We start from the raw sequence: 57,671 nt of genomic DNA, 5'->3' as shown, positions 1-57,671 counted from the left end.
CAGGTTGCTACGCTTCGAGAGGCTGTGGAAAACAACGCAGCGCGCGAAGTCGTGACGACCTATCGCTGCACAGGTCTGCAGCAAACCTTCGGGTGGATTGTTTTCATCGGGATAAAGTTCGGAATAGCATTCGTCTGAGGCGACGATGAAATCGTATTTATCTGCCAGTTCAATAACTTTTTTCAGTGTCTCTCGTGGTATGACAACGCCGCTGGGATTGCCTGGCGAACACAGGAACAGAACTTGGCAATCCTGCCATACAGAATCTGGCACTGCATCAAAATCAGGAATGAAGCCGTTGGAACTATCACAAGGAAGGTATACCGGCATAGCCCCTGCCAGAAACGCTGCACCCTCGTACACCTGATAGAAGGGGTTGGGGCTTACAACGGTTGCTTGCTTGCTGGAATCCACCACCGCCTGTACCAGTGAAAATATAGCCTCCCGGGTGCCGTTTACCGGAACGATGTTCTGATCCGGGCTCAGGGAGCCAGTTTTCAGTTGGAAGCGCTTCGTAGCCCACTGACTTATCGTTTGCCGCAGCTCATCCAAACCACGGGTGGTGGGGTAGTTGGCCAGGCGGTCCAGATTGTCGGCAATCACCTGCTTCACAAAGTCAGGGGCCGGGTGTTTGGGCTCACCGATGCCAAGAGATATGGCCGGCAGATGCTTGGGTACCGAAATGCCTGCTTTGAGTTTCGCCAGTTTTTCGAAAGGGTAGGGGTGAAGCTTGTTCAAATTCGGATTCATTGAATTTCATCCAGCATTTTGCACAGGTCTTGCTGCAGGGCACGGCATACGGAAGGATCGCTGATTGGCTCGCCGTGTTCGTCGGTTACAAAGAAAACGTCCTCCACCCGCTCGCCGAGAGTGGCGATTTTGGCATTGCTCAGGCGTATGCGGTGATCCAGAAGCACCTGCCCAATGCGAGCCAGAAGGCCGGGGCGGTCAGGTGTCACCACTTCAATCACTGTGCGCTCATTAACGGTGTCGTTGGAGAACAGCACCTCGGTCGGGAACGCAAAATGCCTGAGTTGCCGTGGGGTGCGACGATGAATAATATCGGGGTAGTCTTCAGGGTCGTCCAGCTCTTCGATCAGGCGCTTGCGCACCCGCTCTTTGCGGGCCGGGTCGATACCCAGAGGCTGGCCTTTCTCGTCCAGCACAACATAGGAACTGATTGTATAAGGACCATCATTTGAACTGATACGAGCATCAACGATGTTGAGATTGAGCTGTTCCAGCACGGCCGTTGTTGCCGCAAACAGAGTGGCGCGGTCGTTCATGTAAATTATGATCTGGGAAAAACCGTCAGTAGGGCCGCCGTGGGTATCCCGGATAAGTACCAGCGGGCCGGGCGTGTCGCCATGGTTGATTATGGCAGCCGTTTGCCAGGCTATATCCACCGTGGAGTCCTGCAGGAAATAGTCTTCATCAACGGTATCCCAGATAGCATTAATCTGCTCATCGCTGATGTTCTGTGCATGGAGAATTTCCCTTGCTTCAGATTGGGTTGCACGCACCCATTCCTGCCTGTCTACGGGAATCTCGGTGCCACGTCTGAGGGCGCGTTTGGCTTCTATATACAGCTGGCGCAGCAGGGAAGCACGCCAGGTGTTCCAGAGCTTGGGGTTGGTTGCACTGATGTCGCACACCGTAAGAATGTACAGATAATCCAGATGTGCCTGGCTGGGTACTGCCCGGGCGAATGAGCGGATGATATCCGGATCTGAAATGTCTTTGCGTTGAGCTGTCATGGACATAAGCAGGTGGTTTTCCACCAGCCAGGACACCAATTGGGTATCTCGCTCGCCAAGGTGGTGGCGCTGACAGAAGGCTTCGGCATCCACGGCGCCAAGCTCTGAGTGGTCGCCGCCGCGACCTTTGGCAATGTCGTGATACAGGCCAGCTATATAAAGTAGCTCGCGCTTGGGCAGGCCATGGATCAACCGCGCTGCTAACGGATAGTCGTCGCGGGCTTCCGGGCCGCTCATTCGTACCATGTTGCGCACCACCCGCATGGTGTGGGCATCAACTGTGTAAATGTGGAAAAGGTCGTGCTGCATCTGGCCAATAATCTGGCCGAATTCTGGCAAATAGCGACCCAGTACGTTGTATTTCTTCATGGCTGAGAGGACTTCGTCCAGCGCATGGGGGGTTCGCAGCAATTCCATGAACAAGGATGTAACCGCGAGGTCAGAACGGAAGGCGTCGTCAATCAGGTGCCTGTGTGCCCGCAAAGACCGGATGGTTGTTGCCCGGATGCCCTTGATTTCAGGGTGTTGGGCCATCAGCACAAAGATTTCCATAATCGCGTAGGGCGAGTAGGCAAAAACCTGGTTGTTTACTGCTTCTATATAGCTGTTGCGAATCTGGAAGCGGTTGTTGATCGGTTGAATGTTGTCTTCTGTGCCTGTGCCGAGTATCGCTTCGTCGTAAAACTGAAGAATAACGTCTGCAAGTTCTGCCAGCGCCAGTACCGCACGGTAATAGGACTGCATCATCAGCTCGACATCCAGCCGCTTGCCTTCGTCTTTGTAACCCAGCATCTGTGCGAGGGCGCGCTGGTGGTCAAATAACAGGCGGTTCTCATTCCGGTTTGCGATCAACTGCAGCCCATAACGCAGTCGCCAAAGAAGCGTTTCGCCTTCTACCAGAACCCGATGTTCCTCGTCGGTGAGAATGCTGAAGCGGGTCAGGTCGGCAATGCTCTGTAGCCCAAAGTGTCGCTTTGTGATCCAGCCTATGGTTTGAATATCCCGAAGGGCACCCGGAGAGCTCTTTACGTTGGGTTCGAGATTGTACTCGGTGTCACTGTATTTTTTATGGCGCCGCTGCTGCTCTTTGCGCTTGGCAATAAAGTAGTCGCGGTCGGTAATGATGTTATCGGAGTAGGCTTGCTCGCTGAGTTCTTTGCGCAGTTCATCCGGGCCTGCAATTGTGCGGGTTTCCAGAAGATTGGTCAGTGTGGCCACATCGCCCCGCGCCGCAGCTTTGCTTTCTTCAATGCTGCGAACACTGTGGCCGATATCGAGCTTCAGATCCCACAATAGTGTGACGAAAGCGCCAAGATCTTCCTGCCAGCCCGGATCGATACCCTCCCGGGTGAGAATAAGCAGGTCGATATCTGAATGTGGGTGCAGCTCACCCCGGCCGTACCCGCCAACGGCGATTAGCGCAATGTCGGGTGAGCTGGAGAAAGGGTAGCGGTTCCAGATAAGCTTCAGAACGGTGTCGATCGTGTCGGCTCTGGAGCGAACCAGAGCACGAACGTCGGCACCTTGCCTGAAGGCTTCGGCATCTGCACTGTAGCGTTCTTTCAGCAGTTCCCTGGCTGCCATAACCGGGGAAGGGTCCCTGCTGATTCTGGCTTCCAGTTCCTGGCGCGTCACTTAGAAGGACTCCTCCGACCGCTTGGTCAGAACTTCATAGCCATCGGCAGTGACCAGAATGGTGTGCTCCCATTGCGCTGAAAGCTTGTGGTCTTTGGTGACTACGGTCCATTGGTCTGGCAGCAGCTTGGTGTGATACTTGCCTTGGTTGATCATCGGCTCAATGGTGAAGGTCATGCCTTCTTGTAGTGCCATGCCAGTGCCTGGTTTGCCGTAGTGCATAACTTGCGGCTCTTCATGGAACACTTTGCCAATGCCGTGGCCACAATAGTCTCGAACCACAGAATAACGATGTTTTTCGGCGTGCTGCTGGATAACGTGGCCAATGTCGCCCAGGCGCGCCCCGGGTTTAACCAGTTCAATACCTTTATAGAGGCATTCCTGAGTAATTTTGATCAGGCGCTCAGTGCCGGGCTTTGGCTTGCCAACGATCCACATTTTGCTGGTGTCGCCGTGGTATTCATCCTTTATTACGGTAACGTCAATATTCACGATGTCGCCGTCCTTCAGAACTTTCTTTTCTGAAGGGATGCCGTGGCAGATAACGTGGTTAACTGAAATGCACACGGATTTAGGAAAGCCTTTATAGTTCAACGGAGCGGGGATCGCATTTTGCTCGTTGACGATGTAGTCATGGCAGATCTGGTTGAGCTCTTCGGTGGACACGCCAGGCTTGACGTGCTCCCCGATCATTTCGAGAACTTCAGCTGCCAGGCGGCCTGCCACACGCATCTTTTCAATTTCTTCCGGAGTCTTGATCGATACTTGCATTGGGCTTCCCATTGATTTGTGTCAAACGAGCATTTTAAGGGGCCCGGGCTCAGGGTACAAGGAAGCAGAGGTTCAAAAATAATGGCGTGGGCTGGTGGTTTTATGGTATAAACGCGCCCGCTGGAAACAATTCCGGCAAATTCGAGCACGAGTCAACACGTTGCCCCAGGGTGCCTGCTCCCGCTTTAAATCTATACAGGGAGCCTGGTTGGGGTAATTGGACGCGTGTAAGACTAACCCGAAGCTAAACTAAGGTACTATCATGGCTCAGGTAAATATGCGTGACCTGCTCAAAGCAGGTGCTCACTTTGGTCACCAGACTCGCTACTGGAACCCGAAAATGTCGAAGTATATCTTCGGCGCCCGTAACAAAATTCATATCATCAACCTTGAGCAGACTGTTCCTGCCATGAACGAAGCCCTTAACTTCGTTCAGCAACTGACAGAGAACAAGAACAAGATCTTGTTTGTTGGCACCAAGCGCGCCGCAGCCAAGGTTATCAAGGAAGAAGCAGAGCGTTCTGGCCAGCCTTTCGTTAATCATCGCTGGCTCGGCGGCATGCTGACCAACTACAAGACCATCCGTCAGTCAATCCGTCGCTACCGTGAACTGGAAGCCCAGAGCAAAGACGGTACTTTCGACAAGCTGACCAAAAAAGAAGCACTTGAGCGTACCCGCGAGATGGATAAGCTCGAGCGTTCTATCGGTGGTATCAAGGATATGGGCGGTCTGCCTGATGCCTTGTTCGTTATCGACGTTGATCACGAGCGTATTGCCATTAAAGAAGCCAACAAGCTGGGCATCCCCGTTATTGGTGTTGTTGATACCAACAGCAACCCGGATGGCGTTGATTTCGTAATCCCGGGTAACGATGACGCTATTCGCGCAATCCAGATCTACGTGAAAGCGGTTGCTGACACTTGCCTGGAATCTGCTCAGGCTGGCGGCGCTGACGAATTTGTTGAAGTTGCTGAAGAGTCTGCAGGCGCCGCTCCGGCTGCTGAGTGATACGCTCGCATCACTGATGAGATATAAGGCATGCTGGGGAAATCTCCTCGGCATGTCTTCCCACCGATTTCAGAAAAGTTAAGAGGACTGAACATGGCTGCTATTACCGCTGCAATGGTCAAAGAACTGCGCGACCGCACTGGCCTTGGCATGATGGAGTGTAAAAAAGCTCTGGTTGAATCTGAGGGCAGTGTAGATGCAGCAATTGAAGAGCTGCGCAAGTCTTCCGGTCTGAAAGCTGCCAAGAAAGCAGGCCGTATTGCCGCTGAAGGTGTTTCGTTGATCAAGATCTCTGACGACAACACCGTTGCATACATTCTGGAAGTTAACTCTGAAACAGACTTCGTTGCTCGCGACGACAACCTTCTGAACTTTGCTAACGACGTACTGAACGTTGCCTTCGAAAAAGGCGAAACAGACGTTGCCAAGCTGATGGAGGGCGAGTTGGAATCCAAGCGCGAAGCGCTGGTTCAGAAAATCGGCGAGAACATTACTGTTCGTCGTCTGGTTTCAGTTAAAGGCCCGGTAGTTGGCGGTTACGTTCACAGTAACAACAAGATTGCTTCTGTTGTTGCTCTGACCGCTGGCGATGCTGAACTTGCTCGTGATATCGCGATGCATGCTGCTGCAGTTAACCCGCGTGTAGCCAAGCCTGAAGACATGCCTGCTGAAGAGCTGGAAAAAGAGAAAGAAGTTATCCGTGCTCAGCCAGACATGGAAGGCAAGCCTGCCGAAATCGTTGAGAAAATGATGGGCGGCCGTATCCAGAAGTTCCTCAAGGAAAACAGCCTTGTTGAGCAGCCTTTCGTTAAAAACCCGGAGCAGACTGTAGGCCAGCTTATTAAAGCGGCCGGCGGCGAGCTGGTTGGTTTTGTTCGCCTGGAAGTGGGCGAAGGCATTGAAAGAGAAGAAGTGGACTTTGCTGCTGAGGTTGCTGCTGCAGCCGGTACAGGCAAGGCCTGATTTTTCTCGGCGCTGTGACGGTTAGTTACAGTGCCACCTGAGTCTGCCACGTTGGCTGGATTTTTCCGGCTCTCGTGGCGGGCTTGTATCTGAGATCCCCCTTTTTCAAGGAGTATGTCAGATGCAAGCCTGCAATGCGTATCACGCCGGATAGCAGTTAACAGACGAAAAGGGGATCAGTATGCCGACATCATCGAAAAACCAGCCAAGATATAATCGTGTTCTGCTTAAACTCAGTGGCGAAGCCCTGATGGGCGAGCATGATTTCGGTATTGACCCCAAAGTTCTTGATCGCATGGCGCTTGAAATCGGTGCTTTGATTGGCATCGGTATTCAGGTCGGCCTCGTTATTGGTGGGGGCAACCTGTTCAGGGGAGCGTCGCTGAGCGACGCTGGAATGGATCGTGTTACTGGCGATCACATGGGTATGCTGGCCACTGTAATGAATGGTCTTGCCATGCGCGACGCTCTGGAACGTTCAAACATACGCACCCGGGTTATGTCAGCCATTCCCATGAGTGGTATTGTTGAGCATTATGATCGTCGTCGCGCTGTCCGTGATCTTAAAGACGGTGATGTCGTCATTTTTTGTGCAGGTACCGGCAACCCCTTCTTCACAACAGATTCTGCGGCGTGCTTGCGTGGTATCGAGATTCAGGCAGATGCCGTACTGAAAGCAACGAAGGTAGATGGCGTTTACTCAGCGGATCCTTACCTTGACCCGACTGCAGAAAAGTACGACAAACTGTCTTATGATGAAGTACTCGACAAAAAGCTGGGTGTGATGGATCTGACCGCTATCCTCCTGGCACGGGATCATGGCATGCCGCTGCGTGTTTTTGATATGAACCGTCCGGGCGCCCTGACGCGCATCGTGACCGGCGAGAAAGAAGGCACATTGATCGAATAACGGGTTTTATGACCACCCGATGAACGAATTGAGGATGATTACGTGATTAATGACATAAAAGCTGAAGCCGAGAAGAAAATGGAAAAGAGCCTTGAAGCTCTGCACTCGGCGTTCAACAAGATCCGTACCGGCCGTGCCCACCCGTCGATTCTGGACAGTGTGATGGTTAACTACTACGGTCAGGAAACACCACTGAAACAGGTGGCGAGTGTTAACGTAGAAGATAACCGCACGCTGGCAGTGTCGCCCTGGGAAAAGAACCTGGTGCCCGTTATCGAGAAAGCCATCATGGCTTCAGATCTTGGCTTGAACCCCGCAACCAGCGGCGATCTGATTCGTATTCCTATGCCGATGCTGACGGAAGAGACCCGCAAACACATGGTTAAGCAGTCGAAAGCGGATGCCGAGAATGGTCGTGTCTCTATCCGTAATGCCCGTCGCGATGCAAACAGCATGATGAAAGACCTGCTGAAGGACAAAGACATCAGCGAAGACGATGTGCGCAAGGGCGAAGAAGAAATCCAGAAGCTGACAGATCGCTACATCGCCGAAGTCGAGAAGATGCTGAAAGCTAAAGAAGAGGACCTGATGGCGGTTTGATCGCCATGGTCCACTTGCAAGCGAAACACACGGCCAATAGGGGTGTTCCATTGGCCGTACAGGGGATTTCATGACGGGATCAGTATCCGCAGAAATTCCGGTGTCGGCTGATAGCCGGCCCCGGCATGTGGCCATTATCATGGATGGTAACAACCGGTGGGCAAAATCACGCCTGCTTAAAGGAGTGGCAGGGCACAAGGCCGGGGTAGACGCAGTAAGAGCTGTTGTTGAAACCTGTGCCCGCGAGGGCGTTGAAGTACTTACCCTGTTCGCGTTCTCAAGCGAAAACTGGCGGCGGCCAAAGGATGAAGTCTCAGCCCTCATGAAGCTGTTTCTTTTTGCTTTGGAGCGGGAAGTCAGAAAGCTGCATCGCAACGATATCTGCTTGCGCATCATTGGTGATCGTTCCGCGTTTAATGCAACCTTGCAAGAGCATATGGCCAAGGCCGAGGAGCTCACCCGCAATAACACCAGAATGACCCTTGTCATTGCTGCAAACTACGGTGGCCATTGGGATATTGTCCAGGCAACACAACAGGTTGCCCAAATGGTTAAACGCGGCGAGCTTGAGCCATCTGACATTACCGACGACCTCATACAACAGCACCTGAGCGTTGGTGATCTTCCAATGCCGGATCTAATGATTCGGACGGCAGGCGAGCAGCGGATCAGCAACTTCATGCTTTGGCATCTTGCCTACACCGAACTGTATTTTTCGCCTGTGTTCTGGCCCGATTTCAAAGAAGAAGAAATGCGCAAGGCGTTACAGGCCTACGCCGGACGTCAGCGCCGCTTTGGTCAGACAGACGACCAGATCGTGGCCAAGACATCACAACAATAACGAATGACAGCGACCTAAATTGTGCTAAAAACCCGAATTATCACCGCCCTTATTCTTGCGCCTATCGCTATTGGGGGTATTTTTTTTCTGCCGCCCCTGGGGTTTGCTTTATTCACGGCGGCGATTATTACGCTGGGCGCCTGGGAATGGGCCAATATGTCTGGCTTCGAGCAGCAGCCGGCACGCATTGGTTATGCGGCCGTTGTAGCCATCATTCTCTATGGTCTGCTTGATGTGTCTGCCGTTCCGGTGCTGTGGCTGGCCCTTCTCTGGTGGGTTGTGTGTTTTTTGCTGGTACGCAGCTATCCAGCAGGCTCAGAGCGCTGGGGTAGCAGGCCAGTGCGCGCACTTATGGGCGTGCTGGTTCTTGTGCCCGCTTGGGTTGGGCTGAACCATCTTAGGGCTGCAGGCTTCCAGTTTGGCAATACAGATAACAACCTCCTGCTGATTCTGTATGTGTTCTGCGTTGTTTGGGTGGCAGACATTGGTGCTTATTTTGCTGGGCGAGCTTTCGGTAAAGCGAAGCTGGCTCCCAGAGTCAGTCCTGGTAAGTCCTGGGCTGGCGTATACGGCGGCTTGGTTGCTGTGGCGGTATTGGCTTTGGTTGCGAGCCTTCTTGCTTCCGCAAGCTTGACCGAAACAATAATGCTGGTGGTCGCAACTTTGGTAACCGGCCTGGTGTCCGTACTTGGGGATCTTCTGGAAAGCATGCTCAAGCGTTTCAGGGGTATCAAGGACAGCAGTGCTCTGCTGCCAGGGCATGGTGGGATACTGGATCGTATTGACAGCCTTACTGCCGCTGCTCCCGTGTTTGCGCTCATCATTACGCAACTTGGCTGGCTGACAGTCGGGCACTTGTGAGTATGGTAAAGCGCTCTGTTACGGTACTGGGGGCGACCGGCTCAATCGGACTTTCCACCCTCGATGTCATTCGCCGCCATCCCGATCGGTTTTCAATTTATGCGCTCACAGCCAGTACGCATGCAGAAGAGCTCGCGGTGCTTTGTCGCGAATTTCTTCCGCAAGTAGCCGTAATGGCAGATGCTGCAGCAGCAGAAAAACTCACGGAATTGCTTTCAGACCTTCCCCGGATTTCAGTACTCAGTGGGGAGCCGGGGCTTTGTGAGGTGGCTTCAGCTCCGCAAGCTTGCACAATTATGGCAGCTATTGTTGGTGCGGCAGGCCTCGCGCCAACACTTGCCGCTGTGCGTGCAGGTAAGCGTGTGTTGCTGGCCAATAAAGAAGCTCTGGTGATGTCTGGCAAACTGTTTATGGATGCTGTTGCGGCGTCTGGTGCAGAGTTGCTACCGATAGATTCCGAGCACAATGCAATCTTTCAATGTCTGCCTGCTGAAAAGGTTCGCGACCCCGAAGGTGCCGGTATTACCCGTATTCTGCTCACCGCCTCCGGTGGCCCTTTCCGGGAGACCAGCGCTCAAGACCTGCGCTCAGTCACACCTGCTCAAGCCTGCGCTCATCCAAACTGGTCTATGGGACAGAAAATCTCGGTCGACTCTGCCACTTTGATGAACAAAGGGCTCGAGTTGATTGAAGCGTGCTGGCTGTTTAATACAACGCCAGACCGTATTGAAGTTCACGTACACCCCGAGAGTATCATTCACTCAATGGTTGAGTACGTTGACGGCTCGGTATTGGCTCAGCTGGGCAGCCCTGATATGCGTACGCCCATAGCCAACGGCCTGGCCTGGCCAGAGCGTATTGATGCCGCGGTGGCGCCACTGGATCTTTTTGCAATAGGGCGGTTTCATTTTGAGCGGCCGGACCTCTTGCGCTTTCCCTGCCTGCGATTAGCTGCTGAAGCATTTGAGCTGGGGGGTACAGCGCCGGCAGTGCTGAATGCGGCCAATGAGGTTGCAGTGAGCGAGTTCCTGAAAGGAAATCTGGCTTTTACAGACATTCCAGTTGTTATTGAGCGAACTCTGTCGGTCACTCCAGTGGTACCTGCGGACAGTTTTGATACCATCTTCGCGAAGAACTCAGAGGCACGGCAGCAGGCACGAGAACAAATCCGCCTGTTAACGGTCTGATGTAACTTAGAGCTTTTCGCCGGGCTGGCGCTTAAACCAGGAATGCTATGCAGATTATTCAAACCGTACTTGCTCTTGCGCTTACATTGGGGATACTCGTCACCCTGCATGAGTATGGCCATTTCTGGGTCGCGCGCCGATGCGGGGTGAAAGTGCTGCGTTTCTCAGTGGGTTTTGGTAAGCCCCTGTTCTCTTGGTACGATCGCCACGGCACTGAATTCGCAATAGCCGCCATTCCATTGGGCGGCTACGTAAAGATGCTGGATGAGCGAGAGGGTCCGGTCCCTGAAGAACTCAGAGACCAGGCTTTTACATCCAAACCTCCTTCTCAGCGGATTGCCATTGCGGCAGCTGGCCCGGTTGCCAATTTCCTGTTTGCCATTTTCGCCTACTGGCTGCTTGGCGTGGTGGGTGTCACTCACGTTGCGCCCATCGTGGGTGATGTTGCCAGGGAAAGCGTTGCCAGTAATGTTGGCCTTCGTGAGGGTATGGAAATCCACGCTGTAGATGGGCATAGAGTGAGCTCCTGGCGGGATGTGAATATGCGCATTCTTGAGCGTGCTGGCGAGCAAGGAATAATCACCCTGGATGTATCCAGTGCTGGCGCTCAGGGCACTTTGAGCGGCGAGCTGGGTGGTTGGAGCTTGAGCAACGAAACACCGGACCCGCTTGGTGAGTTTGGTATTACGCCCTGGCGGCCAGATGTTCCAGCCATACTTGGCCAGATTGCAGACGGTGGCCGTGCTCAAGCTGCAGGGTTGCAGGCGGGAGATCGTGTTCTTGCGGTGAATGAAGAGCCAGTTGAAGACTGGTTCGAGTTGGTTGCTTTTATTCGCAGTGCACCCGAGCAAATGCTCGAACTCAGTATTGAGCGCGCTGGGACTGAGCAGTCTGTTCAGGTAACTCCGGCGCAAAAGCAGCAGGACAATGGCGAAGTTATTGGTTTCGTGGGGGCCGGTGTTAAACCAGTCTCATGGCCAGATGATGTAATGCGCGACGTTCGTTATGGCCCCTTGGCTGCCATCCCCATTGCGCTGGACGAAACCTGGGCAGATACAAGGCTTACGCTGGTTGCCATCAAAAAGATGGTTACAGGACTGCTCTCACCCAGTAATCTCAGTGGCCCGATTACGATTGCCCGTGTAGCTGAAGCCAGTGTCAGCTCGGGGTTCGAAGACTTTATTCGATTTTTGGCGTACCTGAGTGTCAGCCTGGGTATCCTGAATCTGTTACCTGTACCGGTGCTGGACGGTGGTCATATCTTGTATTACACCATCGAAGCAATCCGCAAAAAGCCGGTATCGGACGCCGTTCAGGAGCTTGGATTACGAATTGGTATGGCAATGATCCTCACATTAATGGTGTTTGCTCTTTACAACGACCTGATGCGGTTGTGAGAATTGCGGGCTCCTTACGCGCATTAACCAGGCGAAATAATTGAATGAGACGTTCTCTTCTAGGCATAGCCATTGGCCTCGCTGTTGCCGCAACCGGCATGAAGCCAGCATTTGCAGATGAATTTACGGTTGCAGATATTGAGGTGGAAGGCTTGCAGCGTGTTTCTGCAGGTACTGTGTTTTCTGCTTTTCCTGTAAATATCGGAGAACAGATGGACGAAGCCGAACTGGCTGATGCGATTAAATCGCTGTTCCGTACAGGTTTGTTCACCGACATCGAAGCGAGTCGCGATGCCGGGATTCTGATTCTTACTGTTCGGGAGCGCCCTTCGATCACGTCGATCGAAATTGAGGGCAACAAGAACATCGAGACCGATATGCTCATGGATGCCTTGGCTGGTGCCGGGCTTCAGGAGGGGCAGGTATTCCGCCGGGCAACATTGGAGCGGCTGGAACTGGAAATTCTGCGCTCCTACATTGGGCAGGGGCGCTACAACGCGCGCGTGAAGGCAACGGCCGAAGAGCTTCCTCGAAACCGTGTGGCCATTCGCCTGGATATTAACGAAGGCACTGTTGCAGCCATTCAGCACATCAACCTGGTGGGTAACCGGGAGTTCAGTGATGAGCAGTTACGAGACCTGTTCGAGCTGCGTACCACTAGCTGGTGGAACTCCATCACTAATGCGGACAAGTATGCACGGGAACGCTTGAGCGGTGACCTGGAAACCTTGCGCTCATTCTATCTCGACCGGGGTTACCTCGACTTCAATGTGGAGTCCAGCCAGGTCTCTATCTCGCCAGACAAGCGACAGGTGTTTATTGCTATCGCTATCGATGAAGGCCCGCAGTATACGATTTCTGAAATAAAGCTCCGTGGCAATCTCATTGTTGATGAAGAGGAACTGCGTAAACTGATTCCGGTAGAGGCGGGCGATGTATTTTCCCGTGCCCGGATGACAGCCATTTCAGAGACGCTGTCTTTCCGTTTAGGCAGGGAAGGTTACGCCTTCGCAAATGTAAATGCCGTGCCTGAGCCGGGTCCAGATAACACCGCTGCCGTTACGTTTTTTGTTGAGCCGGGCAAGCGGGCTTATGTTCGGCGTATAAATTTCAGCGGTAATGTCTCTACCCGTGACGATGTTTTGCGCCAGGAAATGACGCAAATGGAAGGCGGTATTGCTTCATCCGACCGTATTGAGTTTTCCAAAACCCGCCTTGAGCGGCTTGGCTTTTTCAAGATGGTTAATGTGGATACGGTTCCGGTACCGGGAACAGATGATCTTGTTGATGTGAACTATTCGGTGGAAGAACAGCCAACAGGAAGTCTCTCCGCATCTGTTGGCTTTTCACAGGACTCGGGCATTATTCTTGGCGCCAACGTGGCCGAAAATAACTTTTTTGGCACGGGCAAGCGGGCATCATTTGGCGTAAACGTGAGTGATGCCGTTAGAAGCGCGAATATCTCCTACATGGACCCGTACTACACTGTAGACGGTGTAAGCCGTGGTTTCAGTGTGTTTGCCAGGGAAACAGATTTTGAACAGGAGGACATTACGTCCTACCTGTTGGATGAATACGGCGGACGTATCACCTTCGGGTATCCAACCGATAATATTACCAGGCTTAATTTCGGGGTGGGTTATACCAACTCCAAGATTAAAGGTGGGGTATTTACGTCCAAAGATGTGACTGACTTCATCGAAGAAGAAGGCGATAACTTCAACAACTATTTCTTATTCGGCAGTTGGCGTCGTAGCACCTTGAACCGGGGTGTCTTGCCAACCTCGGGTCACAGCCACTCCCTGTCGATTGATGTCGCCGTGCCCGGCAGTGACCTTACGTTCTATAAAGCTACCCACAGAACGGATTTCTACTTCCCCATGTCGGACAACGATCGTTGGGTTCTGCATACGAGAACGGAAGTGGGTTACGGCAATGGATATGGTGAAGACCCAATCATGCCGTTCTATGAGCATTTCTATGCGGGCGGTTATGGATCAGTGAGGGGTTACCAGGCTAACTCGCTGGGGCCGCGTGCGCGTCCTGCTGATAACGATTTTTCCGATCCCGATCCGTTCGGTGGTAATCTCCTCACAGAAGGATCCCTGGAGTTGATTTTCCCAACGCCGTTTGCCGGAGACAGCCGCTCTATGCGTACCGCATTCTTCCTGGACGGAGGTCAGGTATTCGATCCCGATCGCGGATATGACCCGGAGCCGTCGGAGTTACGATACTCTGTGGGCATAGGGTTCCAGTGGATTACCGCTGTAGGTCCACTGGCATTCAGCCTTGCCAAGCCGCTGAACGACAAACCGAAAGATGAAACTCAGGTGTTCCAGTTCTCACTTGGCCAGACATTCTGATTTGCAGAAATTTGCTTAAGCGTTGCGAGAAACAAAAACGAATGAAACTCAGGAGACCCAAGATGTTCAGAAACCTAGTGATGTTTGCAGCAGCCATGGCGATCGCATTGCCAGCCGTAGCAGAAACCCGAATTGGTGTCGTAGATCTTCGGCAAGCATTGTTCTCATCAAACGACGCCAAGTCTTTCAGTGAAGCTATGCAAAGAGATTTCGCCGGCGACGAGGAAAAGGTTCGCGAGACCCAAGAGGCCGCTCGAAAGCTGAAAGAGCGTCTGGAAAAAGACGGCGCAATGATGAACGAGAGCGAGCGTAACAAGCTTGCCGGCGAATTCCAGGAAAAGGTCAAAGAGTTCAACTTCCTGAAGCAGCGCCTTGATACTACTGTGAACCAGCGGAAGCAGGCATTCCTTGAGGAAGCACGTCCGGAAGTAGATGCGGCTGTTAAAGAGTTGCTTGAAGAAAACGATCTGGATCTTATTCTGCCAAGCGAAGCTGTTGTCTATGTAAAGCCGGAAATGAATCTGACTCCACAGCTTCTGGAAAAACTGAACCGTTAATTCCTGCTGAAGAGCCCGGGGGCTCACAAGCGTGTTTTGGAGCGCGAGATGACGGAAAAGTTTTACCGGCTTGGAGAAATAGCAGAAGCCCTCGGCGCGGAGCTTAGAGGCGATCCTGAAATTCAGGTATCCGGCCTCGCAACGCTTCAGGCTGCAGGCCCGGATCAGCTGAGTTTTCTGGCTAATCCCACCTATGCAAAACACTTGGGAGAGACTCAGGCTGCGGCCGTTATTCTGTCGCCTGCAGCAGCGGATGATTGCCCGACCAATGTCCTGGTACTTGCCAATCCTTATCTGGGTTATGCTCGGCTCAGTCACTGGTTTGACCCTGCGCCCATTGCGCCGCCGGGCATTCACCCTGCGGCAGTGGTTGACCCGAGTGCAACCGTTGCCACCAGTGCCAGTATCGGCCCTAATGCCGTTATTGAGGCGGAAGTGGTTATTGGCGAAGCGGTTGTCATCGGTGCAGGCAGTGTTATTGGTTCTCGCTCCAGCATCGGGGCCGGCTCCATTATCAGGCCCAGAGTTACGCTTGCCCACGATGTGGTGATTGGGCAGCGTTGCCATATTCTCAGCGGTGCAGTCATAGGCTCTGACGGGTTTGGCTTCGCCAACGAAAAGGGCCAATGGCACAGAATTGCACAGCTAGGTCGCGTTGTTCTTGGTGACGATGTTGAGGTGGGCGCAAACACTACAATAGATCGTGGTGCTCTGGATGACACCGTTATCGGTAGTGGCGTTAAACTCGATAACCTCATTCAAATTGCCCACAATGTCCACATTGGTGATCATTGCGCTATGGCCGCAATGGTGGGGATTGCGGGCAGTACAAAGATTGGCAGCCACTGTGTATTTGGTGGTGCGTCCGGAGTAGCCGGCCACCTGGAAATTGCCAGCCAGGTACATCTTACCGGCATGACTCTGGTCACCGGAGATATTCGGGAACCAGGAGTGTATTCTTCCGGCACCAGCGCAGATACCAACCGGCAATGGCGCAAAAATGCCGTGCGTTTCCGTCAATTGGATACTCTGGCGCGGCGCGTCAAAGAGCTGGAAAAGAAATCAGAGGGCTGAGGCCGATCACGATGATGTATATTGATGAAATACTGGAGTACCTGCCACACCGTTACCCTTTCTTGCTGGTGGATCGGGTTACCGAGCTTGAAAAATCTAAGTCGATCAAAGGCTACAAGAATATCTCGTTTAACGAGCCTTTCTTTAACGGCCATTTCCCCGGTAACCCGATTATGCCTGGGGTTCTGATTATTGAAGCCATGGCACAACTTTCCGGTATTCTCGGTTTTGCAACAGTAGGGCGGAAACCTTCGGATGGGCTGGTACAATATCTTGCAGGCACCAGTAAGGCACGCTTCAAGCGCCCCGTGTTACCTGGAGACCGGCTGTGCATGGAGTCGGAAATTATCTCGGAAAAACGCGGTATCTGGAAATTTGAATGTCGCGCACTGGTCGATGGTGAAGTCGTTTGTGTGGCAGAGATACTGACCGCTGAGAGAGAAGTTTAATGGCGACAAATGATTGGTCGGGCGTCCATCCCCAAGCGATAGTAGACCCATCAGCCAAACTTGCGGATAACGTAACGGTTGGTCCCTGGAGCTATATCGGCCCGAATGTGGAAATTGGCGAAGGCACAGAAATCCTTTCCCATGTGGTTGTTAAAGGGCCAACGATTATTGGCAAGAACAACCGTATTTTCCAGTTCTCCAGCATCGGTGAAGAGTGTCAGGATAAAAAATACGCCGGGGAGCCAACCACGCTCATTATTGGTGATAACAACACCATTCGCGAGAACTGCACCATTCACCGTGGCACTGTACAAGATCAAGGTGAAACTCGCGTTGGCAGTCACAACCTGCTGATGGCCTATGTGCATGTGGCCCACGACTGCGTTATTGGCAACAACATCATCCTTGCCAACTGCGCAACGCTGGCAGGCCATGTTACGGTAGGCGATCATGCTATTCTGGGCGGTGGCACCATGGTGCACCAGTTCTGCCATATAGGGCCCCACAGCATGGCAGCTGGTGGCAGTATCGTGCTCAAGGATATTCCGGCTTACGTTATGGCTGCGGGCCAGTCGGCGGAGCCACACGGCATGAATGTTGAAGGTCTCAAGCGCCGCGGCTTCAGTAAAGAGGTGCTAATGACCCTGCGCCGAGCCTACAAAGTCATCTACCGCCAGGGCCTAACCACTGAGCAGGCTGTGGAGAAACTGGAAGAAGAGTACTCCGATACGCCAGAAGTGCGCGTGCTTATCGACTCCTTGCGCGGAGCTCATCGCGGCATTATCCGCTGAGCCAGCAGGAGCTTTATTCGATGGATCATCCCCGGGCCGCATTTGTCAGTGACCGCAGTATAACCTTTGGAATTATCGCAGGTGAGGCGTCCGGGGATATTTTAGGCGCCGGCCTGATCCGATCACTTCGTAACCGCTACCCCAAAGCCCGATTTGTCGGCATTGGTGGTGATGAAATGATAGCCGAAGGTTTCCACTCCCTGGTTCCTATGGAGCGGCTCTCTGTTATGGGCCTGGTAGAAGTCCTTGGCCGTATCCGGGAACTCTTTCGTATACGCGCACGCCTACTGAGTTATTTCTTCGCCACCCCACCAGATGTGGTGATCGGCATCGATTCCCCGGATTTCACCCTGGCTATCGAACGGCGTTGTCGGGAGGCGGGCATCCCCTCTGTTCATTACGTCAGCCCGTCGGTTTGGGCCTGGCGGCAGAAACGAATTTTCAAAATCGCCAAGTCTGTCGACCTGATGCTCACCCTGTTGCCATTTGAAGCCAGGTTCTATGAAGAGCATCAGGTGCCCGTTGCCTTTGTAGGGCACCCTCTTGCAGATCGCATACCGCTGGTTCCCGAAACAGGGAAAGCCCGCCAAGACCTTGGACTTGATGAGAATGCACCCTTGTTGGCGGTGCTTCCAGGGAGCCGGGCTGGTGAAGTCGAACGTCTGGGTACCTTGTTTCTGGAAGCCGCACGTTGGATTCAGGCCAAACGGCCGGATGTGCAACTGGTTATCCCCTGTGTGAACCGTGAACGGGAGCAGCAGGTTAGTGATCTCATCGAAGCGCTCGACGTAAAGCTTCAGGTCACTATTGTAAGAGGCCGCTCCCGGGAAGTGATGGCTGCATCAGATGTTGTATTGCTGGCGTCCGGAACGGCGACTCTAGAGGCTATGCTGCTGAAAAAGCCTATGGTCGTGGGCTATCGCTTGAGCAACGTCAGCTGGGCAGTGATTTCCCGCCTGGTGAAGGTGCCTCACGTTTCACTGCCTAACCTGTTGGCGAATCAACCTCTTGTGCCTGAGTTATTGCAGGATGACGCGACACCGGAATCACTCGGCGCTGCTGTGCTGGAGCGCATGGAAAACCAGCAAGAGCGAGACCGGTTAGTAGAGGCATTTTCAGAGCTTCACCACACCTTGAAACAGGATGCCGACGAAAAAGCTGCCCAGGCAATTTCTGAGCTTGTTGAAGAGCGAGCCCTGAATGGCGCGAGCACCTGCATTACCTCCGTTTGAATGTGCCTATCAGGGCCGGTTATTGGCTGGCGTGGATGAGGTAGGGCGCGGGCCACTCATTGGTGCGGTAGTGACTGCGGCGGTTATTCTGAATCCTGATCGGCCTATTGCAGGGTTGGCAGACTCGAAAAAACTCACAGAAAAAAAACGTAATGCTCTTTACGAAGAAATTATTGAGCATGCGACTGCCTGGTGTCTGGGCCGTTGTGAGGCCCATGAGATAGATCAGATCAACATATACCAAGCCACCATGATTGCCATGGAGCGAGCCGTTGCCGGTTTGGGCGTTGCGCCAGAGTACGTGCTGGTGGATGGAAACAAATGCCCGAAATGGCATTGGCCTTCCGAGCCGGTGGTAAAGGGGGATAGCAGGGTAGAGGCCATCAGCGCTGCATCCATACTTGCCAAAGTGACCCGGGACAGGGAGATGGAGGCACTGGAGCAGAGGTATCCCGGCTACGGACTTGCCAAACACAAAGGTTATCCCACGCCCGTCCACATGGAAGCCCTGTTCCGGTTGGGGGTAACGCCAGAGCATCGCAAGTCGTTCCGGCCAGTTCAGGAGGCCATGGAGCAGGTTGGGTTCTTCAAGAATCCCGAGGCGTCGGTGACAGAAAACCTCCACTACCCAACAGATCTGTTTGAAAACAGTAATTGACAACGCACCCACAAGTCCTTATTATACGCGCACGTTGATCGAGGCGACTCGGCAACAACCAGTTTGATGCGGGGTGGAGCAGTCTGGTAGCTCGTCGGGCTCATAACCCGAAGGTCGTAGGTTCGAATCCTGCCCCCGCTACCATATTAAAAGGCAAATCAGTAACTTACTGATTTGCCTTTTTTCGTTTTGAGTTACTCACCCTACTGGCGATCATGCTCGTTTAGAGCACAGCCCGCCGAACTTTCGCAGATACCCATTCAGAGACGACCACAGTCGCCAGTATAACGAGAAATATAACTGTTACCTGGTTCCAGGCTAGCGTGCTCAAGGATGACTGGAGTTGCAGACCCAGGCCGCCGGCACCCACCAGCCCGAGAATGGTCGATTCGCGAATGTTGATGTCCCAGCGGAACACTGATATGCCCCAAAATGCCGGCAGGATCTGCGGGATAATCGCGTAATCAATCACCTGAACCCGGGAGGCACCTGTTGCTCGCACTGCTTCCACCTGGTTCTCATCAATCTCTTCAATGGCCTCGTACAGTAACTTGGCAACGAAGCCGATCGAGCGTAGGCCTATCGCGACAATGCCTGCCAAAAGTCCAGGGCCGATGATTGCGACCAGCAGCAGCGCCCAGATAAGCGAGTTGATGGAGCGTGAGGTTACGATGATCAGCAGGGCCAGCGGGCGTACAAAATGACGACTCGGGGTGGTGTTGCCAGCGGCCAGGAAGGCAACGGGTATCGCGATGATCACTCCGATCAGTGTGCCAAGAGTTGCGATGTTCAGCGTATCCCAGAGCGGCTGCCAGAGTTGATTGAGGTAGCCCCAGCGCGGTGGGAGCATGCGGCCACCGATATCCGAAGCCTGTCGGGGTGCGTCTGCTACAAAGGCCCAGATGGTGTCTTCAGTCATCAGGTTCCAGCAGAATGCTGTTAAAGCCACCAGCCAGAACCAGCCAGCCCATCGGAGCAGGTGTTGTTTTGGAGTTCTGAACTGCCATGTTTTCGTGTTTGTACTGGCAATCATTGGGCCCACCGCCGAATGTAGGATGATGAGTATTCCACCACTAATACAATAGCGATGATGATAATCAGGATGGCGCCAGCTGAATCGTACTCGTAGCGATCAATAGCTGTATTCAAAGTGGCTCCAACACCGCCGGCACCAACGATACCTATGACCGACGACTCCCGAAAATTTATGTCCAACCGATACAGAGAAAGGCCGATCAGCCTTGGCATCACCTGAGATTGGACTGCATAGTTAACCACCTGCCACCAACCTGCGCCGGTCGCGCGAATGGCTTCTATCTGGGCGCTGTCGCAGCCTTCAATGTCTTCCGCCAGAAGCTTGGAAAGGAACCCGATGGAAGCAAATGTCAGAGTGAGGAACCCGGCAAAGGGCCCGAATCCGAACATCGCAACCAGCAGAATCGCTATGATGATTTCCTGGAATGAGCGAGATAACGTAATGAGGCTGCGGCAGAACATATACACCGGCGCCGGGGCCAGATTGCGGGCGGCACCAATACCGATGGGTACCGAGATCAACACACCTGCTGCGGTGGAGGTTAGAGTCATGGTCAGGCTTTCGACCAGCCCAGCCTGGATGTCCCGCCAGCGGGAGTTGAAATCTGGCGACAGAAACCCTTGAATGAACTTCCAGCCGCGCTCAAGACCTTCATAAACCCGAAACCAGTTGACCTCCACTGAGCTGATCGCCAGAACCAGGTAGATCGCACTCCCTAACAAAATGCTCCAGCGCCATCGTGGGTTTTTAAGTAGTACCGGAGGCCGCTTCCAGGTCCTCAAAGACGTGATTGCGCCGGTCATGTTAGCTCCAGCACTTTGGCGTTGCTGAACAGAAACTCGTCGTTTTGGGACTCGCTGCTCTGTTGCACCAGGTCCCAATCCTCTGCTCCGTAGATGCAGGTCAGTGCCTTATGGGACAAGGCTGACGGTGGGCCATCGAACACTACTTGGCCTGCCCGTAACCCGATGATCCGATCGGCGAAGTTTTGTGCCAGCACTACATCGTGAATGTTAATGATGGCTGGAAGGTTCATTTCCCGGCAGACGCCTTGAATCAGGCGCATGATCTGGCGAGACGTTTTCGGGTCGAGCGACGCCGTGGGCTCGTCGGCCAGCAGCAGTTCCGGGTTTTGCTCCAGCGCCCGGGCGATACCTACTCGTTGGCGCTGACCGCCAGAAAGTTCATCTGCCCGTTTGTTGTAGTGATCACCCAGCCCGACTCGCTCCAGCAAGCCGAATGCCTGGTCGATGTCAGTTTGTGGGTATCGGCGCAGGAAGGATCGCCAGCCGGAGACATACCCCAGACGGCCTGAGAGCACATTTTCCATTACTGTAAGGCGCTCAACGAGAGCATATTCCTGGAAAATCATCCCGATACGGCGACGAGCCTGGCGTAAAGCCCGGCCACTGAGTTTGGTCAGTTCTGTTTCACCGAGGTAAATGCGGCCGGAACTGGGTTCAACCAGACGGTTGATACACCGGATCAGACTCGACTTGCCGGCGCCAGAGGGGCCAATAAGTCCTACAACCTGGCCCGCAGGCACCGAGAAGCTGATGTCGGTCAGTGCCCGGTCGCCGGTTTTGTAGGTTTTTGATAAGGCTTTCAGTTCAAGCACAGTTTTCTGCCATTGCTGGTAATAGAAGAGTCAGCGGGCTGGCCACATCGAACGACATGTTCAACCCACTGAAAGCGGTTTGAGTCTTTAGCGGCAGTTGTACACCACGCCGTTGGCATCATCGATCTTGCGAATGACCTCCCAGTGCTCCTTAAACGTAATCGGGATGAACTGGGCCTCACCCGACTTTGAGAACTCTTCTTCCAAAGTGGTGCCTTCCCATTCAAAGGAGAAGAATGCCTGCTGGATTTTGTCTTGCAGTTCTGGCGTCAGGTTGTGAGCAACGCCATACCCTGTGGTGGGGAAGGTCTGAGACTTGTACAGAGACACGATCTGATCTTCGCTGACAACGCCCCGATTCAGCATTCGCGCCATAACGGAGTTGGCGACTGCGGCGGCGTCATAGTCCTTATTGGCAACGCCAAGCACAGAGTTGTCGTGCTTGCCGGAAAACACCGGCGTGAAGTCTCTATTTGGCACAAGATCATAATCCGCTTTCAATATTGCAGATGGCGCTTTGAAGCCTGAGTTCGAGGTTTCGGAGGTGAATGCCAATTCGCGACCTTGCAGTCCGTCTACATCGGTAATGCCCGAATCAGGGTGGGTGATGATTTCCATCTCGTAGCCGAATGAGCCATCAGCGGACGCCATAATGGTGAAAGGGCGGAAGCCGCCACAGGCAACGGCTATCGGGTTGGATCCGGTATTGAAGCCGGCAATGTGGAGGCGACCTGCGCGCATGGCTTCAATTTGCGCTGCGTTCGACTGGACAGGGAAAAACTGAACTTTTTTACCGGTTTTCTCAGACAGATGGTCCAGAAAATCGGACCAGGCTTCAGCGTAAACAGACGGGTCTTCTACCGGGGTGTAAGCAAAAATCAGAGTGGAGGGATCGATCTGCTCAGACTTGGCAGGAATGTCAGCAATCAGATCCCCGTCATTGTCGCTGTATCGGGAGTCCAGTTTGAATGCGCCCTGCGCGAGCATAGGCGTCATCAGAGCAGCACATGTAAGAGACATCAACTTATTCATATTTGCATCCTCAAGTTATGAAGCATCATCGGCCAGATACTAACCAGGGATTGTTATGGTTCCGTGACAAAGACAGGATGTTGGAAGTGTCTGTTAATCGGGCGAGCAGGGGATTGAAAGGTTGGGGCAGCGAAGAAAGCCAGCGGATAACGGCATCCGCTGGCTCTGGTATGGCATTAACGAACGTTCGATTGCGGGACTACTTCAGGCCCATACAGTTGGCATAGTAGGTTGTCGTCGCAGGCCAGTCTGAAAAAATGCCTATGACACCAATCTCGCGAGCCAGCACATCAATTACTGTATAAATGTCGCCGTCGTTGTTAATGGCATCGTTGACAGTTTGGTAGTACCAGGCACCACCTTCGGCGAGCGGCCCACTGCGTTCCAGAGACCAACCAATCAAATCAAGGCCAGCAGCCTTGGCATTGAACGCGTACTCGGATGGCACGATCTCCTGGTGGCCGTTTAGAGTCAGCATTTTCCAGAGTGCCGGCGCCAGAATGGAAACACCTTTTTGGGCGAGACTTTCCATATATGCCATAGACACGTTATCCGGGTCGTTACTTTTCTCATCCAGAAATACGGCTTGGCGGCCAAATTCGGGCATTTGGTTAACCCAGAAAACAACATCGTCCAGCAGGAACGACTGTGGCCATACATCCTCGGGCTTCACACCGGCAGCGATGTATTCATTGATCATCTGCCGAGCATAATCTTCTTGTGTATAGTCACCCTCAAAAGGCATATCGACCACCGGTGTCTTCAGTTCCGGGGTGAACTTGAGGCCCAGCTTTTTGATCAGTTCGATGCTTTCGCGATGGCTTAATAGAGAGCCCTCAGTGGCATACAGGTTCGTGCGCCAATCGGCGGTGCCGCCCAAATACTCTTGAGGAGTGGTGGCATTCTCATCAAACGCATCCATTTTCCCTCGGAGCGACTTGAACTCAGCCAGCGTGATATCGCTGGTGCGGCATTCGGCCTCAGCTTTTGTGCCAGCGCCCGGATTGGCAGGCACGAAAGGCTTGGTACATTTGGCATTCAGCTCCGGTACGGCCACGATGTTGGTGGTGGTGTGCAGGTCGTTCTGTGCGTGGCGGCAAACTAGTTGCCGGTCTTTGGTAAAGGCAACGTCGCACTCAATGATTCCGGCTCCCATTTTGGCCGCCGCTACATACGATTCGCGGGTATGTTCAGGAAACTGCAGTGGTGCCCCCCGGTGGGCAATGGAGAAGTTGGTCGAGACCGCAGGTATGGATTCGCATGCTTGCAGCTTACTTTTCAGCTCACCGTCATCCATATCATTAACCAGAAAGTAAGGCCTTGGGCCGAGCTGAACCAGCTGCTCGTTGTTATCTGAAGGGTTTGCTTCTGGCACACTGGCGTTGCTATCGCTGTCGTTGCAGCCAGATAACATGGTGAGAGTGCCGATGATGAGAGGCAATAAAAGCGAAACTTTCATAACAGAGTCCTTCTGTTGGACATTTTGGGTTCGTCCCGGCATCGCTTTAGTTGGCGAGAACGGGGCGGTTGTTTAATCTCAGGCTGTACAGGCGCCAATATTGCCTGCACTTGATTAACGCCTGATGACAGCCTGACCCCCGCTTCTATTAGTTTGACCCGGCCCCCGCCCGATTCACTTCCTGCCACTTTTTAGGCGACAAGCCACTGCCCCTCAAAAAAAAGTGGTTAAACGAACTCTGTTCCCTGAACCCCAGCAACTGGCTGATCTGCAAAATACTCAAATTCGAATACTGCAGATAATCCTGAGCATGGTGTAAGCGAACATCGGCCAATAGTTGTTGATAGCTGGTTCCCTGTTGTTTTAGCTGGCGCTGCAAGCTGCGTTCGCTTTGCCCTAGAATGGCGGCTATTTGGGGGAGCTTTGGGCTGTTTAGCAGGTTCTTCCCAACATGGTTTTTTACCTGCTCAACCACTTGCCCTGCGGTGGAGTCGGCAACGGATGGGCGAGCTATGTTTTTTAAAGGCCAGGCTAATACGTCTGCGGCAAACATAATGCTGTTATGGCTTTGACTGAACCGGCATTGTGCCCGGAATCCCTGTTGGTACTCCGCTTCGTGATAATCCGCTGGCCTTGCATGAACGAAGCACACTTCCATTACAGGTATCAATCGCCCCGTTAGCTGTTCCGCAAGATGGATAATTCCTGCAATTACACTTTCACATACCAGCCGGGCCGCTTTGTGTTGCTGAAAATGGGCTCGCCAGATAAGACGAATGTTCCCGCCACCTGATTCTATGCGAGAGGTGCCCAAGCGATGCACCAGTCGTTCAAGAGTCATCATCTGATGTAAGGCATGCCCGAGAGTCAGTGATTTGGTTCGTAGATTGGTCAAGGCTTCACCCAGCACATCGAAGTTTTCGAGGCCTGCACTTTGCCCCGCCTTGATGCCGAGCAAGGGGTCTTTGAGAAGTTCGCTTGCGCTCAGAAAAAGTCGAAAATAGTCTTCTACCGCAATTGTTTCCGGAGGGTTAATCATCCACAGGTCGTTAACAGCGGCAGCATCTGCTAGAGGAGAGAGTCGGCCGCCTTGTTGAAGATAGGCTACGAGAATGGGCTGAATGTAGGCTCCAACCACAAAGTTGAGTGGGTGGTTTCGCGAAGTGTTTGCTTCTGATTTGTTGATCAAGGTTGCCGCCTTATAGTAATTTTTATTCGTGATCCAACAATTAAGTCAGGTTAAAGCAGGCTAGGATGCTTTTCAATTCGAGTCACAGACACTACAACAATTATAAATAGGCGGCACATGGGCAGTATTCTCAAAACCAGTACGATTGAAAGCAGCATTATCAAGCCGATCAAGCATTTTGAAGAGGCTCGTAAGTGCCATACTGCGCACTATCGACTGGAAAGCATGCGGAAAGCGGCGGTCAGTTTCCGCGATGACATGTTGGCAAAACCCCAGGCCAGGTTTTATCAGAGTATGGGCTTGATCCGTGTGCCGTACCCCACCAAGTACGCTTTTCTGAACTGCAATGTTATTCCAAGTCCTTTTATTCATATCCTGAATCGCCTGTTTATTGTGCAGGTTGATAGTGATGAGGGTGTGAAAACGATACTGCTCTCGCCTTCAGATGCCGAAGCGAACGCAGAAACCCCGTATTTCCGTAAGGTGATCGACAAGGCTGGCCCTCTCAAAGAGTTGGTTAAAAAGTTTCTCGCTCCTGAAATCAATACGGTTGAGGCGTGTCTGCAGCAGGCTGGTTTGACGCCGGAAGATGTGGACTACATCAGCTATGACCATCTGCACACCCAGGATATTCGTCGCTGGCTAGGCGATAGCAAGAATCCAGGTTTGTTCCCCAATGCCAAGCTTCTGGTGATGAGAGAGGAGTGGGCTTCAGCTAATTTCCTGATGCCACCACAGATCGACTGGTACTGCCCAAATGGGCTGGCGGGTGTTCCGGAAGATCGCATTATTCAGCTGGATGGGGATGTAATGATTGGTGATGGGCTGGCGTTGATTCGCACGCCGGGCCATACCGTCGGCAATCACTCGTTTGTGGCTCATACCCCTGAAGGTCTTAAGGTAACGAGCGAAAACGGTGTTGGGCCGGATTGCTACGCGCCTCTGCACTCACGGATTCCTGGCTTGAAGAAATACGCACAGCAAACAGGCATGGAAGTAATTTTGAACGGCAACACCCTTGAGGGCGGGCTGGATCAATACATTTCTATGGTGGTTGAGAAAACCATCGCCGGTAATCATCCGCTGTATACAGATTTCCCCAACATGGCCAATTCCTCTGAGCTGACCAGTTATTGGGGCTTTCCCGGGTATAGGCCAACGGTCACCTATGGTGATCTGAGCTTTGGAGCTGTGTACAGGAAGAAGTGATCCAGCTTAGTGATAACCGCATTTTGATCATGGATTCAGGTTGTCTGGAGTCGGTATGAATGTATTTGGTTTGTGGGATGGATTTTATAACGATCCCTGGTTCTGGCAGTTTCCTATGGCCACACTGGCCATCAGCATGGCGGCGTTTTTGCTTGTGGCAACGCCTTGGACCATCGTTGCCTGGCTGGATCCTGTCTCGCTGAGAAAATACAAAATCCAGCAAAAGCCATTTGAGGTTAAAAAGTTTCTGCTGCCTTCCCTCGGACGCATACTCGTTAACAACATTATTCTGGCGTCGCTGCTGGTGCTGAGTTGGCCGCTGCTGAAACATACCGGCGTGCATAACAACGAACTGCCTGCGTGGTATGTGATTTTGGCGCAGTTGGTGTTTTTCGTGTTGCTGGATGATTTTCTGTATTACTGGATGCACCGGTACATGCACGAGAACAAATGGCTGTTGAGAAATGTGCACAGCGTGCACCATCGAATCCGCAATACCTGCGGAATCAACGGTAACTACATGCACTGGCTGGAATATACGTTAACCGCAACGCTCACCTTGATAGGCCCCATTCTTTTGGGCGCACATATCTATGTTGTTTGGCTTTGGGTGATCATCCGGCAAATTGAAGGTGCAGACGGCCACATTGGCTATGACATCCCCTGGAACCCGGTGCATCTGCTGCCTGTGTACGAAGGCCCTGTTTATCACGATTTTCACCACGCTAAATTCAAAGGCAATTACGCGGGCTTCCTGCCGTATCTTGATAAGTACATGGGTAAAACGCACATACCTGCGTACTTGAGGTATCTGCAGGGGAAGAAAAAAGGTTTAACCGCGGTAGAAATCGAGCAGCAGGAGAGCGTGAAGAAAACAGCTGGGAAGGCCCGTTAACCGGTACCCAGCTCCTCGTGGTTGACGCTAGCCATATTATCACTGATTCTGGAGCCTATAGAGACGCTCCACCAAGAGGATAATATGGCACTCGGATCTTCAACACTGACCATGACCGTTTTAATGACCCCGGACAAAGCCAACTTTTCGGGTAACGTTCACGGTGGCACTTTGCTCAAATATCTTGATGAAGTGGCCTATGCCTGCGCAAGCCGCTATGCGGGAAACTATGTGGTTACTCTGTCGGTGGATCAGGTGACATTTCGCCAGCCTGTTCACGTGGGTGAGCTGGTTACCTTTCTGGCCAGCGTTAACTACACGGGCAACACCTCAATGGAGGTGGGCATCAAGGTGATCACTGAAAATATACAAGAGCAGATGGTCCGGCATACCAATAGTTGTTTTTTCACCATGGTGGCGGTTGATGAGACTGGGGCAACAGTAAAAGTCCCTCCGCTGGAACCGCGCACTGAAGATGAAATCAGGCGCTTTGCCAACGGTAAAGAGCGTCGTGCCATTCGTGCGGAATTAGCCGAGCGATACAAATCCCTCGAAGCCGCAAAAGCATAAGCAGGTGCCCGCTCAATCCCAGTAGGGCGGGTCACCGAAATACCCATCGATAAAATCAACAAAACTACGAACCTTGCTCGCCAATAGTTGGCGGTGGGCATACATCGCGTAAAGCCCCATGGGCTCAGGTTCAAATTCCTGCAGTATGACCTGCAGCTTGCCTTCCTTGATTGCCGGGCCAGAGATAAATGTAGGCTGCAAGACAATCCCCGAGCCTGCGATGGCAGATTCAACCAGTACGTCGCCATTATTGCTGCTCATACCGTTGCTGTCATTTTGCCCGTTGTTTTGCAGCCACCGGTGCAGGGGCTGGCTGGAATCGAGTTCAATGTAGCTGTAGCGCAGGTAGCGGTGGCCCTGCAGATCCTCCAGTTGCTTGGGGGTGCCATTCTGTTTCAGATAATCCGGGGATGCACACACTGCCATTCTGATCGGAGCAATGCGCTTGGCAATCAGAGAGGAGCTTTTGAGGTGACCGATCCGCAGTACTACATCGAACCCCTCTTCAACCAGGTCAACCTTGCGGTCATTAAGTTGCAAGTCGATGCCTACACCAGGGTGGGCTTTCTGGAACTCACTCAATAACGGCGCCATATGGCGAATGGCGAAAGAGACCGGCGCACTGATTCTCAGCATGCCACGAGCCTCGGTTTGCAGGTCGCCAATCTGGCACTCCATGTCTTCAATATCGTGCAGCACCTGTTGAGCCCGCAGGTGATAGCTGGCGCCTGCCTCTGTGAGGTGAAGCTGGCGGGTGGTGCGGTTGAGCAGGCGCACGCCAAGATGTTTTTCCAGTTGAGAAACATACTTGCTGACGAGTTGGGGTGACATGTCCAACTTTTCGGCGGCGCGAGTGAAGGCGCCTTCACTAACAACCGTAACAAAAGCACGCATGGCATCAAGGCGATCCATAGGTTCATCCTGACTTTGTAGGTTCAATGATTATCAACGCTGTGTTGATAGTAACGCAGCGTCTGCCATCTTATTCTTTCGAATGGGCGATAGTAAAGTAGGCTCATCATCTGGAGCGACGCTTCAGGAGGCAAATCAACAGACTACTATTTGAGGATTCATCATGAGCTCCAAACTTACCCACGCATTGTTCAATTCCAATGGCGGATTCGCTTCGCTTGTTTTGCGGGTCCCGGTTGGACTGACCCTGGCGGCACACGGTGCGCAGAAGCTCTTCGGTTCGTTCGGCGGCTATGGTCTTGAAGGCACCGGGCAGTGGATGGCCAGCATTGGTCTGGAGCCAGGTTATTTGATGGCCCTCATGGCTGGCGGTGCTGAGTTCTTCGGGGGGCTGGCGCTGGTATTGGGCCTGCTGACACGCCCGGCCGCAGCAGTTATTGCCTTTGCTATGTTGGTCGCCATTTTCACCGTGCACATTGGCAACGGTTTGTTCATGGAAAACAACGGTTATGAGTTCGGCCTGACTTTGTTTGTTGTGGCTGTAGCCCTTGCTATTCAGGGCGGTGGTCGGTTTGCAGTGGATAACCTGCTGCTGGAACGGTTTGGTGGCAGTCGCCGATAAGGCACAACTTTCAATTTTGTTATCGAGGTCGATTATGCAAGCTCTACAGTTTTCAGCAACCGGCTCACTCGATTCGCTGCAAGTGATTGATCTGCCTAGGCCAGTACCCGGTGCCGGCGAGGTTCTTGTTGAGGTTCGGGCTGCTGGCCTGAACCCCAGCGACCTGAAAAACGTTCTCGGTCGCTTTCCTTACACAACAACGCCGCGCATTCCCGGTAGAGACTTCTCAGGTGTTGTTGTGGAGGGACCGGAAGAGCTTCTGGGCCAAGCGGTCTGGGGCGGCACGGGCAAAGATTTCAGTTTTACCCGGGACGGCTGCCATGCTCAGTATGTGGTTGTACCGGCGAATGCAGTCGCGCCCAAACCGGAATCACTGAGCTTTGCTCAGGCGGCAACCTTCGGTGTTCCCTACATCACGGCGTGGGATGCCCTGGAGCGTAGCCAGGTTAAAGCGGGCACCCGGTTCCTGATCATCGGCGCCGGTGCCGTGGCCAGAGCAGCGCAAGCGCTGTCCAAAGCAAGGGGTGCGAATGTGGTCATGGCCGCGCGCCGGGCCGATGTTGTGCAAGAGCTGATAGCGAAAAGTGTTGAGGCTTTTGAGTTGCCAGAGGCGGAGCAGTTACCAGAGCAGGCACTGGCGCATTTTCAGCAGCAAGCGCCTGAGGTGATTTTTGACACCACCGGCTACTGGTTGCCAGCAGCAGTGAATACCCTGGCTGCATTCGGGCGTATCGCGGTTATCGCAGCGCCAGTGGACGGGCTGATTAGCATGCCTATTCTTGCTCTTTACCGCCGCGGTGGTTCGGTCATCGGCATCAACTCGCTGCTATACAGCCTGGAAGAGTGCGCGACCATGTTTGAGCAGATTGGTGCAGCCTTTGAAGGGGCGCTACCAATACCGGAAGACTTTACCGAGATGCCGCTCTCGGAAGCTGTTGCGGCTTACCACAAGGTAAATGAGGGTGGGGCTGAAAAAATTGTCCTGATCCCTTAAGGCGAAAAGTTAACCGTCACGAATGACACGAAGCAGGAGATCTTACAATGATTGAACTCAGACCCCACAGTGAACTCGGCGGTGCCCACCATGGTTGGTTGGATACTCGCCACCATTTTTCATTCGCCGAATACTACGATCCCAATCGCATGCACTGGGGAAATCTCAGAGTATGGAATGATGACACCATAGCCCCGCGCTCAGGCTTTCCACGCCATCCGCACCGGGATATGGAAATCATCACCTACGTTCGCGAAGGCGCAATCACCCACCAGGACAGTCTTGGTAACCGGGGACGCACGGAAGCAGGTGATGTGCAGGTAATGAGTGCGGGAACCGGCATTGCCCATAGTGAAATGAATGAGGAAGATGTGGCGACCAAAATCTTCCAGATCTGGATCATGCCTAACGAAGTTGGTTTGCCACCCACTTGGGGCACCAAGCCTTTCCCCAAAGGTGAGCGCAGTGGCTCGTTTGTAACCCTGGCGAGCGGCATGCCCGGTGATGGTGAGGCTCTGCCAATTCGCACGGATGCTCGCATGGTGGCAGCAACTCTGGAGACAGGTCAGGCTACTGAATATCACATCGCCCCCGGGCGTAAGGTGTATCTGGTTCCAGCTACCGGCAAGATTGAAGTGAATGGAGTGGTAGCGTCTGCCGGTGATGGCGTTGCTGTTAGAGATGAAGAGTTGCTGAACGTGAAGGCTTTGGAAAGCAGCGAAATCGTACTGGTAGACGTGGCGTAAGAAGCCAGTTCGACTTGTTGGAAGCGGGCTGCACTACTACCTTTGGTAAGAGTGTTGCCCGGCTCTTGGTGAATACATACACGCGTACAAACCAAACAGATGAAGGATACATAAATGACGAAGATTCTGGTTCTTTATTATTCAATGTACGGCCATATTGAAACTATGGCGCAAACCGTTGCTGAAGGTGCTCGCAGCGTAGCGGGTGTGGAAGTGACCCTGAAGCGTATTCCGGAAACCATGGATGCCGAGGCCTTCAAAGGTGCGGGTGGAAAGGTTGATCAGGCTGCACCGGTTGCTACGCCTAACGAGCTGGCAGACTACGACGCCATCATCGTCGGCACGCCCACACGCTTTGGCAACATGGCGGGGCAGGTGCGCACCTTCTTCGACCAGACCGGAGGCCTTTGGGCCAAGGGCGCATTGGCAGGCAAGGTGGCTAGCGTGTTCACGTCAACCGGTACCGGTGGTGGTCAGGAAATGACAATTACCTCTACCTGGACCACCTTGGCGCACCACGGCATGGTTATTGTGCCAATCGGCTATACCACGCCAGCGCTGTTTGATGTCTCACAAGTTGGTGGTGGTACGCCTTACGGTGCCTCTACAATTGCCGGTGGCGATGGTTCACGCCAGCCAGATGAGCGTGAGCTGGGTATTGCCCGCCATCAAGGTGAGCATGTGGCCAAAATTGCCGCCAAGCTTAAAGGCTGATAGCCCCCTGCCAGAGCAAGATCCAGAGCCGTTGGGTAGATAGTTTATGCCCAGCGGCGCTGAGTGATGTTTGAACCAGCTCCATAGCTTTGTCCGGAAACTATTCCCTGTATACTGCGGGTATCAAGAACGACCTGCCGTTACGGGGAAATCAGTTTGTCTGGCGAGACTGTTAGCTACGGACTAGAAAGCATCATCCTTCATCACTCCTTCAAGCAAGTGAAGGGGCGAACCATCAAAATCGACTGCCGCGAACGTACGCACCTGGGTGGTGTGAACGGGGCCGGCAAAACCTCTGTCCTGGCGCTTATACCGGCATTTTTTGGCGAAGAGCCAGAGCGCATCGTTACCAAAGCTTCGGGCAAGTTGTCCTTTCTGGACTACTACCTGCCCACCTTCCAAAGCCTCATAATTTTCGAGTACCGGCGAAGCACGGGGCTGCACTGTGCGGTGATATATCGCCATGCACAGGGAAAACCCTGCTACCGGTTTGTGGCTGGCTCTGCTGAGGAGACCTTTTTCTCGCCAGAGGTGAAGCCGTTGCTTCAAGCCGGGGCCAGTGCAGATGACGTGTTTGCCGCGCTCCGTAGCCGGGGTGTTAACCCTTCGAAAATGATCGATACCATTACCAGCTACCGGGCCATTATTCAGCGGAATCAAAAGTTGCTGAAAAGGTTGCCTGCGGATGCACGAGCGCTCCGCGCCTTGGCGGCCGAGCATGGTCTGGGTGACAGCGACACCCAGATGACCAACATTGAGCGGCTTACCCATGTGGTGTTGAACAAGCACCGGCTGCTCAGCAGTTTCAAAACCATGATCTGCGAAACCCAGTTCGAGAATATCCACCAGCATGCCAAGCCTCGCGCCATTGATCGCAAAGACCTGATCGCGGACATACAAAGCCTTTCTGCCTTTGCGGGTGAGGAAGCAAAAATCCGTGAATGTTTGCGAAAGGACGCAGAACGCAGGGCGATTCTTGAACAGGCGGATAAGTCCGTAGCCAACCTGCACGCGTCTGTTGATGAGGCCCGGGAGAAGGTCAGTGAACTGGGGGAGCAGAAAGAGCGGCTTGAGGCAGATAGAAGCAATCGAAGAGCGGAGTTTGAAGACAGCGATCGCCAACTGGCCCGAGAGGTAACGGATCGCAATGCCGAGTTTGAATCCCTGGACGGGCAAGTAGCCGCCCTGCACAAGCAGAACGACAGATATGAAGAGGATGGGCTCTCAGAGCTGGCCCAGAGTTTCGATAATCTCGCCGACTACCGCCAGCGCTTGGCCACAGCGCAAGCAGATTACGACAGCCTGACGGGTAAGGCCTCTGAGATAGAAGGCGAGTACGAGCAGGAAAAGCAGAGTATCCAGCGCGAGCATGAGAAGCAGCAGGCTCAGCGCCAGCAGCGGCTGAGGGAAGCTACTGACGCGCTTACCTCAGCAAAGCATGCCTATGATCTGAAACTGAATTCCATCAAAACAAGTCAGGTTACGGCGGTATCTGAGTACAAGGGTGGCCGTTCAGAGGAGCGCTCGGAACTGACGAGTGAGCAGGCTCGCTTGTTAGCGCTGCGGGAAAACCCGGGGCAAACGGAAACTGAACAGCAGGAAATTGCGGTTGCTGAGCAGGCCGCAGAAGAAGCATCGGAACAGGTGTCTCTGGCCCATGAAAATCGGTTAGAAGCTGGACGTAAAAGAGATCAGGCAGACCGGGACTGGAAAGTTGCGCAGGATCAGGTTCAGCAAATGGATGACAAGGTCCAGGCGCTGGAAGACACGTTTAACGAACTGCAACGGCAGATTGCCCCTGAAGACGGTACCTGGTTATCACAGCTGCGGGCCCAGGACCCGGAGTGGGGCAGCCACTTGGCAAAAGTCGTCAATCCCGATCTGCTGCACAGAAAGGATCTTGCACCTACCCGCGATCATACTGCAAATAGCACGGCTGTTATGGGTTGGCAGCTCGCATTGGATACTTTGCCAATTCCGGATTTTGCAGCTTCTGAAGAAGCCTTGCAGGAAAGCAGCCGGAACATAGATACAGAGCGCCAGGCCGCGTTCAAGCAGCGGGCGGATACCGAGCGCGAGGCCCAGCGCAGGCATGAGACCTACAAGGAACGAGCCGCCGCTGCCGACCGGCTGGAAACTGAGTTCTCGCTGGTCAAACGTGCCCGCGATAACGCGCAGAACAAACTGGCTAACGTACGCCAGCGTGTTAAAGAGGCGCAGGCCACTCGGATTGCAACAATCACAAAAGAGCTTGAAGCCGTCCAGGGCAAGCTGCAGGCCTTCGATGAGCAAACGGGTGAGGGCGTACGAGAGGTTGAATCCGGATTCCAGCAACAAGTGCTGGATATGCGCGCTCATTGGGCAGAGAGAGAGTCTGAGCTGCAATCCAGCATAGACCACCAAAGCGAGCTGATAGCTTCTGCGGATTCCGACCACAAAGCACGGCTCAAGAGTAAGCGCCAGATATACGATCAGCGCCTTTCGGAAGAGGGGATTGATCCCAAGGAAGTTCAAAAGGCTCGAGAGGCGTTAGCCAAGCTCAAAGACACTGTCGAAACCATTGTGGCGTCTGAAGACCTTGTGCGTGGCTATCGCAAATGGCGCGAGCAGGAGTGGTGCAAGGTTGAAGTGCTTACCGAGCAAGCCAATCAAGCCAAGGCAAAATGTGAGGCTGCCGCCCGTACCCGGGAGCAAGCAGAGCGCTCATGGAAAGAGCAGGACAGCAAGCTGAAGGTCTCTATTGCTGAGCATCAAGCAGCAATCAAAAACCTGCGGGATCAAACGGAAGCGGCAGAGGCTGTGCTCAAGCATTTCCAGAGCAATACCTTCTCAGAAGGCTTTCCGGGCAATATGGCCGATCTTACCCAGGAGCTTCAGGGGGCCTACCAAAAGCTGGAGCAATTACGCAGAGAGGTGGTGGGCACGTTCGACCAGGCCACCGCAATCCTGAACCGGTACGACAACACCCAGATCCAGCAGGCATGGCAGAAACTCTCAGCCTATCGGCGCGGACAGATGACGGGTGAGGTGTTGGACCATGAGGAAAGCTTCAAGCTGGCGCGGGTCCCGGATTTGCGAGAGCTATTGGATACCGATATACCCCAGCTCCGGGATGCACTGATTGATCAGTTTGTGTCGGAAGCCGGCAGCCTGGTGAAGTATTTCGACAGCCTGGAAGTCATGGCTAGAGAAGTGAAGGCAGTTTCCAGCCTTCTGAAAAGAAAGATTAATACCGACCAGCACATTGAAAGCCTGAGCGACATACAGGTTGTGCTGGAACCCAGAATTTACGAAGACGAAACCTGGCAGCCGTTGAAAGAGTTTGTGGGTCAATGGCAAAACTGGATTCAAATGAATCGCCGCTCTCTGCCGAGCGATGCCATTCTGCGCCGTTTTAAACTGGTTACAGACACGCTCAGTGATGCCAAGGTAAAAGACAGCGTTGAGTCGATGATCGATATGCGCCTGGAAATGAAAGAAAACGACCGCCAGGTGGTCATCCGCACCGATGCAGACTTCCTGTCGGCCAGCTCAACCGGCCTGACCTACCTGGCGATAATGACTGTGTTCATGGGGCTCACCCGCTACCTGTGCCCGGATTTGAACACGCGCATTACCTGGCCCATAGATGAATTGGGCACGCTCAGCCCCAACAACATCTCTCATCTGGCGGATATGTTGGAGGCCAATAATCTCACCATGATTTCTGCCTGCCCGAAGCTGGACCGAAGTTTGAGGAAGTTCTTTGAGAATAAGATCTCCCTCAAGCAGGGACGGATTCACACCTACGAATCCTCCGGGATTGAAGGAAAACACGCGGAGCTGTTCTCGAGCGTGAGCCAGGATGCACAAGTAACAGATGAGGTGACAAGCCATGAGTAGTCCGTTATTCGAGCGAACCGTAACGGCCCTGCTTCAGGAGCGGGTTATCTGTGAGGTCAGTGACGATGAGTTGTACAACTACCTGCTTATGCCAGCCAATCAGGACTCTGTGAATCGATTCCTGGCTCAGATAAATCGAACGCTTCGACAGACCAGCGCCCACGATGCCTTCGTTTGCGCCTATCTGGACACCTCCGACTCAGATACCAAAGATGCGATTCGCCACCAGTTTCGGGATGTTGCCAACAACCTTGAAGCCTTTGTGCAGTTTTTGCGGCTTGTGATGATGCTGGAGGCAAACGACCGGCCGATTTTGCCCGGGGACAAGCTGTCTGAGGGCGCCATTCTGGATCGCATTGCGGCAGCGCCTGCATTGGAATCGAAACTGAGATCGCTGGCGGAGAAAAAGGTATTTCACACCAAACGTGCAGACTCAGCCGGCCAGATACGTGCTGTGCTCTCCAGTCTGGAGAAGATGGGGTACCTGAAGTCGGTAGGCACCAGCGGCAGCCTTTTCAGGGCCACTGGCCGTTGGAGCTGGCTGTACGATGCCATGACATTCATACAGACCCACGAAGGCATTCAGGGCTCTGACGACACTGATTCCGAGCAAATGAGGCTGCACTGATGGCCCGCGCTCATGATGCCCACGGAACGCTTCGTGCGTTGGCCAAATATGGCGAAGCGATTCTGGAGGCCCACCTGCGAAACGGCAACCGGGTGCCGGATTCCGATGACAACCTTGGCCTGATCGAAACCCTTGAACACCACCGCCTGGTTTGGCGGATTGGTGACAACGAAGACCTGCAACTGAAGAAGGTGCTGGTTCAGTTTCTGGATCACATCACCGAGTCTGAACGACGCCGTTACGCCAATGCTCAGGTGGATATTCTTTGGCAGCAACTCAGTGAGCTGTTTCTGGAATACAAAGAAGCAAAAAAGCGATCGGCTCTGAGTGATATTGATCGGCTGGAAGGTGAAATCAAGGAATGCCTTGCGGATGTTATTGAGGATATCCGAAACGCCACGGAGGCCTTCGCCACATACATCAATACCGGCTTCGCTTACATCACAGACTTGCAATTGCGCATCCGTGAAAACGAGCGGGTTATCGAGCGCGCGGGTCGTCTGATTACCTTGTTTGAAAGCTTTCGTATACGGGAGCTGGCGGAGCAGGCGGGCTCCGATGCCTTTTTGAAGCGACTGTTATTGCGGCATTTGCCCGCCACCCTGGAATCCTCACAGAAGAACCTCTCCTACGCACTTAACCAGCTGCGCAAAATGCTGGTGCGCATGCGTGAGGATCAACGGCTGAGCCGAATGGTGGGTGCCTTTGAAGCGCACTTTATAAATAACCGCGGATTTGAACCCTCCATCGACCATCTGGACCTGAGGTATGTTCCGGAGTTTCTGAATACGGTAGAGCCGTTTCAGATAAAGGGCTTTGGCGACATTTACGATTCAGCAGACGATCTGGAGCTGATCGAAATCGCCGCAAAAGCTCGCACAATCCCTGTTGAGATAGAAGATAAACCAGTTCCCGATGACGTGGCGACGGTTAACTTCGACGTTGAGGGTGAGACAGAAGTCGAGGAAGACGACCCGGTAGAAGAGGCTATCGAGGAGCTGATTCAGCTGGTGGTTGATGGCGCTCTGGGTGAACGGAGCATTCTTGCTTCCGAAGCCCTGACTAGCACTGGCTTAAAGATAGATAAGGCCGATTGGCTGCAGGCCATTGTGTCCGAAATCGAATCCTTGTCTGACGGGGACCAGCAGTATATTGAGGTGATTTATCATCAGAGGCCTCACCAGATTTATCCAGACAACGTGATGGTTTCTGATCTTACCCTGAGGCACAGCAATGCCCGCTGAAATTGCAGCCATCGAGCGTTTGTTAAGGGGCGGTAAGTCCACGGTCAAGCGCGGCAAAATCTGGGATCAGATATGCGCAGAGACGGGTGTAGGGCAGGTTGTTGGTAAAGAGATTCACTTCACGCCGGAAGAGCGGCTGCGGCTGAGAGAATACGCAAAAGCTGAACATGGGCTGGATCCGCAATACGACTCCCGTGCAGGCGGCCGCATGGCGATGGCTCGCCACGATGCCAGTGAAAAGTATAGTCGCGATTCGGTCTTCGGCGAGCTGCTTGTATTGGCGACCGCTGGCGCTGCAACTGTAAGAGTGAAAGGCAAAAGTGTCTCAACTCCACCAGGAAGCGTGCTCAGCGTGCGGCCCGACTGTCTGGATCCTGAACACCTTCAAACCCAAAGTTTGGTCATCATTGAAAACGGTGGGCTGATGCCTTACTGGGTAGATATCAAGCTCCCGGACTCCCTTGCGAACTCAATCATTCTGTATCGGGGGCACAGGGAAAACGTTCGCTCAGTTGCTGAGCTAGTCAGTAGTCAGCCAGCAGACAAGCTGTCGTGGTTTTTCGATTTTGATCCAGCTGGGCAATGCCTGGCACTTGATCAGGGCAAAGGCAGCACGCTTGTCCCTGCCAGTTGGCGTGAACTTGGCAAGCACACGCCATTTAACCAACCCAAAGTGCACCGTAACCAGTCCGTCGCCCTGACAAGGCTGAAAGGCCGAGCTTACGGGGAGCTTCTCGCCATTGCCGAACACATGGCGAGCGAAGAGCTGGCGGTGATGCAGGAGCACATGGTGCGGCGGAATATACTGCTTTCAGCGCTGCCGTTGGCCTGACGGCCGACTCTTTTAAGTGTCCATAAAAACGACGCTGGCCCAGAAGCCCGGGCCTGTGTCATTTCTGCCATGCACGATGCTTTTTGGCGTTGCTACAGTTTGGCGCCGACCGGGATAGACGTTTTGTCTCGTAGTGGTTGGGCTGGGTTAAACCAACAACTACAAAAAGGGACTGAATCGTGAGACCAATCAGAGTTTCTCTCATACTACTCATTGCGCTGTCATTCAATGCGCTTGCCGGGACTGGAAGCAACGCCCGCGAGGCAGTGTTTGTCGGCAACAATTGGGAAGGCATGATCGATGTTATTGATGCCGAAACCTATGAAAGGATTGGCCGCATTAATGGCATTCCTGACAGGAGAAAACGCCTTCGGGAAATAATCTGGCGCCCGGATAAGCTGTTTTTCTTTCAGGTTGTGCGTCATCTGATCGGTGAAGGTAACGATCAGTATGTGGACGATATGTACAGCACCCGGGACGGAAAATTACTGATCGTCTCCCGTCCCAGCTTTGCAGATGTGGTTGCTATAGATATCGCAACCAACAGGATTGTCTGGCGCTTTGAGGTTGAGGGGTATCGTTCGGATCACATGGCCTTGTCGCCAGATGGAACCGAAGTTGCAGTGTCTGCATCCACTGGCAAAGTTGTACACATATTGGATGTGCGCACGGGCAAGGAGCGGGGAAGATTTCCAACAGGAGATTCACCCCACGAAAATGTTTACTCCAAAGATGGCAAGAAAATCTATCACGCCAGCATTGGCCACGTATTCACATTGGCCGATAGGGGGGCACTCAGGGATATCAAGGGAAACCGCATCTTCAAGGTGGTTAACGCCGACACGCTTGAGGAAATCAAAAGCTTTGATATCAGCGACAAACTGGCAGAGGCCGGTTACCCGGGCATGAGCCCGGCGATTCGCCCGATGGCGCACACCGAAGATGAAAAGTTCTTCTATTTCCAGCTTTCGTTCTTCCATGGTTTCGCGGAATACGACATGGAGAACGACCGGATTACTCGCGTGGCCGATTTGCCTAATTTGGTGCCCAACCTTCCCGTGGAACGCTACGTAAACGATTCTGCCCACCACGGTATTTCCATGGGCGGCAACGATGAAAAGCTTTGTGTTGCGGGTACCATGAGCGATTACGTGGCCATTGTTGATCGTGAGAGTTTCGAGTACGAAATTCTGGAAGGCCTCGGGAAGAAGCCCTATTGGATCACCCGGGACAAATCCGGAGAAAACTGCTTCGTATCCTGGAGTGGCACCGATCAGATATCTGTGATCAACATCGAGCGTGCTGAGGAAATTGCTCGCGTGGATGTTGGTGACCACCCTCAGCGAATTCGCGAAGGTTCGGTTCCGCAAGGTTGGGGTACCGGCTACTAATCCTTTGACAAGGGTCCCGTTGGGGCCCTTGTCTGGCAGTATCCTCAAGCTACCGCTTCCCCTCCTTAACCCTTTTCTATCTCCTAACACAACCCCGAAATATCAGCTGCAAATTTTTTCACCCCCTCGGTAAGCGCCTACATCAAGTGTCGGGCAAAAAATTGCCTGACCAATCAAAGGTTCACGGTTATCCGTTCAATTTATTACGATTTGGTGACGGTATATTGACGAATTTTTAACTAAGGGAATGACAGGCCTCACATTGATAATCGCCGGCGTTTTGTACAATTTAACAAATGCGACGGATTATTGGTGGAGAAGTGATATGAAACGCGTCATTAAAGTGTCGAAGGCATGGATCGCCGCGTTTTCTATGGGAGTTTTGCTTGCTGGGTGTGGTGGCGGTTCTGATTCCGGTAGCCCAGGAACTGTCGGCTCAAACACTGAGACCGTTTATCCAGAGGCCGAAAATGCGGCGGTGCTGAGCTGGAGCGCTCCCGAAAGTCGCGTTAATGGCGATAGAATCCCAATGGGCGAGTTGAACAAGTACATTATTCAGTACGGAAAAGATGCCGAGAAACTGGACCATAAGGTTGTTGTGGAAGGCGCCCAGGATTATGCCCAGATGACTCACAAAGTGGATAATCTGGATGCTGGTGTCTGGTACTTCACGATACTGGTTGAGGATAGCAATGGCTTGTTGAGCGCACCTTCAGCAATTGTTAACAAGGAAATCAAATCCTGAAGAAAGGGCGCGGCCGGCCTGCTGATTATAAGTGCGGGTTCGCAGGGTTTATGACAAGGGGTCGGCAATGGGGAGTTTAAGCGTAAACGATGAGCCTTCCCCGGGGCTGGATACAACGTATATCTCGCCACGGTGCTTTTCTACCACGGTTTTTACAAACGAAAGCCCCAGGCCGGTTCCGTGAATACCTGCCAGTTCGCTGCTTTTTTGGCGCCGATAGCGGTCAAACAGATAAGGCAGTTCGTCAGGATCGATACCAGCGCCTTCGTCAGTAATGGTCAGGCATGCTTCATGCCCGGCTCGAAACACTTGAAGACTCACCGCCGAGCCAGTTGGGCTGTATTGCACCGCGTTGGTTAGCAGGTTGATCACGGCCCTCTCAAGCAGTTCTGCGTTACCTCTTAACCATAAATCTTCAGTCCCTTGGAGTTGCAGTGAAATTCGTTTCTCTACGGCCTGCTCACTGACGCTGTCACGGGCATTTTCAACAATGGCCAAAAACTCGCATTCATAAAAGCGGGTCTCGGTCAGCTGCTCGGCCCGTGCCAGCTGCACAAACTCTTCCGCCAAATGGTAGCTTCGTCTTGCCAGGCGCCCCAATTGCTCCAGTTGGCTCTGGTCGACATGAGTCGGGTCGCGCTTCAGTTGCTCGATAAGTGCCAGCTGCGACACCAGGGGTGAGCGTACATCGTGGGATATAAAGTCGATGGCTTCGCGATGTTGGCGCTGCTGTTCCCGCAGTTCGGATATGTCAGAAATGTTCGCAATGATGCCGTATTGCACGCTGTCGGGAAGAGCAAAGGGAGCGAAATGGATCAGGAAGTCTTTCTCACGGATTTTGAGTTCCACGGTCCGGCTTTGCAGAAGCGTGAGCGTTTCAGAAACGGTTTCATGCCAGGGTGGTGTTTCCCGCGGGTCGTGCCCTTCAAGAAGTCGCGTCAATGGTAAGCCGCCCAGGCTTGGCATGGGCTCTCCGAACCACTCCTCAATGTGGCCGTTGGCAAACCGGATGATGCCGAGCTCGTCAGTAACGATAATGCCATCAGGCATGCGTTCAAAGCTGCGGCGGATAAATTCCTGAATGTGGTTCAGGCGCTCAGTCGCAACTTTAACGCGCTCAATGCGCGCTGAAATATTTTCACTGGGTTTTGGGTTTTTTGCAGCGTGTGCAGTATCTGAAAGCTTGAGGCGGCGTAAATAGCGCTGTATCGCCTCCCGGCTGAGGTCGTTGGGGAGCGTAAATCCCAATGTGTAGCTGTCGCTTCCACGGTAGAACCGAATCCAGCTTTGATTGCCGCTGTGGTGCCAGAGCCCCGGTTCCAGATTGCCGGGAATATCAGCCAGATTCAGGTTTCGTATGGAGAGAATGTTCTGCGCTTCCACCAGTAACCAGCCCTGGGGCTGAAACAGCGCCTGGAAGTGTTCAAGAAGCTGGGTTGCCGGGCGCTTTGATGGCTCCGGTAAGGCGACTCTGGGGCTGCGCACCAGTTCATCGAGTTGCCGGTTCAGAAACTGGTTGGCCATGGCCAGGCGTAGACCGCTGGATATGGGAAACGCAAGCAGGGGAATGATCAACGCGTGAGCAACCGAAAGCCTGATCTGGAATACACTCACCATAACCAGATACATTCCAACAATTGCTCCGCTGGTCATGAGGCATGCCAGCAAGGTGCGTGCAGGGCGTATTCGCGGCAACAGCAAGGCCAAGGTTACAAGGGTGATCATTGCCAGAGCAATGCCAACCCATTTGGGAGTTGTCCTGATGAGCAGTTGCTGATTGATTGCGGAAAGTGTGTTTGCATGAAACTCCACTCCCGACATCGGCTGGCTGAGACCGGAGAAAGGCGTGGGTAATATATCTCCCAGGCCCGCTGCCGTGGCCCCAACAAAGACCGTTTTGCCACCGAATGTGTCCGGTGCGGGAGGGCTGCCAAGTACGTCGCTGTAGGAGTAGGTAGGTAAGGTGCCGGCTCCACCTGCAAGCGGAACTATCCGATAGTCGTCCCTAACGTTTACAAAGGCAGGCAGCCCTTGTGTGGCAGGTTTTCGGGGGCCGACACCTGATGCTGCAAGTGCAAGGCTGGGCCAGAGTTGTCGCCCCATGCCATTAAACAGATATAGCCCTCTGGCGATGCCGTCATGGTCCAGTTCAACATGTGCATGGCCAAGGCTGGCCGCTGCAGAGATAAGGTCGCCAGGAGGAAGCTGTTCGCTGAGTAAAAGGCGAGAGCTCGAGGGTGCCAGATGAATGGGCAGTATTACTTTGCCATGGTCCTGCATGGCACTGCTTAGGTCCCCATCGTCTGGAGAAGGCTCTATGAACAATATGTCGAACACAATGGTGCTTGCGCCGGCTTGGTGCAGCTTCCTGATAAGATCGGCGTGGGTTTGTCTTGGCCAGGGCCAGCGGCCTTCTTGGGCGAGGCTGTGGTCGTCAATGGCGACAATGGCTATGTCGGGAGAAACAAAAGCAGGGCTGGCAAGCAGGGCAGAGTCCAGGAGCCAGTAATCAATACGTTGGGGCAACTCCGTTGTTTCGGCGAGCAAAAACAGGAGCAGGAGTGACAGACCGAGCGTCCATGGAGTCGTCTTAATTGGCAACCAATCCCGGTTCATGAGTCCTGCTTTGCGCGTTAAGTGTTCGAAGTTATTCCAGGTACAGTTCCCTCCCTGGTCCCCAGCGGCTCTGCAATGGGCCGTCAGAAAGTGCTTTCAGGCGCACAAAATACCGCCTTCCGGGAATAAGACGCAAGGCCGCTGTGGTGTCTGGTAGTGTAGCTTCTTTAATTATGTCGTTAAAACCGGGCTCTTCTGCCAGTTGTAACCGGTAATTCGACGCCGTATCCACCTTTTCCCAGAACACACGAACCTGGCTGTCGATGTAGTTGATGCTGATGATTCGCACCGGCGGGAGGGTGCCATTTACAATCAGTTTTCTCGGCTGGGTGGTTGCTACCGAGTTCCCGCCGGCTTCTGTTACTACGCGCCAATAATATTGACCTGGGCTCAAGGGGCGGGAGGGCAGGGCCGTTGTCCCCGGAGCCCATTCACTGGTTGCAATCAGGTTGCGGAAAGTATCGTCTTCAGCGATTTCAACCCGGGCCACTTCGTTTTCACCTTTAAGTACCCAGCGAAACTCCGGCATGTCGTCGTTCACGCTGCCACCGTTTTCGGGCGTAAGCAGGCTGGCTGTGCGAGCTTGCAGGTCAACCTCTATGGGTAGGATACCGGGCATTCCTGTCATGCCTTGCGGGTCGAGTGCCGCCAAATGCACAACATACTGCCCGTTATCCAGGCGGCTGATATCGAAACGGTTCCCGTCTACTTCACGGCTTTCAACCCAGCGCCCGCTTTCTGTTTCAAAGATATCAAGGCGATACTTGGCTGATTGGGCTGATTTCCAGGTCATCTCTGCCGGAAGTTGCCTGAGCACCGGTGGTAGTGAGTTGATTTCGGGAGCGGCTGGCATCTTCCGTATGTTCAGTTTGCTGCTGCTATAGCTGGCAACTGTGGCACTGTAGCCTGCAGGAATCTGGTGGGTCCGGTTTGGGGCCCCAAACTCAACAACGCCCTCGGTTACCTGCAAACGGGTGCCTTCAGGCCCGGTTTGCAGAGAAAATGCTGTGCCACGCACGGCGGCGACAGCAGAAGGCGTTTCGATCTCAAAGCGGGCGCCACCTTCAATTACTGGCTTTACTCGAGTGTGCACTTCTCCCCGGTTCAATCTCAGCCGTGTATCAACCATGCCTGATTTCCCATACTGGGTTAGCCGGTTGAAGATCAGTCTTGAATTTGGAGATATGCGCACTTCTGAGCCATCTGCTAATGCAATGGTTGCGGCGCCAGCGGCAGAAAGCACTTCATCGCCTACCCGTATAAGTGCGTCTTTTGCCAGAGGCTTTTTACGCCCGTCAATGCCGGATATCAGCTGAACGCTGCCAGAAACCGAGGTGACACGTGCGGGGTCGGGTTGTCTTTTGAGCCAGGATAAGGGAATGCGAATGCGGTCGCCTTCTCCCAGCATGGCGGCGTTTTCGATAGCGTTGTATTGCAGCAGTCGACCAGCACTATAGCTTTTAATCAGAAGATCGCTGGCTACTTCGGTAAAACTCTCGCCCGCTTTCAGAGTATAAACCCACTCAGGCGCAGTTTGGCTGGAGGCGTTCGTGATGGTTGTTGCCGAACCGCGTGTAAGTGAAAGTTCTGCGCTCACAGGTGCGCCCAATGCCAGCAAAGCCAGCATCAGGAATACTTTAGTGAGAAAGGGCACAGGGTTTTCAATCATTCTTCAGTGGTAGCCTCGGCTTTCATGGCTTCAAGGCGATAACCGCGCTGGTAAATTGTTTTGATGCGGAACCCGTTTTCCGGATTCAAGCCCAACCGCCGCCGCAAGCGGCTCATGTGAGTGTCTACCGTTCGCGTATTGATGTCGCGCGCCAAGCCCCAAACCCGCTCCAGAAGGACTTCACGGGTGAGCAGGCGGCCCTGATTCTGAAACAGGAATAAGGTCAGATCGAAATCTTTGTCGGTCAGGGTCAGCTCTTCACCGTGAAGGGCTATGGTTCTGTGTTGCGTGTTGACTTCAAAAGGCCCGTATACCAGGACTTCCTTTTCGCTGTCTGGATTGGCGCGGCGTGCCAAGGCGTTAATGCGTGCCACCAATTCCGCTGCCCGTGCGGGCTTTGCAATAAAGTCGTCTGCGCCAGCGTCCAGGGCTTCAACGATATCGGCTTCACTGTCGCGCTGAGTGAGAAACACTACGGGAATTGGCCAGTTAATCTGTGCTCTTATGCTTTTGAGCACATCAATGCCGGTCATGTCGGGAATCTGCCAGTCCAGAATCATCAGGTCATAGCTGCGGTGCAGTGCCGCGCTGATGAAGCTTTGGCCTGTAGGAAAGCTGTCGCAGTCGTGCCCATACTCCGACAAAATGGACTGTATGTGCTGCGCCTGTTCTTGTTGATCTTCAAGCAGAGCGATGCGCATTACGCTTCTCCCGGGATAAGTGGTGTTGTATCAGTCGATTATCACAAATTGGAGCACTGTATTCAGTGTCGTTATGTAGCCTTGCGTAAAGGAAATGCAGGCTTTCCGTTTTCGTCGTCCACTGTTTGTCGGCAGGCAGGAAAATTACTGCAGCCCCAGAACCAGCCTTTTTTACCTTTCCGTCTGACCAAGGGGGAAAAACAGTGGGGGCAGGGTACAGGCTTTTGCCCGGTACCGTCCTGGGGCGTTGCATCTTCAATCGGGCGCGTGCCACGGCAGTCGGGGTATCGAGTGCAGGCAAAGAAGCGACCGAATTTGCCGTCTCTCTCGGTCATTGGTGTACGGCACTTTGGGCAGTTTGGCGCCAGGGTTTCAGGGCCTGCACCTGGCGTGTCCGCCTTGGTGCCAATGAAGAGGCGAATTTCAGTCTTCAGTGTGTCCAGAAATTTACGAGGGTCGTCTTCACCCCTGCGAATACTCTCGAGCGTCGCCTCCCAGACGGCGGTTCTGTCTGGCTTGCTGACCGATTCCGGCAGTGCACTGATCAGCGTTTTGCCTTTGTCGGTGGCGCGAATATGGCGGCTGTCCCGGTACAGGTAGTCCCGTTTGAACAGGGTGTCGATTATGTTCGCCCGGGTTGCCTCCGTACCCAGTCCGTCAGTTTCTCGCAGGGTTTTGCGGAGTTCCGGGTCGGTTACAAATCGGGCAATGTTGGTCATCGCCGAGAGCAGCGTTGCATCGGTAAAGTGCTGGGGTGGCTTGGTTTTGCGCTGGATTACGGTGCTGTCTTCGCAGAAAACGGGTTCGCCTTTGCTCAGGCGTGGCAGCGGTGCTTTATCTGATTCTTTTTTATTGTCCCGGAGTTTTAGCTCCAGTACTTTCCAGCCGGGTTCGAGCACGGCGGTTTCTGAGGCGCGGAATCGGTGCTCGGTAATTCGCACGGTCAGTTGGCCTTCGCGGTGTATGGCATCGGCAAAAAACTGCATCAGATAATAGCGGCTGATCAAGCCGTATACCTTCTGTTCAGTGTCACTGAGCTTTCCGTTGGGCGCGGTTCTGCTGGTGGGAATGATGGCGTGGTGGGCATCCACTTTTTTGTCGTTCCACGCGGCTGTTCTGCGGCTGAAGTCTGCTTTGCTGCAGGCATCGGCAAGGTCGGGGGAGACTCGGGCAATGACACCGGTGACTTGCTCACGCTGGGCAAAATGGCCTTCTGGCAGGTAACGGGAGTCTGATCGGGGGTAGGTGATCAGTTGGTGGCGCTCGTAAAGATTCTGCGCTGTGTCCAGTACGTCCTTTGCTCCCATGCGGAACAGGCGACCCGCCTCAATTTGCAGAGCCGAGAGAGATAAGGGTAAGGGTGGCGCTTCCGAGCGGTCGCGAAAGCGGGATTCCAACACTGTACCGGGCCGGTTGTGAATGCTGGCTGCAATCTGCTCAGCGGTGGCGCGATCCAACAGGCGGTTTTCTTCGTCAAGATGATCCTGAAACTGTTCGTCCGGCAGCCATTTTGCGGTGAACGGCTGTTGGTCTGCCTCCTCTTCTTGAGCTTTGAATCGTGCCTCAATGGGGAAGTAGGGCTTGGGTTCGAAGTTCTCGATGGTGTTATCGCGCTCCACCACCAGGCCCAGCACCGGAGTTTGTACACGGCCGACGGAGTAGACGCCCTTCTGGCCCTGCTGTTGGTAGTTCAGCGTATAAAACCGGGTCAGGTTGATGCCGTAGAGCCAGTCGGCCCGCTGTCGGGCTAACGCCGAGTGGGACAGCCTGCGAAATTCCAGATTGTCTCTGGGTTGCTGTATGGCCTTGGCGACTGCTGCAGGCGTCAGATCGTTGATGAGTATGCGTTTTACGGGTGCTTGGGTCCCGAAGTAGCGTATTACTTCATCAACCAGCAGTTGGCCTTCTCTGTCTGGGTCTCCGGCATGGACGATGGTCTTTGCTTGCCGAATGAGGGATTCCAGTGCGTTGAGTTGATGGCGCACGCTGTCTTTCGGGGTTAGCTGCCATTTGTCCGGGAACATGGGGAGATCGTGCTGACGCCATGTTTTCCACGCCGGGTTGTAGCTGGCCGGCTCGGCGGGTTCCAACAGGTGGCCAATGCACCAGCTTACGGTCGCAGCTTCACTGCCGTTGCCACAGCGGATCCAGCCCTGGCCTTTTTGGTAGGGGCCGGGGAGGGCGGCGGCAATGGCTCTGCCAAGGCTGGGTTTTTCGGCGATGTACAGGAGCATGTTTGGGTATGGTTTTGTCTGGATTTGGAGTGGTGGGGAATGTGGCTGTTTGGTTGTTGGGTGTCAAGGTTCGGGGGCTGCTTGTTCTGTAGTAGACTGTTTGCTCTGGAGGTGGCGGCTGCGGGCGTCGGCTTCCCAAAAGACGCCGTGAACCCATCCATGGGGGCTTGGTGTTGCCATCCCTGGCAACACACACTTTTGGGAAGCCGACGCCCACAGCCGCTTCAGGCTCAGAGATATCGCCACTACATACAGAGCGAACTGTGGAGTTAAAAAGTAATGAAAATGCAGAATGCAATTGAAGCCAAGTTGAATGAGGCGTTCAACGCCAGCATTCTTCAGGTGGAGAACGAGAGTCACAAGCACAGCGTGCCGCCTAATTCGGAGACGCACTTCAAGGTGACCATGGTGTCGCCGGCCTTTGCGGGGCAGATGAAGGTTAAACGGCATCAGGCTATTTATCAGGTGCTTTCTGAGGAGTTGGAGATGGCCGGTGGCGTGCATGCATTGGCGTTGCATCTATACTCTCCTGAGGAGTGGGAGGCAACGGGTCAGGTTGCACCCACGTCACCGAATTGTATGGGTGGTTCCAAGTCTGATGCTTAATCGGCGGCTTCAGATGGCTAAAAAACACAGCGGAGGGCTTTTATGAGTCAGTTTTTTCAGATTCATCCGGAAAACCCGCAAAAGCGGTTGATCAAGCAAGCGGTTGAGATTCTTCGCGCTGGTGGCGTAATTGTGTACCCCACCGACTCCGGGTATGCCCTTGGGTGCCATTTGGGTGAGAAACCGGCAGCAGACAAGATAAAGCGCATTCGAAAGCTGGATGATAAGCATAACTTCACATTAGTGTGCCGGGATCTGTCGGATATCGGTGTGTATGCCAAGGTGGATAATACCCAGTACAGGTTGCTGAAAACCTTCACGCCCGGTCCTTATACCTTTATTTTGGATGCAACGAGTGAGGTGCCAAGGCGCCTGCTGAACCCGAAGCGTCGCACAATTGGTGTGCGGGTTCCTGATAATGCGATTGTCCGGGATCTGTTGGGTGAGCTTGGCGAGCCTATTATGAGCAGCACGCTGATTTTACCGGGTGAGACTGACCCCATGACGGACCCCTACGACATACGGGATACGCTACAGCATGAGCTTGATTTGATTATTGATGGCGGCTTCTGTGGCATGGAGCCAACCACCGTGGTGAACTTTACCGGTGAAGTGCCGGAGGTTACCCGGGTGGGCAAGGGCGATCCGGCACCGTTTGAACAGTAGGGCCTAGGCTCGGGTGTTCAGGTTGAAGGCGTAAGCGCCCCGGTTGGCTGCAACGTTAAATTGGTCAGTCGGAGCGGAGCGGCGCAGGGTGTCGTAGCGGTGTACGAGATCCTGCAAGCCGTTGAATTGCTGGTTTTCGCTGATCAGCGTATCTAGCAGTGAATTATTAACCCCATAGGCTTGGCTGAGTTTCAGGGCGTTGTCCATGAAGTGCAGAGTTGGCTCGTTCACGCTCAGCCGGCTAAAGGCATCCGCAAAGTTTTTGTTAACATTCAAATCCTTCTCGATTCGACTTCGGGTTTCTTCTGCCAGGTTGCCGCCCACCTCAATCCTACCGCTGTCGTTTTTGTTGACGCTTATCGATAGGGATGGGTTCAGGTTATATTCGGCAAGTTTGTGCCGCAGCGTCTCCCTGATGAAGGCAAGATCCTGCCCTACGGTTTGCTTGTAATCCGATAGGGGCAGCTTCCGGGATTTAGGCCTGCCGGCATCAGTCAAAAGCTCTCCCGATGGTGTAAAACGGTCATCCCCCGGCCCTGAGGGTTGCAATGTCTCAGCACTGGCTGTGCCTTTGGCCTTTTGTTCATCGGCCCCGTTTGCAACAGGGCGCTTCTCCAGAGTTTGCTGAAAGCGGGTGCTTGCCTGGATAAGAGATGTCAGCAGTGACATGGCGTGCATTCCTCCACTGGCTCGCACAAGCGCGCCAGAAATTTATCGTCTGTCTCCTGGTGTATGCACATTCCGGGCCAGCCACTGAAAATACGTGCTTCTGATCTGAGTCAGTAAATATTTGACGCATGTCTATAAAGTTAACCGTCCTTTTGCCGTCAACCACATAGAATGTTTGAAAGAGCCAGGTAAAGTCTGGTGTTCATTGTTCTTTTGACCGAGTCGCTATGAAAAACCAATATTCCATTCGTTTTCTGCTGCTCGCTGCCCTGGCAGCTGCGTTTTCACTCATCCTGGTTTTTACCGTGCTCCATAGTGCCAGTTCCCAGCGCGACCACATGGAAGAGTTCAGTCACAAATACGTGGATGGCCTTGCCAAGTCCTATTTTGACGGACTGAACACCATGATGGTGACTGGTACCATCAGCAACCGTGATGTGCTTCGGGACAAGGTGATGGCGCCTGCGGATGTGCTGGATGTGAGGGTGATTCGTAGCGATCAGCTGAACCAGATGTTTGGCACCGGTACCCAGGCAGAGCAGAAACGTGATGCAGACGATAGAAAAGCACTGGACGGCCAGAGAATTGAGCGTTACTCAAGCAATGAAAATGGGCGTGTTTACACGTTAATTGACCCGGTTATTGCTCAATCAGACTATCAGGGTGTGGATTGCCTGGGTTGCCATCAAGCCCAGGAAGGGGATGTGCTGGGTGCGATTCGAGTGGATTATTCTCTCGCTGAAAGCGACGCCAGCTTGCACCAGCAATTGCTTACCAGTGGCGGTATTCAGATCGCCATCTTTGTTGCAGTATTCTTCCTGACCGGGCTGGTTTTGAATCGGCTGGTGTTCTCCCGTTTACGTCGGCTCCAGGTGAGTATGGATGAGATTTCCGGAAACTCTGATCTCACGATTGAGCTGGATGTATCGCGCAATGATGAAATTGGGACTGTTTCCCTTGCGTTTAATCGCATGATGGCAAAAATCCGTGAAAGTATGCACACGGTGATGGATAACGCCGAGCAGGTTGAGCGGGCGGCCCGTAGCATTGCGGAAAAGGCCCAAACTACTGGCCGCGAAGTCACGGCTCAAAAAGACAATACAGACCAGGTTGCCAGCGCAACCACTGAAATGGCCGCATCGGCTGTTCAAGTGCGGGAGAATGCCAACCACACAGCTCGAAAGTCGGCGGAAACAGCTGAATCTGCCAATAGCGGTGAACAACTTGCGCGCACAGCAGTAGAGGGTATTGAAACGCTCAACACGGAAGTACAGAGTGGCGCTAAACGAATAGAGGACTTGAACGAACGTACCAGTCAGATGGCGAAGATGTTGGAAGAAATCTCTAATATTGCGGAACAAACCAATCTGCTGGCGCTGAACGCTGCTATTGAGGCTGCCAGAGCGGGTGAGCAGGGGCGTGGGTTCTCAGTGGTTGCAGATGAGGTTCGAGCGCTCGCATCACGCACTCAGGTATCTACAGAGGAAATCCGCAAAACCATAAACTCTCTTCAAAGTGAAGTAACCGAATGTGTGGCTACCATGCGCCATGCCTCTGATATGGCAGGGCATGAGGTAGAAGCCATCCTGAAAGTAGAAACCGAGTTGCAAACCATTGCGTCGGCCGTTCGTGAAATCACTTCACTTAACCAGGAAATGGAAAGCGCAGCGAACGAACAGAGCGATGTGTCTGAAATTATCAATCAGAACGTGATTGAAATCAGCCGCTCGGCCGAGCAGACAGCAACAGATGCTCAGGAAACGGCTGGTATTGCAGGTGATTTGCTGGTGATGGCGGAAGCGCTTAGAGAAACTATTGAGCAGTTCCGATTAATCAGAAAGGACAACTAGCGGGGCGGGCTACTTAAACCGCCCCCGCCATGCGATTAGCCCTCTCGGGTAACACCAATGATCTTGAGATGGATGTTGTTACGGCCACGGATTGGCCACTCGATAGAATCACCCACAGCAAGTCCAAGTAGTGCCGAGCCAGCTGGTGCCAGAATAGAAATCTTGCCTTCTCCAGTGCCCACTTCGTGAGGGTAGACCAAAGTCAGCTCCTGCTCCTGGCCGGTATCTGCATTCTGAAAGCGCACTTTTGAATTCATGGTCACTACGTGCGCTGGCATTTCTGCAAGCGGCACAAGCGTGGCGCGGCTCAGCTCATCATCCAGACCTTCTGCCACATCGGAATCACCCTGTTTTTCGATCAGGGTAGTCAAACGGTTGAAATCTTCTTCAGCAACCAAAACTGCCGGCATATCAGCCATAGTTATCTCCAAAAAATATAATTAGTAATTCAAAATTTCAGGATTCAGGCGCCGAACCCGGCGTTTTTAAAGCGGATTCAGCGAGAAAAGAGAAAAGCGGGCAACACACCAGCAGTGCCTGCCTGACGGCGGGCGCTTGAATGATAGAAAGGAATAAACGCTGAGAATAATGATCCCACAGGTTCACCTGGTGTGTTGTCTGGATAAATAAAGAAAAAGCGGGAACTTGGCCGCTTTGGTCAATTTATAAGCTTTTGTCGGGTTCCACAAGTGGGCTTGCAGAAAACGTAAGAAATAAAGCGCATAACGCCAGATTTGTTAGACTCACACCATAGATGATTCATCCAGAAACTGCACCAGGCAAGGAATCTACGCCCCATGTCCAAATTGTTTCCTTCTGTTGACCCCGATGGGCTACTGGAATACTCCGTGGTATTCAATGATCGCTCGCTAAACCACATGTCTGCGCCATTTCAGCAAATAATGCGGGATATTTCCTCCACTTTGCGGCACGTGTACAACGCCAAAGCAGCTGTAATTGTGCCCGGCGGTGGTAGTTTTGGTATGGAGGCCGTGGCTCGCCAGTTTGCGAATGATGAAGGCTGCCTGATAGTCCGCAATGGCTGGTTCAGCTACCGCTGGACGCAAATACTGGAAGCAGGCCGAATCACCGATCGCGTGACGGTGCTCTCCGCACGGGCTATTGACGATTCACCCCAGGCAGCATTTGCACCTGTACCCGCCGAGGAAGTTGCAGGGCGCATCAGGGCGGAAAAGCCAGCCGTTGTGTTTGTGCCTCACGTGGAAACCGCTGCCGGGATCGTGCTGCCAGACGACTATCTGAAAATCATTGGGGAGGCTGTAAAAGAGGTTAATGGCTTGTTCGTGTTGGATTGCGTAGCCTCCGGTGCCCTCTGGGTTGATACCACCGCCTGTGGCGTGGATGTACTTATTACTGCGCCGCAGAAAGGCTGGAGCGCTTCACCCTGCGCCGCCCTGATCACCTTGAGCGACCGTGCGATTGCGCGGATAGAAGAAACCACCAGCAGCAGTTTCGCCGGGGATCTACGCAAATGGTCGCAGATTATGCAGGCCTATGAATCCGGCAGCCACGCCTACCATGCCACCATGCCCACCGATACCCTGGCTATCCTTCGTGATGCCATGCTTGAAACGTTGAAAACCGGCCCAGACCTGTTGTTTCAGCGCCAGGAAGAATTGGGCCGCAAAGTGCGCAAGCTGTTTTATGGCGCTGGTTTCAAGAGTGTTGCCAGCCCGGGCTTTGAGTCGTCGAGCGTTGTGGTGTTGCACACCGACAATATTAATATCCATAACACTAGCCTGTTTCGTGGGCAGGGCTTGCAGACGGCAGCTGGCGTGCCGATGATGTGTGGTGAACCAGAGAGTTTCTGCACCTTCCGTATGGGCCTCTTTGGCTTGGAGAAGTTGAATAACGTGGATCGAACTGTGGAGAAGCTGAGAGTGGCTCTGAAGGCGATTCAGGGCTGAGATTGTGGTATCAATGTCCCGGTTTCAGGAGATAGTGATGGCGTTCCCCAAGTTTTTTGATGATGCACCCGTTATTTCTTTACGTGATCCGCTGGCAGATCTTCTGGGTGCTGCCGAAGGTGGCGTTATCGAGTATCGCTATGCAGATGTTGTAAGGCTGGCGGGGCATTCCTGTCCGACTGTTGCCGGTGCCTACCTCAGCGTTCGGGCTGCACTGAATGTGCTGTATCCAAACTCACTGCCCGAGCGCGGCGCAATTCGGGTACACATGCCCGCGCCAGAAACAGAAGGCACTATTGGCGTTGTCGCACAGGTAATAACAATGCTTACCGGTGCCACTGCCCAGGGTGGCTTTAAGGGCATAGGAGGCCGTTTTGCCCGTAATGGACTACTCAGTTTCGCCAAAAACAGTGGTGAGAATGATGGGGCTGTTCGTTTCGAGCGCATCGATACCGGCGCAGCAGTAACGGTAAAATTTGATGCCAATCAGATCCCCCCGCATGAATCCCAACGCGAGCGTATGTTGGCTGTTATGCACAACCGCGAGACACCTGAGCAGCAGGTGGAGTTTGCTCGCCTTTGGCAGAAACGTGTACGCAAAATGCTGCTTGAGCACGCCGACGACCCGGAACTGGTTCGTGTTCTGCCGTTGAGTGGTGCGAAGGTTTAGTGCTTCGACACTGACTAGTGTCAGGCGGGAACCCGGGCCTGCGGCAGTCAACGCCGCAGGCTTCCGGTGAGATCGTATTTTATTTCAAGTTTCCGAAGTCAGCATACGCTGCTGACTTTCCATAGGCTCAGATCACCGCGCAGACCATCCTGTGCCCTCGGCAGGACTAACATGTCTGCATAAATAATTGTCTTGTCTTAATGTTAAATTTATTGCTGCTGTATGCCCAGAATATACCCGTATAAATGTTTATGTAATTGGTAGTGCCTACGCCTTCTGCCTGAGCAGACGCTTCGATTCAAAACAATCATAGGTATATATCACCTGTGTGAACTGAGGCGCTGAAAGTGCGTACCCTCCCAATTCACGCAGGAATCTTCAATGCCCGAATAATGTCCCAACTGCCATTCTGGCCGTTGTTTTTGCTCTGACACACTGGCTGGTCGAAATGGCGGATGATGCCAGTGATTTATCTGGTACTGGCCGCCCACGCGCTGTTGTTGGCCCCGCTGAAATGGTGGCACCAACCCACCGGTTGGCTGATGGCGCTATTGATCGCAGGTGGTGCCGTGGAAAGCCTGCAGTCGCTGACCGGGCAAATCGGAAGCAGTCGCCGCTACAAGGGGTTGGTTCAGGCCGTGAAGCAGACATCAGCCAACATTACGGAAGTCGTCTGTGACATGGGCAAGCGGTGGCCCGGTCATCAGGCCGGACAATTCGCCCAACAAATATGGGTGGCTGGCGGCATAGGTATCACACCGTTTCTGGCGGCTCTGGAAAAGCGCCTGATCAATTCCAAACAAAAACATCCGGTTATCACACTTCATTACTGCACTGCCGGAGTTACAGGCGACCCAATGGTGACCCGTCTACGAGAGTTGATGGAGCAACTTCCGGAGATATCACTGCATATCCACGACAGTTTGCAGGGGCAGCGGTTGGCCGTGAATCAACTGCAAGTCCATGGCTCCAAGGTAGATGTCTGGTTTTGCGGGCCGCAGGGCCTCGCAGATGCCATGCGAAGCGGGCTTAAGCAACAGCCCATTTCATTACGTTTCCATCAGGAAAGTTTTGAGTTTCGTTAAAAGGGAAAGCGTATCTTTGCCGGGACTAACTCTGGCTTTGACATTTTCCTGATAAAACTCCCACAAACCTGTGACACAGGGTGGGTCATCATACCCACTCAATGTCAGGGCGACGTTTCAGTCGTCAATGTGGTGGTTATTGTCATGAGCACACTCCTATCGCGCCAACTTCAGGGATTTGTAGCGGCCGGCGGCCTTTCTACGTTGCTCCACTGGTTTGTAATGGCAGCATTGATCGCTGCCGGGCTTGAACCAGTGCTGGCAACCGTTAGCGGAAGCGTGTCTGGTGCGCTGCTAAATTACGGCCTCCAGCGGCGCCTGGCATTTCGCAATGCCGGCCCTCACAGGGTCACGTTGTGGCGCTATATCGTCTCCTGTCTTGGCGCCTGGTTCTGCAATCTCGCCTTCTTTTTTCTACTCAATAACGTATTGGGACTTCCCGTCACCTTGTCACAAATCGTGACCACAGGGCTTGTCGCTGCACTGAATTACATCGTCTACCAGAGGCTGGTTTTCCATGAACAAACGCGTTGAGTTCCCCGTCGTACCTTTGGATGACCCGTTTGGCAAGCCGCTGTTATCGCTGGTGGTGCCGCTGTACAACGAGCGCCCGATGCTGCCCCTTTTCTTTGAGCGGGTTCTACCGGTGCTTGCCACCCTGGACCTGCACTGGGAAATCGTGCTGATTGATGACGGCAGTGATGATGGCAGTGCCCAATACATCCGCAGCGTTATTGACCGAACGTCCGGCGTCCGACTGGTCAAACTGAGTCGTAATTTCGGCAAAGAGGCTGCAATGACTGCAGGACTGGAGCACGCCAACGGCGATGCGGTGATTGTGTTGGATGCAGACCTGCAAGATCCGCCTGAGCAAATTCCGGCCATGGTCGAAAGCTGGCAGTCGGGTGTTGACGTTGTTCTGATGCAGCGGCGCTCACGGGCTGGCGAAACCGCGTTCAAACGCTGGAGCGCGCATCTTTTCTACAGACTGCTGAACCGGACCAGCCGGACAAATATCCCGGTGGATACCGGTGACTTTCGGTTGATGAGCCGCAAAGCCGTTAATGCGCTGTTGGGTCTGAAAGAGCGCAACCGTTATATGAAAGGCTTATTTGCCTGGATTGGTATGCCGACCCAAGTCATCCAATACGATCGTGAACCCCGAGCGGCCGGCGAAACGAAATGGGATTACCCCGGGCTGGTCGGGTTAGCACTGGAAGGACTGACGTCGTTTTCTATATCGCCCTTGCGCTGGGCCACTTTGATCGGGCTAATTGCCGCCAGCATGGGTGCGGTATTCGGGGCGTGGATTGTGGTCAAGGCATTGATGCTGGGTGATGCTACCAGCGGTTACCCCTCGCTGGTGGCCATCATCAGCTTTCTCGGCGGTATTCAGCTTATGAGTGTGGGCATTGTGGGCGAATACGTCGGCAAGACTTACATGGAATCAAAGCAGCGCCCGGTGTACCTGACAGATGAGGTGATCGAAAACCTGAGTGGTACACGCCAACAGGCGCATCGTAAAACAACGAGGGTGCGACATGTCAAAGCGGTTTAATGTTTGGCTGCTGATCCTGGTTGCTGTGCTGGTTAGTCGCTTTATAGGCATGGCACTTTTCCCTTTTGCCGATACCACCGAGCCGCGTTACGCGGAAATTGCCCGCCTGATGGCGGAAACCGGTGACTGGATTACGCCGTGGTTCGAGCCCGGCGTACCTTTTTGGGGTAAACCGCCCTTGTCGTTCTGGACGCAGGCGGCGGCCATCAAGGTTTTTGGTGTTTCGGAGTTTTCGCTGAGGTTTCCGGCCTGGCTGGCAACGGTCGCTATGGTGTGGCTTGTTTGGCGACTGGCGCGGCAAATCTGGAGTGTGCAGGTTGCTCAATGGAGTTGCCTGGTTTTCGCAACCATGGCGCTCACTTACATCAGTGCTGGCGCCGTTATGACAGATGCCTTCCTGGCATTGGGTACAACCCTTACTCTCGTCAGCTTCTGTTTGGTGATGGCAGGAGAGGGAGGTCTGTGGCGATGGATTTTCTTTCTTGGAATGGTGATCGGGCTCCTGTCCAAAGGGCCGTTGGCCATCGTTCTGATCGGAATTCCTATCGTACTTTGGTTATGCCTTTCGTGGCGGGAAGCGGCGAATAACCTGCAGCGACTGCCTTGGTGGCGAGGCATCCTGATGACGGCCGCTCTGGTCTGCCCC

At 53.4% G+C, this 57,671-nt stretch carries 53 protein-coding genes and 1 tRNA gene (1 of these 54 running past the window's edge); 38 read left to right on the top strand and 16 right to left on the bottom strand.

The window, feature by feature from the left end; genetic code table 11:
- The 3 genes in view from dapC to map are tightly spaced (each overlapping or abutting the next) and all read right to left on the bottom strand, a layout consistent with a single transcriptional unit that may run on beyond the window.
- Positions 1-750, bottom strand: partial view of a succinyldiaminopimelate transaminase gene (dapC, locus tag RKA07_RS15735; RefSeq protein ID WP_200369982.1) — the 5' portion only. 447 nt of this gene lie to the left of the window's left edge; only the first 750 of its 1,197 coding nucleotides appear in the window; the start codon lies at positions 748-750; its stop codon lies beyond the left edge, outside the window.
- The gene (locus RKA07_RS15730) at positions 747-3,392 is read right to left on the bottom strand and encodes a [protein-PII] uridylyltransferase (protein ID WP_200369981.1); all 2,646 of its coding nucleotides are present in this window, start codon (positions 3,390-3,392) and stop codon (positions 747-749) included. Before RKA07_RS15730 ends, dapC begins: the two co-directional genes overlap by 4 nt.
- Positions 3,393-4,163 (bottom strand): type I methionyl aminopeptidase, encoded by a 771-nt coding sequence (gene map / locus RKA07_RS15725; protein WP_200203878.1) that lies wholly within the window; start codon positions 4,161-4,163, stop codon positions 3,393-3,395.
- Between the two features lie 262 nt (positions 4,164-4,425).
- On the opposite strand from map, the gene rpsB reads away from it, so the two are divergent.
- The 16 genes from rpsB (at position 4,426) to RKA07_RS15645 (ending at position 19,199) form a co-directional block, all read left to right on the top strand.
- A complete protein-coding gene (gene rpsB / locus RKA07_RS15720; protein WP_200203881.1) occupies positions 4,426-5,172 on the top strand; it encodes a 30S ribosomal protein S2 in 747 nt (248 codons plus the stop codon).
- A 93-nt stretch (positions 5,173-5,265) separates the two neighbouring features.
- On the top strand, positions 5,266-6,135 hold the full coding sequence (gene tsf, locus RKA07_RS15715) for a translation elongation factor Ts (RefSeq protein ID WP_200203883.1): 870 nt from the start codon (positions 5,266-5,268) through the stop codon (positions 6,133-6,135).
- A 181-nt stretch (positions 6,136-6,316) separates the two neighbouring features.
- Entirely contained in the window at positions 6,317-7,045 is a 729-nt protein-coding gene (gene pyrH, locus RKA07_RS15710) for a UMP kinase (RefSeq protein ID WP_200203885.1), read from the top strand.
- Between the two features lie 42 nt (positions 7,046-7,087).
- The gene (gene frr, locus RKA07_RS15705; protein WP_200203888.1) at positions 7,088-7,645 is read left to right on the top strand and encodes a ribosome recycling factor; all 558 of its coding nucleotides are present in this window, start codon (positions 7,088-7,090) and stop codon (positions 7,643-7,645) included.
- A gap of 70 nt (positions 7,646-7,715) precedes the next feature.
- Entirely contained in the window at positions 7,716-8,486 is a 771-nt protein-coding gene (uppS, locus tag RKA07_RS15700) for a polyprenyl diphosphate synthase (protein ID WP_200203893.1), read from the top strand.
- 21 nt (positions 8,487-8,507) lie between these two features.
- Positions 8,508-9,347 carry a phosphatidate cytidylyltransferase gene (locus RKA07_RS15695; RefSeq protein WP_200203895.1) on the top strand — a complete coding sequence of 280 codons (840 nt, stop codon included), beginning with the start codon at positions 8,508-8,510 and terminating at the stop codon, positions 9,345-9,347.
- A gap of 2 nt (positions 9,348-9,349) precedes the next feature.
- Positions 9,350-10,534 carry a 1-deoxy-D-xylulose-5-phosphate reductoisomerase gene (gene ispC / locus RKA07_RS15690; protein ID WP_200203897.1) on the top strand — a complete coding sequence of 395 codons (1,185 nt, stop codon included), beginning with the start codon at positions 9,350-9,352 and terminating at the stop codon, positions 10,532-10,534.
- Positions 10,535-10,581: 47 nt separating this feature from the next.
- A complete protein-coding gene (rseP, locus tag RKA07_RS15685; protein WP_200203899.1) occupies positions 10,582-11,931 on the top strand; it encodes an RIP metalloprotease RseP in 1,350 nt (449 codons plus the stop codon).
- Between the two features lie 44 nt (positions 11,932-11,975).
- Positions 11,976-14,294, top strand: coding sequence for an outer membrane protein assembly factor BamA (bamA, locus tag RKA07_RS15680; RefSeq protein WP_200369979.1), 2,319 nt, complete (start codon positions 11,976-11,978; stop codon positions 14,292-14,294).
- Positions 14,295-14,356: 62 nt separating this feature from the next.
- On the top strand, positions 14,357-14,851 hold the full coding sequence (locus RKA07_RS15675) for an OmpH/Skp family outer membrane protein (protein WP_200203903.1): 495 nt from the start codon (positions 14,357-14,359) through the stop codon (positions 14,849-14,851).
- A 48-nt stretch (positions 14,852-14,899) separates the two neighbouring features.
- Positions 14,900-15,925 carry a UDP-3-O-(3-hydroxymyristoyl)glucosamine N-acyltransferase gene (lpxD, locus tag RKA07_RS15670; protein WP_200369978.1) on the top strand — a complete coding sequence of 342 codons (1,026 nt, stop codon included), beginning with the start codon at positions 14,900-14,902 and terminating at the stop codon, positions 15,923-15,925.
- A gap of 11 nt (positions 15,926-15,936) precedes the next feature.
- Entirely contained in the window at positions 15,937-16,374 is a 438-nt protein-coding gene (gene fabZ, locus RKA07_RS15665) for a 3-hydroxyacyl-ACP dehydratase FabZ (RefSeq protein ID WP_200203908.1), read from the top strand.
- On the top strand, positions 16,374-17,165 hold the full coding sequence (lpxA, locus tag RKA07_RS15660) for an acyl-ACP--UDP-N-acetylglucosamine O-acyltransferase (protein ID WP_310966775.1): 792 nt from the start codon (positions 16,374-16,376) through the stop codon (positions 17,163-17,165). Before fabZ ends, lpxA begins: the two co-directional genes overlap by 1 nt.
- A 20-nt stretch (positions 17,166-17,185) precedes the next feature.
- Positions 17,186-18,397, top strand: coding sequence for a lipid-A-disaccharide synthase (gene lpxB, locus RKA07_RS15655; protein ID WP_310966774.1), 1,212 nt, complete (start codon positions 17,186-17,188; stop codon positions 18,395-18,397).
- Entirely contained in the window at positions 18,366-19,055 is a 690-nt protein-coding gene (rnhB, locus tag RKA07_RS15650) for a ribonuclease HII (protein ID WP_200369975.1), read from the top strand. The genes lpxB and rnhB overlap by 32 nt, the downstream gene beginning before the upstream one ends.
- Before the next feature lie 67 nt (positions 19,056-19,122).
- A tRNA-Met gene (locus RKA07_RS15645) sits at positions 19,123-19,199 on the top strand.
- Positions 19,200-19,278: 79 nt separating this feature from the next.
- Here RKA07_RS15645 and phnE (RKA07_RS15640) read toward each other — a convergent pair.
- From phnE (RKA07_RS15640) to RKA07_RS15615, 6 genes are all read right to left on the bottom strand, one after another.
- Positions 19,279-19,974 carry a phosphonate ABC transporter, permease protein PhnE gene (phnE, locus tag RKA07_RS15640; protein WP_310966773.1) on the bottom strand — a complete coding sequence of 232 codons (696 nt, stop codon included), beginning with the start codon at positions 19,972-19,974 and terminating at the stop codon, positions 19,279-19,281.
- A 110-nt stretch (positions 19,975-20,084) separates the two neighbouring features.
- Positions 20,085-20,894, bottom strand: a complete 810-nt coding sequence (phnE, locus tag RKA07_RS15635; RefSeq protein WP_200203918.1) for a phosphonate ABC transporter, permease protein PhnE — start codon at positions 20,892-20,894, stop codon at positions 20,085-20,087.
- Complete coding sequence (phnC, locus tag RKA07_RS15630) at positions 20,891-21,709, bottom strand: phosphonate ABC transporter ATP-binding protein (RefSeq protein ID WP_200203920.1); 819 nt, start codon at positions 21,707-21,709, stop codon at positions 20,891-20,893. The genes phnE (RKA07_RS15635) and phnC overlap by 4 nt, the downstream gene beginning before the upstream one ends.
- Positions 21,710-21,796: 87 nt before the next feature.
- Positions 21,797-22,741: a phosphate/phosphite/phosphonate ABC transporter substrate-binding protein gene (phnD, locus tag RKA07_RS15625; RefSeq protein ID WP_310966772.1), complete on the bottom strand. Its 945-nt coding sequence runs from the start codon at positions 22,739-22,741 to the stop codon at positions 21,797-21,799.
- 199 nt (positions 22,742-22,940) lie between these two features.
- On the bottom strand, positions 22,941-24,200 hold the full coding sequence (locus tag RKA07_RS15620) for a glycerophosphodiester phosphodiesterase family protein (RefSeq protein WP_200203930.1): 1,260 nt from the start codon (positions 24,198-24,200) through the stop codon (positions 22,941-22,943).
- Positions 24,201-24,348: 148 nt separating this feature from the next.
- A complete protein-coding gene (locus tag RKA07_RS15615; RefSeq protein ID WP_200203932.1) occupies positions 24,349-25,389 on the bottom strand; it encodes an AraC family transcriptional regulator in 1,041 nt (346 codons plus the stop codon).
- 117 nt (positions 25,390-25,506) lie between these two features.
- On the opposite strand from RKA07_RS15615, the gene RKA07_RS15610 reads away from it, so the two are divergent.
- The 3 genes from RKA07_RS15610 (at position 25,507) to RKA07_RS15600 (ending at position 28,063) form a co-directional block, all read left to right on the top strand.
- Positions 25,507-26,598, top strand: a complete 1,092-nt coding sequence (locus tag RKA07_RS15610) for an MBL fold metallo-hydrolase (protein WP_310966771.1) — start codon at positions 25,507-25,509, stop codon at positions 26,596-26,598.
- Between the two features lie 55 nt (positions 26,599-26,653).
- Complete coding sequence (locus tag RKA07_RS15605) at positions 26,654-27,493, top strand: sterol desaturase family protein (RefSeq protein ID WP_200203936.1); 840 nt, start codon at positions 26,654-26,656, stop codon at positions 27,491-27,493.
- 84 nt (positions 27,494-27,577) lie between these two features.
- Complete coding sequence (locus tag RKA07_RS15600) at positions 27,578-28,063, top strand: acyl-CoA thioesterase (protein ID WP_200203938.1); 486 nt, start codon at positions 27,578-27,580, stop codon at positions 28,061-28,063.
- A 12-nt stretch (positions 28,064-28,075) separates the two neighbouring features.
- Here the strand turns inward: RKA07_RS15600 and RKA07_RS15595 are convergent, their stop codons facing one another.
- Positions 28,076-28,975: a LysR family transcriptional regulator gene (locus RKA07_RS15595; protein WP_200203940.1), complete on the bottom strand. Its 900-nt coding sequence runs from the start codon at positions 28,973-28,975 to the stop codon at positions 28,076-28,078.
- Between the two features lie 163 nt (positions 28,976-29,138).
- Between RKA07_RS15595 and RKA07_RS15590 the strand changes: the two genes are divergently transcribed.
- The 10 genes from RKA07_RS15590 to RKA07_RS15545 all read left to right on the top strand — a co-directional run bounded on the left by RKA07_RS15590 (position 29,139) and on the right by RKA07_RS15545 (position 40,773).
- Positions 29,139-29,597 carry a DoxX family protein gene (locus tag RKA07_RS15590; RefSeq protein WP_200369968.1) on the top strand — a complete coding sequence of 153 codons (459 nt, stop codon included), beginning with the start codon at positions 29,139-29,141 and terminating at the stop codon, positions 29,595-29,597.
- A gap of 34 nt (positions 29,598-29,631) precedes the next feature.
- Positions 29,632-30,591: a quinone oxidoreductase family protein gene (locus tag RKA07_RS15585; protein ID WP_310966770.1), complete on the top strand. Its 960-nt coding sequence runs from the start codon at positions 29,632-29,634 to the stop codon at positions 30,589-30,591.
- A 47-nt stretch (positions 30,592-30,638) separates the two neighbouring features.
- On the top strand, positions 30,639-31,337 hold the full coding sequence (locus RKA07_RS15580) for a pirin family protein (RefSeq protein WP_200203947.1): 699 nt from the start codon (positions 30,639-30,641) through the stop codon (positions 31,335-31,337).
- Positions 31,338-31,451: 114 nt separating this feature from the next.
- The gene (gene wrbA / locus RKA07_RS15575; RefSeq protein WP_310966769.1) at positions 31,452-32,051 is read left to right on the top strand and encodes an NAD(P)H:quinone oxidoreductase; all 600 of its coding nucleotides are present in this window, start codon (positions 31,452-31,454) and stop codon (positions 32,049-32,051) included.
- Between the two features lie 156 nt (positions 32,052-32,207).
- Complete coding sequence (locus RKA07_RS15570; RefSeq protein WP_310966768.1) at positions 32,208-35,933, top strand: ATP-binding protein; 3,726 nt, start codon at positions 32,208-32,210, stop codon at positions 35,931-35,933.
- A complete protein-coding gene (locus RKA07_RS15565) occupies positions 35,926-36,561 on the top strand; it encodes a condensin complex protein MksE (RefSeq protein WP_200203967.1) in 636 nt (211 codons plus the stop codon). The genes RKA07_RS15570 and RKA07_RS15565 overlap by 8 nt, the downstream gene beginning before the upstream one ends.
- Positions 36,561-37,805 carry a hypothetical protein gene (locus RKA07_RS15560; RefSeq protein ID WP_310966767.1) on the top strand — a complete coding sequence of 415 codons (1,245 nt, stop codon included), beginning with the start codon at positions 36,561-36,563 and terminating at the stop codon, positions 37,803-37,805. The genes RKA07_RS15565 and RKA07_RS15560 overlap by 1 nt, the downstream gene beginning before the upstream one ends.
- Positions 37,795-38,637, top strand: a complete 843-nt coding sequence (locus RKA07_RS15555; protein ID WP_310966766.1) for a DUF7281 domain-containing protein — start codon at positions 37,795-37,797, stop codon at positions 38,635-38,637. The genes RKA07_RS15560 and RKA07_RS15555 overlap by 11 nt, the downstream gene beginning before the upstream one ends.
- 179 nt (positions 38,638-38,816) lie before the next feature.
- A complete protein-coding gene (locus RKA07_RS15550; RefSeq protein ID WP_310966765.1) occupies positions 38,817-40,028 on the top strand; it encodes a YncE family protein in 1,212 nt (403 codons plus the stop codon).
- A gap of 325 nt (positions 40,029-40,353) precedes the next feature.
- Complete coding sequence (locus RKA07_RS15545; protein WP_227714789.1) at positions 40,354-40,773, top strand: fibronectin type III domain-containing protein; 420 nt, start codon at positions 40,354-40,356, stop codon at positions 40,771-40,773.
- Between the two features lie 48 nt (positions 40,774-40,821).
- Here the strand turns inward: RKA07_RS15545 and RKA07_RS15540 are convergent, their stop codons facing one another.
- The 4 genes from RKA07_RS15540 to RKA07_RS15525 form a co-directional block, all read right to left on the bottom strand.
- Entirely contained in the window at positions 40,822-43,389 is a 2,568-nt protein-coding gene (locus tag RKA07_RS15540; protein ID WP_310966764.1) for a CHASE2 domain-containing protein, read from the bottom strand.
- Between the two features lie 31 nt (positions 43,390-43,420).
- Entirely contained in the window at positions 43,421-45,058 is a 1,638-nt protein-coding gene (locus tag RKA07_RS15535) for a FecR family protein (RefSeq protein WP_310966763.1), read from the bottom strand.
- Positions 45,055-45,759 carry a response regulator transcription factor gene (locus RKA07_RS15530; RefSeq protein ID WP_200203980.1) on the bottom strand — a complete coding sequence of 235 codons (705 nt, stop codon included), beginning with the start codon at positions 45,757-45,759 and terminating at the stop codon, positions 45,055-45,057. The genes RKA07_RS15535 and RKA07_RS15530 overlap by 4 nt, the downstream gene beginning before the upstream one ends.
- A 71-nt stretch (positions 45,760-45,830) precedes the next feature.
- Positions 45,831-47,993, bottom strand: coding sequence for a DNA topoisomerase III (locus RKA07_RS15525; protein WP_310966762.1), 2,163 nt, complete (start codon positions 47,991-47,993; stop codon positions 45,831-45,833).
- Positions 47,994-48,272: 279 nt separating this feature from the next.
- Between RKA07_RS15525 and RKA07_RS15520 the strand changes: the two genes are divergently transcribed.
- Both RKA07_RS15520 and RKA07_RS15515 read left to right on the top strand, forming a co-directional pair.
- On the top strand, positions 48,273-48,599 hold the full coding sequence (locus RKA07_RS15520; protein WP_310966761.1) for a BolA family protein: 327 nt from the start codon (positions 48,273-48,275) through the stop codon (positions 48,597-48,599).
- A gap of 42 nt (positions 48,600-48,641) precedes the next feature.
- A complete protein-coding gene (locus tag RKA07_RS15515) occupies positions 48,642-49,265 on the top strand; it encodes an L-threonylcarbamoyladenylate synthase (RefSeq protein WP_200203986.1) in 624 nt (207 codons plus the stop codon).
- A gap of 3 nt (positions 49,266-49,268) precedes the next feature.
- Here RKA07_RS15515 and RKA07_RS15510 read toward each other — a convergent pair whose 3' ends face one another.
- The gene (locus tag RKA07_RS15510) at positions 49,269-49,934 is read right to left on the bottom strand and encodes a hypothetical protein (protein WP_200203988.1); all 666 of its coding nucleotides are present in this window, start codon (positions 49,932-49,934) and stop codon (positions 49,269-49,271) included.
- Between the two features lie 227 nt (positions 49,935-50,161).
- Between RKA07_RS15510 and RKA07_RS15505 the strand changes: the two genes are divergently transcribed.
- Positions 50,162-51,784, top strand: a complete 1,623-nt coding sequence (locus RKA07_RS15505) for a methyl-accepting chemotaxis protein (RefSeq protein WP_310966760.1) — start codon at positions 50,162-50,164, stop codon at positions 51,782-51,784.
- Between the two features lie 35 nt (positions 51,785-51,819).
- Here RKA07_RS15505 and rnk read toward each other — a convergent pair whose 3' ends face one another.
- Entirely contained in the window at positions 51,820-52,203 is a 384-nt protein-coding gene (gene rnk / locus RKA07_RS15500) for a nucleoside diphosphate kinase regulator (protein ID WP_200203992.1), read from the bottom strand.
- Between the two features lie 378 nt (positions 52,204-52,581).
- On the opposite strand from rnk, the gene RKA07_RS15495 reads away from it, so the two are divergent.
- The 6 genes from RKA07_RS15495 to RKA07_RS15470 all read left to right on the top strand — a co-directional run.
- Entirely contained in the window at positions 52,582-53,712 is a 1,131-nt protein-coding gene (locus RKA07_RS15495; RefSeq protein ID WP_310966759.1) for an aminotransferase class V-fold PLP-dependent enzyme, read from the top strand.
- A 37-nt stretch (positions 53,713-53,749) separates the two neighbouring features.
- Positions 53,750-54,382, top strand: coding sequence for an FmdE family protein (locus RKA07_RS15490; RefSeq protein WP_200203996.1), 633 nt, complete (start codon positions 53,750-53,752; stop codon positions 54,380-54,382).
- Between the two features lie 455 nt (positions 54,383-54,837).
- Positions 54,838-55,467, top strand: a complete 630-nt coding sequence (locus tag RKA07_RS15485; RefSeq protein ID WP_310966758.1) for a ferric reductase-like transmembrane domain-containing protein — start codon at positions 54,838-54,840, stop codon at positions 55,465-55,467.
- A 144-nt stretch (positions 55,468-55,611) separates the two neighbouring features.
- Entirely contained in the window at positions 55,612-56,001 is a 390-nt protein-coding gene (locus tag RKA07_RS15480) for a GtrA family protein (RefSeq protein WP_310966190.1), read from the top strand.
- Positions 55,985-57,025, top strand: coding sequence for a glycosyltransferase family 2 protein (locus RKA07_RS15475; protein ID WP_310966187.1), 1,041 nt, complete (start codon positions 55,985-55,987; stop codon positions 57,023-57,025). Before RKA07_RS15480 ends, RKA07_RS15475 begins: the two co-directional genes overlap by 17 nt.
- On the top strand, positions 57,009-57,671 hold a 663-nt coding region (locus RKA07_RS15470), incomplete at its 3' end, for an ArnT family glycosyltransferase (RefSeq protein ID WP_310966197.1). The genes RKA07_RS15475 and RKA07_RS15470, both read left to right, overlap by 17 nt.

Origin of the sequence: Marinobacter xiaoshiensis (genome assembly GCF_031631795.1) — a bacterium.
In the GTDB taxonomy this organism is placed as follows: domain Bacteria; phylum Pseudomonadota; class Gammaproteobacteria; order Pseudomonadales; family Oleiphilaceae; genus Marinobacter; species Marinobacter xiaoshiensis.
The sequence above is the reverse complement of the archived record's forward strand: the minus strand, read 5'-3'. Positions and strand labels throughout refer to the sequence as shown.

Bases quoted from the DNA above. Each gene is read 5' to 3' on its own strand.
- map (WP_200203878.1), bottom strand. From the start codon at position 4,163: ATGCAAGTATCGATCAAGACTCCGGAAGAAATTGAAAAGATGCGTGTG.
- rpsB (WP_200203881.1), top strand. From the start codon at position 4,426: ATGGCTCAGGTAAATATGCGTGACCTGCTCAAAGCAGGTGCTCACTTT.
- tsf (WP_200203883.1), top strand. From the start codon at position 5,266: ATGGCTGCTATTACCGCTGCAATGGTCAAAGAACTGCGCGACCGCACT.
- pyrH (WP_200203885.1), top strand. From the start codon at position 6,317: ATGCCGACATCATCGAAAAACCAGCCAAGATATAATCGTGTTCTGCTT.
- uppS (WP_200203893.1), top strand. From the start codon at position 7,716: ATGACGGGATCAGTATCCGCAGAAATTCCGGTGTCGGCTGATAGCCGG.
- ispC (WP_200203897.1), top strand. From the start codon at position 9,350: ATGGTAAAGCGCTCTGTTACGGTACTGGGGGCGACCGGCTCAATCGGA.
- rseP (WP_200203899.1), top strand. From the start codon at position 10,582: ATGCAGATTATTCAAACCGTACTTGCTCTTGCGCTTACATTGGGGATA.
- bamA (WP_200369979.1), top strand. From the start codon at position 11,976: ATGAGACGTTCTCTTCTAGGCATAGCCATTGGCCTCGCTGTTGCCGCA.
- RKA07_RS15675 (WP_200203903.1), top strand. From the start codon at position 14,357: ATGTTCAGAAACCTAGTGATGTTTGCAGCAGCCATGGCGATCGCATTG.
- lpxD (WP_200369978.1), top strand. From the start codon at position 14,900: ATGACGGAAAAGTTTTACCGGCTTGGAGAAATAGCAGAAGCCCTCGGC.
- fabZ (WP_200203908.1), top strand. From the start codon at position 15,937: ATGATGTATATTGATGAAATACTGGAGTACCTGCCACACCGTTACCCT.
- lpxA (WP_310966775.1), top strand. From the start codon at position 16,374: ATGGCGACAAATGATTGGTCGGGCGTCCATCCCCAAGCGATAGTAGAC.
- lpxB (WP_310966774.1), top strand. From the start codon at position 17,186: ATGGATCATCCCCGGGCCGCATTTGTCAGTGACCGCAGTATAACCTTT.
- rnhB (WP_200369975.1), top strand. From the start codon at position 18,366: ATGGCGCGAGCACCTGCATTACCTCCGTTTGAATGTGCCTATCAGGGC.
- phnE (WP_310966773.1), bottom strand. From the start codon at position 19,974: ATGACTGAAGACACCATCTGGGCCTTTGTAGCAGACGCACCCCGACAG.
- phnE (WP_200203918.1), bottom strand. From the start codon at position 20,894: ATGACCGGCGCAATCACGTCTTTGAGGACCTGGAAGCGGCCTCCGGTA.
- phnD (WP_310966772.1), bottom strand. From the start codon at position 22,741: ATGAATAAGTTGATGTCTCTTACATGTGCTGCTCTGATGACGCCTATG.
- RKA07_RS15620 (WP_200203930.1), bottom strand. From the start codon at position 24,200: ATGAAAGTTTCGCTTTTATTGCCTCTCATCATCGGCACTCTCACCATG.
- RKA07_RS15610 (WP_310966771.1), top strand. From the start codon at position 25,507: ATGGGCAGTATTCTCAAAACCAGTACGATTGAAAGCAGCATTATCAAG.
- RKA07_RS15605 (WP_200203936.1), top strand. From the start codon at position 26,654: ATGAATGTATTTGGTTTGTGGGATGGATTTTATAACGATCCCTGGTTC.
- RKA07_RS15600 (WP_200203938.1), top strand. From the start codon at position 27,578: ATGGCACTCGGATCTTCAACACTGACCATGACCGTTTTAATGACCCCG.
- RKA07_RS15595 (WP_200203940.1), bottom strand. From the start codon at position 28,975: ATGGATCGCCTTGATGCCATGCGTGCTTTTGTTACGGTTGTTAGTGAA.
- RKA07_RS15590 (WP_200369968.1), top strand. From the start codon at position 29,139: ATGAGCTCCAAACTTACCCACGCATTGTTCAATTCCAATGGCGGATTC.
- RKA07_RS15585 (WP_310966770.1), top strand. From the start codon at position 29,632: ATGCAAGCTCTACAGTTTTCAGCAACCGGCTCACTCGATTCGCTGCAA.
- RKA07_RS15580 (WP_200203947.1), top strand. From the start codon at position 30,639: ATGATTGAACTCAGACCCCACAGTGAACTCGGCGGTGCCCACCATGGT.
- wrbA (WP_310966769.1), top strand. From the start codon at position 31,452: ATGACGAAGATTCTGGTTCTTTATTATTCAATGTACGGCCATATTGAA.
- RKA07_RS15565 (WP_200203967.1), top strand. From the start codon at position 35,926: ATGAGTAGTCCGTTATTCGAGCGAACCGTAACGGCCCTGCTTCAGGAG.
- RKA07_RS15560 (WP_310966767.1), top strand. From the start codon at position 36,561: ATGGCCCGCGCTCATGATGCCCACGGAACGCTTCGTGCGTTGGCCAAA.
- RKA07_RS15555 (WP_310966766.1), top strand. From the start codon at position 37,795: ATGCCCGCTGAAATTGCAGCCATCGAGCGTTTGTTAAGGGGCGGTAAG.
- RKA07_RS15545 (WP_227714789.1), top strand. From the start codon at position 40,354: ATGAAACGCGTCATTAAAGTGTCGAAGGCATGGATCGCCGCGTTTTCT.
- RKA07_RS15540 (WP_310966764.1), bottom strand. From the start codon at position 43,389: ATGAACCGGGATTGGTTGCCAATTAAGACGACTCCATGGACGCTCGGT.
- RKA07_RS15535 (WP_310966763.1), bottom strand. From the start codon at position 45,058: ATGATTGAAAACCCTGTGCCCTTTCTCACTAAAGTATTCCTGATGCTG.
- RKA07_RS15530 (WP_200203980.1), bottom strand. From the start codon at position 45,759: ATGCGCATCGCTCTGCTTGAAGATCAACAAGAACAGGCGCAGCACATA.
- RKA07_RS15525 (WP_310966762.1), bottom strand. From the start codon at position 47,993: ATGCTCCTGTACATCGCCGAAAAACCCAGCCTTGGCAGAGCCATTGCC.
- RKA07_RS15520 (WP_310966761.1), top strand. From the start codon at position 48,273: ATGAAAATGCAGAATGCAATTGAAGCCAAGTTGAATGAGGCGTTCAAC.
- RKA07_RS15515 (WP_200203986.1), top strand. From the start codon at position 48,642: ATGAGTCAGTTTTTTCAGATTCATCCGGAAAACCCGCAAAAGCGGTTG.
- RKA07_RS15510 (WP_200203988.1), bottom strand. From the start codon at position 49,934: ATGTCACTGCTGACATCTCTTATCCAGGCAAGCACCCGCTTTCAGCAA.
- RKA07_RS15505 (WP_310966760.1), top strand. From the start codon at position 50,162: ATGAAAAACCAATATTCCATTCGTTTTCTGCTGCTCGCTGCCCTGGCA.
- rnk (WP_200203992.1), bottom strand. From the start codon at position 52,203: ATGGCTGATATGCCGGCAGTTTTGGTTGCTGAAGAAGATTTCAACCGT.
- RKA07_RS15495 (WP_310966759.1), top strand. From the start codon at position 52,582: ATGTCCAAATTGTTTCCTTCTGTTGACCCCGATGGGCTACTGGAATAC.
- RKA07_RS15490 (WP_200203996.1), top strand. From the start codon at position 53,750: ATGGCGTTCCCCAAGTTTTTTGATGATGCACCCGTTATTTCTTTACGT.
- RKA07_RS15485 (WP_310966758.1), top strand. From the start codon at position 54,838: ATGATGCCAGTGATTTATCTGGTACTGGCCGCCCACGCGCTGTTGTTG.
- RKA07_RS15480 (WP_310966190.1), top strand. From the start codon at position 55,612: ATGAGCACACTCCTATCGCGCCAACTTCAGGGATTTGTAGCGGCCGGC.
- RKA07_RS15475 (WP_310966187.1), top strand. From the start codon at position 55,985: ATGAACAAACGCGTTGAGTTCCCCGTCGTACCTTTGGATGACCCGTTT.